The sequence below is a fragment of the Streptomyces sp. I05A-00742 genome (assembly GCF_013055795.1).
Classification (GTDB): Bacteria; Actinomycetota; Actinomycetes; order Streptomycetales; family Streptomycetaceae; genus Streptomyces.
On record NZ_JABETO010000044.1, the window covers coordinates 1 to 46,140 of the forward strand.

At 72.9% G+C, this 46,140-nt stretch carries 39 protein-coding genes and 1 tRNA gene; 28 read left to right on the forward strand and 12 right to left on the reverse strand.

All coding sequences use genetic code 11. From position 1 onward, the window contains the following. Window positions 1-329 precede the first annotated feature (329 nt). The 6 genes from HN013_RS27785 (at window position 330) to HN013_RS27810 (ending at window position 7,541) form a co-directional block, all read left to right on the forward strand. Window positions 330-1,385 (forward strand): LysR family transcriptional regulator, encoded by a 1,056-nt coding sequence (locus HN013_RS27785; RefSeq protein ID WP_249375489.1) that lies wholly within the window; start codon window positions 330-332, stop codon window positions 1,383-1,385. Window positions 1,386-1,467: 82 nt separating this feature from the next. Continuing rightward, the gene (locus tag HN013_RS27790; RefSeq protein WP_171171011.1) at window positions 1,468-1,701 is read left to right on the forward strand and encodes a hypothetical protein; all 234 of its coding nucleotides are present in this window, start codon (window positions 1,468-1,470) and stop codon (window positions 1,699-1,701) included. A 117-nt stretch (window positions 1,702-1,818) separates the two neighbouring features. Beyond that, the gene (locus HN013_RS27795; protein ID WP_171171018.1) at window positions 1,819-2,442 is read left to right on the forward strand and encodes an ABATE domain-containing protein; all 624 of its coding nucleotides are present in this window, start codon (window positions 1,819-1,821) and stop codon (window positions 2,440-2,442) included. Between the two features lie 202 nt (window positions 2,443-2,644). Next, complete coding sequence (locus HN013_RS27800) at window positions 2,645-4,981, forward strand: UvrD-helicase domain-containing protein (RefSeq protein WP_171171087.1); 2,337 nt, start codon at window positions 2,645-2,647, stop codon at window positions 4,979-4,981. Between the two features lie 540 nt (window positions 4,982-5,521). After that, the gene (locus tag HN013_RS27805; protein WP_171171020.1) at window positions 5,522-6,955 is read left to right on the forward strand and encodes an NAD-dependent malic enzyme; all 1,434 of its coding nucleotides are present in this window, start codon (window positions 5,522-5,524) and stop codon (window positions 6,953-6,955) included. Window positions 6,956-7,259: 304 nt separating this feature from the next. Then, window positions 7,260-7,541, forward strand: a complete 282-nt coding sequence (locus HN013_RS27810; RefSeq protein WP_004951951.1) for an HU family DNA-binding protein — start codon at window positions 7,260-7,262, stop codon at window positions 7,539-7,541. 192 nt (window positions 7,542-7,733) lie between these two features. Here HN013_RS27810 and murA read toward each other — a convergent pair whose 3' ends face one another. After that, window positions 7,734-9,068 (reverse strand): UDP-N-acetylglucosamine 1-carboxyvinyltransferase, encoded by a 1,335-nt coding sequence (murA, locus tag HN013_RS27815; RefSeq protein ID WP_171171021.1) that lies wholly within the window; start codon window positions 9,066-9,068, stop codon window positions 7,734-7,736. A 249-nt stretch (window positions 9,069-9,317) separates the two neighbouring features. Between murA and HN013_RS27820 the strand changes: the two genes are divergently transcribed. Beyond that, complete coding sequence (locus HN013_RS27820; RefSeq protein ID WP_171171023.1) at window positions 9,318-9,938, forward strand: YqgE/AlgH family protein; 621 nt, start codon at window positions 9,318-9,320, stop codon at window positions 9,936-9,938. Here HN013_RS27820 and HN013_RS27825 read toward each other — a convergent pair. After that, window positions 9,931-10,821, reverse strand: a complete 891-nt coding sequence (locus tag HN013_RS27825) for a LysR family transcriptional regulator (protein WP_249375491.1) — start codon at window positions 10,819-10,821, stop codon at window positions 9,931-9,933. The two genes, HN013_RS27820 and HN013_RS27825, sit on opposite strands and share 8 nt — an antisense overlap. A gap of 100 nt (window positions 10,822-10,921) precedes the next feature. On the opposite strand from HN013_RS27825, the gene HN013_RS27830 reads away from it, so the two are divergent. The 6 genes from HN013_RS27830 (at window position 10,922) to HN013_RS27855 (ending at window position 20,758) form a co-directional block, all read left to right on the forward strand. Then, a complete protein-coding gene (locus tag HN013_RS27830) occupies window positions 10,922-12,121 on the forward strand; it encodes an MFS transporter (protein WP_171171035.1) in 1,200 nt (399 codons plus the stop codon). Further along, entirely contained in the window at window positions 12,108-12,407 is a 300-nt protein-coding gene (locus HN013_RS27835; protein WP_071961972.1) for a DUF3039 domain-containing protein, read from the forward strand. The genes HN013_RS27830 and HN013_RS27835 overlap by 14 nt, the downstream gene beginning before the upstream one ends. A 196-nt stretch (window positions 12,408-12,603) precedes the next feature. After that, the gene (locus tag HN013_RS27840; protein ID WP_171171037.1) at window positions 12,604-14,265 is read left to right on the forward strand and encodes a beta-N-acetylhexosaminidase; all 1,662 of its coding nucleotides are present in this window, start codon (window positions 12,604-12,606) and stop codon (window positions 14,263-14,265) included. Window positions 14,266-15,144: 879 nt separating this feature from the next. Further along, window positions 15,145-16,074 carry a xanthine dehydrogenase family protein subunit M gene (locus HN013_RS27845; RefSeq protein ID WP_171171039.1) on the forward strand — a complete coding sequence of 310 codons (930 nt, stop codon included), beginning with the start codon at window positions 15,145-15,147 and terminating at the stop codon, window positions 16,072-16,074. After that, window positions 16,071-18,395, forward strand: coding sequence for a 2Fe-2S iron-sulfur cluster-binding protein (locus HN013_RS33350; protein WP_171171041.1), 2,325 nt, complete (start codon window positions 16,071-16,073; stop codon window positions 18,393-18,395). The genes HN013_RS27845 and HN013_RS33350 overlap by 4 nt, the downstream gene beginning before the upstream one ends. A 5-nt stretch (window positions 18,396-18,400) precedes the next feature. Then, window positions 18,401-20,758, forward strand: coding sequence for a xanthine dehydrogenase family protein molybdopterin-binding subunit (locus HN013_RS27855; RefSeq protein ID WP_212764902.1), 2,358 nt, complete (start codon window positions 18,401-18,403; stop codon window positions 20,756-20,758). Between the two features lie 33 nt (window positions 20,759-20,791). Here HN013_RS27855 and HN013_RS27860 read toward each other — a convergent pair whose 3' ends face one another. From HN013_RS27860 to HN013_RS27875, 4 genes are read right to left on the reverse strand one after another with little or no spacing between them, the layout of a single operon-like run. Next, a complete protein-coding gene (locus tag HN013_RS27860; protein ID WP_171171043.1) occupies window positions 20,792-21,193 on the reverse strand; it encodes a hypothetical protein in 402 nt (133 codons plus the stop codon). 10 nt (window positions 21,194-21,203) lie between these two features. Continuing rightward, window positions 21,204-22,313, reverse strand: coding sequence for a hypothetical protein (locus HN013_RS27865; RefSeq protein WP_171171045.1), 1,110 nt, complete (start codon window positions 22,311-22,313; stop codon window positions 21,204-21,206). 8 nt (window positions 22,314-22,321) lie between these two features. After that, complete coding sequence (locus tag HN013_RS27870; protein ID WP_171171047.1) at window positions 22,322-23,569, reverse strand: putative T7SS-secreted protein; 1,248 nt, start codon at window positions 23,567-23,569, stop codon at window positions 22,322-22,324. A 58-nt stretch (window positions 23,570-23,627) separates the two neighbouring features. Continuing rightward, window positions 23,628-23,885, reverse strand: coding sequence for a hypothetical protein (locus HN013_RS27875; protein WP_171171048.1), 258 nt, complete (start codon window positions 23,883-23,885; stop codon window positions 23,628-23,630). Between the two features lie 501 nt (window positions 23,886-24,386). Here HN013_RS27875 and HN013_RS27880 point away from each other — a divergent pair. Genes HN013_RS27880 through mycP form a run of 3 tightly spaced genes read left to right on the forward strand, consistent with a single transcriptional unit; the run spans window position 24,387 to window position 27,744 of the window. Continuing rightward, complete coding sequence (locus tag HN013_RS27880) at window positions 24,387-24,794, forward strand: hypothetical protein (protein WP_171171050.1); 408 nt, start codon at window positions 24,387-24,389, stop codon at window positions 24,792-24,794. A 1-nt stretch (window position 24,795) separates the two neighbouring features. Continuing rightward, window positions 24,796-26,460: a WXG100 family type VII secretion target gene (locus HN013_RS27885; protein WP_171171052.1), complete on the forward strand. Its 1,665-nt coding sequence runs from the start codon at window positions 24,796-24,798 to the stop codon at window positions 26,458-26,460. 30 nt (window positions 26,461-26,490) lie between these two features. Continuing rightward, entirely contained in the window at window positions 26,491-27,744 is a 1,254-nt protein-coding gene (gene mycP / locus HN013_RS27890) for a type VII secretion-associated serine protease mycosin (protein ID WP_312018732.1), read from the forward strand. A 153-nt stretch (window positions 27,745-27,897) separates the two neighbouring features. Here mycP and HN013_RS27895 read toward each other — a convergent pair whose 3' ends face one another. From HN013_RS27895 to HN013_RS27910, 4 genes are all read right to left on the reverse strand, one after another. Further along, window positions 27,898-30,045: a serine/threonine-protein kinase gene (locus tag HN013_RS27895; RefSeq protein ID WP_171171057.1), complete on the reverse strand. Its 2,148-nt coding sequence runs from the start codon at window positions 30,043-30,045 to the stop codon at window positions 27,898-27,900. A 355-nt stretch (window positions 30,046-30,400) separates the two neighbouring features. Beyond that, on the reverse strand, window positions 30,401-30,751 hold the full coding sequence (locus HN013_RS27900) for a hypothetical protein (RefSeq protein ID WP_171171058.1): 351 nt from the start codon (window positions 30,749-30,751) through the stop codon (window positions 30,401-30,403). Between the two features lie 96 nt (window positions 30,752-30,847). Further along, a tRNA-Cys gene (locus tag HN013_RS27905) sits at window positions 30,848-30,919 on the reverse strand. Window positions 30,920-31,008: 89 nt separating this feature from the next. Then, a complete protein-coding gene (locus tag HN013_RS27910; RefSeq protein ID WP_171171060.1) occupies window positions 31,009-31,926 on the reverse strand; it encodes an alpha/beta fold hydrolase in 918 nt (305 codons plus the stop codon). 143 nt (window positions 31,927-32,069) lie between these two features. On the opposite strand from HN013_RS27910, the gene HN013_RS27915 reads away from it, so the two are divergent. From HN013_RS27915 to HN013_RS27955, 9 genes are all read left to right on the forward strand, one after another. After that, complete coding sequence (locus HN013_RS27915; protein ID WP_171171062.1) at window positions 32,070-32,975, forward strand: LysR family transcriptional regulator; 906 nt, start codon at window positions 32,070-32,072, stop codon at window positions 32,973-32,975. A 130-nt stretch (window positions 32,976-33,105) separates the two neighbouring features. Then, a complete protein-coding gene (locus HN013_RS27920; protein WP_171171064.1) occupies window positions 33,106-33,660 on the forward strand; it encodes a cysteine dioxygenase family protein in 555 nt (184 codons plus the stop codon). A 139-nt stretch (window positions 33,661-33,799) separates the two neighbouring features. Continuing rightward, a complete protein-coding gene (locus HN013_RS27925) occupies window positions 33,800-34,858 on the forward strand; it encodes a YeiH family protein (protein ID WP_171171065.1) in 1,059 nt (352 codons plus the stop codon). A 309-nt stretch (window positions 34,859-35,167) separates the two neighbouring features. Then, window positions 35,168-36,700, forward strand: a complete 1,533-nt coding sequence (locus tag HN013_RS27930; protein ID WP_171171067.1) for an MFS transporter — start codon at window positions 35,168-35,170, stop codon at window positions 36,698-36,700. Window positions 36,701-36,716: 16 nt separating this feature from the next. Then, window positions 36,717-36,917, forward strand: a complete 201-nt coding sequence (locus HN013_RS27935; protein ID WP_171171069.1) for a CopG family transcriptional regulator — start codon at window positions 36,717-36,719, stop codon at window positions 36,915-36,917. 39 nt (window positions 36,918-36,956) lie between these two features. Beyond that, a complete protein-coding gene (locus HN013_RS27940) occupies window positions 36,957-37,337 on the forward strand; it encodes a type II toxin-antitoxin system death-on-curing family toxin (protein WP_171171071.1) in 381 nt (126 codons plus the stop codon). A gap of 256 nt (window positions 37,338-37,593) precedes the next feature. Next, entirely contained in the window at window positions 37,594-39,381 is a 1,788-nt protein-coding gene (locus HN013_RS27945) for a DEAD/DEAH box helicase (RefSeq protein ID WP_171171073.1), read from the forward strand. A 293-nt stretch (window positions 39,382-39,674) separates the two neighbouring features. Next, entirely contained in the window at window positions 39,675-40,316 is a 642-nt protein-coding gene (locus tag HN013_RS27950) for an IclR family transcriptional regulator (protein ID WP_171171075.1), read from the forward strand. Window positions 40,317-40,430: 114 nt separating this feature from the next. Then, entirely contained in the window at window positions 40,431-41,234 is an 804-nt protein-coding gene (locus HN013_RS27955) for a hypothetical protein (protein WP_171171077.1), read from the forward strand. A 164-nt stretch (window positions 41,235-41,398) separates the two neighbouring features. Here the strand turns inward: HN013_RS27955 and HN013_RS27960 are convergent, their stop codons facing one another. Continuing rightward, entirely contained in the window at window positions 41,399-41,866 is a 468-nt protein-coding gene (locus tag HN013_RS27960; RefSeq protein ID WP_171171079.1) for an Lrp/AsnC family transcriptional regulator, read from the reverse strand. A gap of 122 nt (window positions 41,867-41,988) precedes the next feature. Here HN013_RS27960 and hppD point away from each other — a divergent pair, with 122 nt between their 5' ends. Together hppD and HN013_RS27970 are read left to right on the forward strand one after the other, a co-directional pair. Continuing rightward, a complete protein-coding gene (gene hppD / locus HN013_RS27965; RefSeq protein WP_171171081.1) occupies window positions 41,989-43,134 on the forward strand; it encodes a 4-hydroxyphenylpyruvate dioxygenase in 1,146 nt (381 codons plus the stop codon). 96 nt (window positions 43,135-43,230) lie between these two features. Further along, a complete protein-coding gene (locus tag HN013_RS27970) occupies window positions 43,231-44,598 on the forward strand; it encodes an FAD-binding oxidoreductase (RefSeq protein ID WP_171171083.1) in 1,368 nt (455 codons plus the stop codon). Between the two features lie 73 nt (window positions 44,599-44,671). Here the strand turns inward: HN013_RS27970 and HN013_RS27975 are convergent, their stop codons facing one another. Then, complete coding sequence (locus tag HN013_RS27975) at window positions 44,672-45,088, reverse strand: SsgA family sporulation/cell division regulator (protein WP_171171085.1); 417 nt, start codon at window positions 45,086-45,088, stop codon at window positions 44,672-44,674. Window positions 45,089-45,712: 624 nt separating this feature from the next. Here HN013_RS27975 and HN013_RS33355 point away from each other — a divergent pair. Then, window positions 45,713-46,140, forward strand: a 428-nt coding sequence (locus HN013_RS33355; protein WP_312018733.1) for a DUF2510 domain-containing protein, incomplete at its 3' end; no start/stop codon positions are given.

Consider the following 46,140-nt stretch of genomic DNA (forward strand, 5'->3'; position numbering starts at 1 on the left):
GGGGACGGTGTCCCGGTGGCCGCGCTCGCCGGTGCCGGCGGGGGCGCGGCGGGCGCGGCCGTGCTGGGCGCCGTGCTCGTACGGCGGCGCCGGGCGCGGACGGCCGGGTAGCCGGCCCGGGAGCGTCACCCCCTGCCGCCCCTGTCCGGGCGGCGCACCGGCAGGAGCCGGCGGAGCAGGGAGACCCGGGGACGAGCGGGGGCGGTGTCGGACCAGCGCGGCGGGGAGGCGAGGAAAAGGACCATGCGTCCACCGTCGCTCCGGCCCCCGTCCCCGGTCCAACACCTGATCGGTGGCCATTCACGCACATGTGTTGTTGACTGCGCCGCATGCCGCACGACATCGAGCCGCGCCTGCTGCGGGCCTTCGCCGCCGTCGCCGACGAGCTCCACTTCACCCGGGCCGCCGCGCGGCTGCACCTCGCCCAGCAGGCGCTCAGCCGGGACATCCGCCGGCTCGAACAGCGGCTTGACACCCGGCTGTTCAGCCGGACCACGCGGGCCGTGACACTGACGCCCGAGGGCGCGCGCCTGCTGCCGTACGCCCGGCGCGCGCTCGCCGCGCACGACGAGCTGGCGGCGGCCTGGGCGCGCGAGGAGCGGCCCCTGCTGGTGGACGTCGTGTCCCCGGCGAGCACCGCGTACCGGGTCGTGGCCCGGGCCCGCGACGCGGCACCCCGTGTCGAGCTGGTCGCCCGCCACCACAGCGGCCTCACGGGGGCCGCGGCCGAGATCCTGGCCGGGCGGCTGGACGTCGCGTTCGGCCGGGTGGCGGGCCTCCCGGTGGAGGTCAGGGCGGCGCTGGAGCACCGGCCCGTGCGGTACGAGCGGATGGCCGTACTGCTGCCGGAGGACCACCGGCTGGCGGACCGGGCGGCCGTGCCCCTGGACGCCCTGCGCGGCGAGACCCTCTACGCCGCCGCCGGGAACCCGGCCACGGCCGAGTGGACGGACCTGGCGCGGCGGCTCTTCGAGGGGCGGGGCATCGCGATGGCCGAACCGTTCCCCGAACTGGCGGGGGACGAGGAGTTCGCCCGCGTGGTGCGCAAGCGGGGGTGGTCGGTGCTGGCAGGCACCGAGTTCCTGGCGGTGCCGGGGATGGTCCTGCGGCCGCTGGTCGACCCGGTGCCGCTGTCGCCGGTGTCGATGGTGTGGCGGAAGGGGCTCCGGCATCCCGGTCTCGACGCCCTCCTGGCCGCCGCGTCCGGGCTGCCGGAGGAGCGGTGGCTGGAACGGCCGGACGGGGCGTGGCTCCCGGCGGAGGACGCCGTGGTGATGGCCGGGAACGCGCGCCCGGAGGCGCCGTGCACGCCGCCGCCCGCGCGCCGCGCTCCGGCAGATGATCGTCGGCGGTTGCCGCCCTCCCGTGCGGCGGCCGACAATTGATCCGGTGATCCGGTCCGGGAACCAACCGTCCGGCCGGAGCCGCCAGACCGAAGAGTGCACTACTCGTGTCGCGGAGGCGGACATGGCGGGATTTCTCGACCGGGCCAAGGAACAGGCCCAGCAGGCGCTCCAACAGGGCAAGCAGAAGGTCGACGAGGTGCAGGCCCAGCGGGCCGGCGGCGACCTCCTGAAGAAGCTCGGCGCCGCGTACTACGCCGAGCAGCGCGGCAAGGGCAGCGGGCAGGCCACCCAGGACGCGCTCAACGCGCTGGAGGCCCACATCGCCGTCCACGGCGACGGGTTCCTGCGCGGCTGACGTCCCCGTCGGACGGTCGCGGGGGTTCCGGCCGGGCGCCCGGCCGGGCACCCTGGGGGTGGCGCATCTCCGCACAGGGCTTCCCCCAGGGGAAACCAGGGAAAGGGTGACACGCGCATGGCGGCGGCCTCCCACGACCTGCGGTTCGACTCCGGGCGGCTCTGCCTGGACCTGGTGGCCACCGGGGTCGGGCGGCCGGGGGAGAGTCCCGCGGAGCGGCTCGGCACGCCCGAGCGGCTGCGTGCCTGGCTGCTCGGCGCCCGCGTCGTCCCGCCCGGCACCCCGCTGGAGACGGTCGACGCCGGCTGGCTCGGCCGGTTCCACGTACTCCGCGGCCTGCTGCACCGCGTCGTCCGCGCGGAGGCCGCGGACGGGCCGGAACGGGCGGCCGACGCCGACCTCGACCGGGTCAACGCCCTCGCCGCCGCCCCGCCGCCCGCGCCGCGGGCCGTCCGGTCCGCCGACGGCGGGCTCGTCCGCGCCGTCGCCCTCCCGCCCGACTGCGCGGCCCTCATGGCCCTGGTCGCGCGCGACGCGGTCGAGCTGCTGACCGACCCGGCCGTCCGCGGCTTACTGCGCCAGTGCGAGGGCGAGAGCTGCACCCTGCTCTACCTCGACACCTCCCGGGGCCGCCGGCGCCGCTGGTGCTCCAGCGAGGTGTGCGGCAACCGCGAACGCGTGGCCCGGCACCGCCGCCGCGCCCTGAACGGGCAGGCCGCCGTCGGCGGGCAGGCGGAGTGACGCCGTCCCGCAACCGGGGCGGCGGACCCGGGCGTTCGCCCTCCGGGCACCCCCGCCGAACCCACCCACACACGGCCGACCGTGCCAAACCTCTCATGTCCTGACAGGTGCGCTAGGTACCCCTGTTCGCGTACGGTTGAAGGCTGCCCTACGCACACAGAAGGGGGCCTGGGTGGCCGCGCAGAACGCCACACGCGCGCAGGTGGCGACGGAACCGGAGAACGCCGGGAACGCTGGGGGAACCTCGCATCCGGACGGGGTCCGTGACCGTGAGATCGGTGCCGAGCAGCACCATCTGGACCGGGTGTACCGGCGCCTCGAGGAGAAGATCCACGAGGCCGAGTTCCTCATGGACGACGCCGCCAAGCGCGGCCAGGTGGGCACGCCGGGGGCGCTCGCGGAGCGGGACGCCCAGGTGTTCCGCGCCGGGGTCCATCTCAACCGGCTGAACAGCGAGTTCGAGGACTTCCTCTTCGGCCGCATCGACCTGTTGCGGGGCAAGGACGGCAAGAAGGGGCCCGACGGCGCGTACACCTCCGTCGAGCCCGCCGAGGACGCCGTCCGCGGCGACCTGGCCGAGATCGCCGAGACCCTGCACATCGGCCGGATCGGCGTCCTGGACTCCGACTACTCCCCGCTCGTCATCGACTGGCGGGCGCCCGCCGCCGCGCCCTTCTACCGGTCGACGCCGGTGGCGCCGGGCCGGGTGGTGCGCCGCCGGGTGATCCGCTCCAAGGGCCGCAGGGTCCTCGGCGTCGAGGACGACCTGCTCCGCCCGGAGCTCCGGGCCACCCTGGACGGCGACGCCCTGCCGGTGGTCGGCGACGGCGCGCTGATGGCCGCGCTCGGCCAGGCGCGCAGCCACACCATGAGGGACATCGTTTCTTCGATCCAGGCCGAGCAGGACCTGGTGATCCGGGCCCCCGCCGCCTCGGTGACCGAGGTCGAGGGCGGCCCGGGCACCGGCAAGACCGCCGTGGCCCTGCACCGCGCCGCCTACCTGCTCTACCAGGACCGCCGGCGCTACGCCGGGGGCATCCTGATCGTCTCGCCGACCCCGCTGCTCGTCGCCTACACCGAGGGCGTGCTGCCGTCGCTGGGCGAGGAGGGCCAGGTCGCGATCCGCGCGCTCGGCTCCCTGGCCGAGGACGCCGTCGGCGCGGAGGCGGACACCTACGACGAGCCGGCCGTCGCCCGGATCAAGGGCTCCTCGCGGATGCTCAAGGTGCTGCGCAAGGCGGTCCGCGGCGCCCTGGATGTCCCCCGTGACGGCGCCGTCCCCGACCGGCTGCGCGTCGTCGCCTTCGGCGCCCGCGTCGAGCTGGGCGCCGACGACCTCCAGCGCATCCGGCACGCCGTCCTCGGCGGCACCGCGCCGGTCAACCTGCTGCGCCCGCGCGCCCGGCGGCTGATCCTCGACGCCCTGTGGTCGAAGGCCGGCGGCCCCAGGCGCTACACGGACCCGGAGATCGCCGCGGAGGCGCGGGCCGCGTTCGACGAGGACATCACCACCGAGGACGACTTCCTGGCCTTCCTCGCCGCCTGGTGGCCCGAACTGACGCCGCGGCAGGTCCTGGGCATGCTGGGCGACGAGCGCCGGCTCTCCCGCTGGGCGCGCCGGGTGCTCAACCCGCGCGAGGTGCGCCGGCTGGCCCGTTCGCTGGGCCGGCTGGACGCCGCGGGCAGGGGCCCGCTGTCGGTGCACGACGTGGCGCTGCTGGACGAGCTGGAGACGCTGCTCGGCGCTCCGGCCCGGCCGCGGAAGCCGCGCGAGCTGGACCCGCTCGACCAGCTCACCGGCCTGGAGGAGCTGATGCCCGAGCGCGCGGAGACCCGCCGTGAGCGGGCCGAACGGCTGGCCCTGGAGCGCCGCGACTACGCGCACGTCATCGTCGACGAGGCACAGGACCTGACGCCCATGCAGTGGCGCATGGTGGGCCGCCGCGGCCGCCACGCCACCTGGACGGTCGTCGGCGACGCGGCGCAGTCCTCCTGGTCCGACCCCGACGAGGCGGCCGCCGCCCGCGACGAGGCGCTGGGCACCCGCCCCCGCCGCCGCTTCCGGCTCACCGTGAACTACCGCAACCCGGCCGAGATCGCCGAGCTGGCGTCGAAGGTGCTGGCCCTGGCCATGCCGGGGATGGAGTCCCCGTCCGCCGTGCGCTCGACGGGCGTCGAGCCGCGGTTCGCCGTCGCGGGCCCGGACCTCGCCGCGTCCGTCCGGGCGGAGGCGCTGCGCCTGCTGGCTGAGGTGGACGGCACGGTCGGCGTCGTCGTGCCGATGGGCCGGCGGGCCGAGGCGCGGGGCTGGCTGGCGGACCTGGGCGACCGGGTGGTCGCGCTGGGCAGCCTGGAGGCCAAGGGCCTGGAGTACGACGCGACGGTCGTGGTCACACCCGCCGAGATCGCCGACGAGTCCCCGGCCGGACTGCGCGTCCTCTACGTGGCCCTGACCCGGGCCACGCAGCGGCTGACGGTGCTGGCGGGGGAGCGCGACGAGCCGGACGCGGCCGGGGTGCCGGACCTGCTGCGGGACTGAGGCTCCACCGGGCGGGACGGAGGCCGGGACGGGGCCGGAAAGAGGAAGACCCGTACGCCGCCCGGATGTTCGTCCCGCCGGAACGCGCGGTACCGGGAATGACTTCCGGGAGGCGTTTGTTAGCCTGAGTACGGCACCGGTTCGATCCAAGCCCCCGGGCCCAACCTCAGTCGCTTCGAGCGACCACTTGCCGCGAGGCGAGCATGGCGGGCCGGTGCCGCTGAACCTTCCGACGGGCGGTCCCCTCCGGGTTTCCGGAGGGGACCGCCCGTCGGTGTTGGACGTGCTTTTGCCCGGGCTTTGCCCGGACCGGCGCATCATGGCCTGTGTCGGGACAGCCGACGGTTCCCGGTTTCCCCTGGTGGCGGGCTCTGCCCGCTCTCATATGGCGAAACCCACCTTCCGGAGAGAGGGTGCTGGTTACCGTCTACCGGCCGGTAGGTGCGACGATCGGATGTCGCCCGCGGCGGGCCCGGCCTCCGACCGGACCGACCCGGGCGCGCGGAACAACGCAATCAGGGAAAGCAGGGGAAAGCGGCCATGGCAACGGCGCCTAGCGTCTCGTACTCGATGACGGTCCGACTGGAGGTGCCCGCCGGCGGTACCGCCGTCAGCCAGCTCACCACGGCCGTGGAGTCCTCCGGCGGATCGGTGACCGGCCTCGACGTCACCGCCTCCGGTCACGAGAAGCTGCGGATCGACGTCACCGTCGCCGCGACGTCCACCGCGCACGCCGACGAGATCGTGCAGAAGCTCCGCGGCATCGAGGGTGTCAGCGTCGGCAAGGTCTCCGACCGGACCTTCCTGATGCACCTCGGCGGCAAGATCGAGATGGCGTCCAAGCACCCCATCCGCAACCGTGACGACCTCTCCATGGTCTACACGCCCGGCGTCGCCCGCGTCTGCATGGCCATCGCCGAGAACCCCGAGGACGCCCGGCGCCTGACCATCAAGCGCAACTCCGTCGCCGTCGTCACCGACGGCTCGGCGGTCCTCGGCCTCGGCAACATCGGCCCCATGGCCGCGCTGCCCGTCATGGAGGGCAAGGCCGCCCTCTTCAAACGCTTCGCCGGCATCGACGCCTGGCCGATCTGCCTGGACACCCAGGACTCCGACGCCATCGTCGAGATCGTCAAGGCCATCGCCCCCGGCTTCGCGGGCATCAACCTGGAGGACATCTCCGCGCCCCGCTGCTTCGAGATCGAGGCCCGGCTGCGCGAGGCCCTCGACATCCCCGTCTTCCACGACGACCAGCACGGCACCGCCATCGTCGTCCTCGCCGCCCTGACCAACGCGCTCCGCGTGGTCGACAAGGCCATGGGCGACGTACGGGTCGTCATGTCCGGCGCGGGCGCGGCCGGTACGGCCATCCTCAAGCTGCTGATCGCCGCCGGTGTCAAGCACGCCGTCGTCGCCGACATCCACGGCGTGGTGCACGCCGGCCGCGAGGACCTGGTCTCGGCCGACCCCGGCTCCGCGCTGCGCTGGATCGCCGACAACACCAACCCCGAGGGCATCACCGGGACGCTCAAGGAGGCCGTGCGCGGCGCCGACGTCTTCATCGGCGTCTCCGCCCCGAACGTCCTGGGCGCGGAGGACGTGGCCGCGATGGCCGAGGGCGCGATCGTCTTCGCGCTCGCCAACCCCGACCCCGAGGTCGACCCGGCGATCGCCCGCCAGACGGCCGCCGTGGTCGCCACGGGCCGCTCGGACTTCCCCAACCAGATCAACAACGTACTGGTCTTCCCGGGTGTCTTCCGCGGCCTCCTGGACGCCCAGTCGCGCACGGTGAACACCGAGATGATGCTGGCCGCCGCCGGGGCGCTCGCCGACGTGGTCGCGGAGGACGAGCTGAACGCGAACTACATCATCCCGAGCGTCTTCAACGAGAAGGTCGCCGGAGCGGTCGCCGGAGCCGTCCGCGAGGCCGCGAAGGCCGCCGGAGTCGCTGTGACGGCTGCCACGACGGTCTGAGCACGGCGCGTCGCGTGACGCGGCGCTCGTGCGACCCCCATAGGGTGTCGGGCAGTGAACGGGCCGCGGAAACGCTGCCCCGTCCGAGGCTGTGTGGCGCTTTCCGTGTGACTCTCCAGGGTGCCGGATTGGCTTTCCCGCCACTGGTGGGGGCAGGATGCTCCCCCGAGGACTCCGTCCAGGGGGCATCCCCCGGGGCGCGAGGGATCTAGTGGCGGACCCGGGTCCGGGGACTGTCCGAGGACCCTGGCAGCATCGGCTTCGATCTCACGCCTCATTGGCAAGAAGAACACGGGAGTACAACATGAACCGCAGTGAGCTGGTGGCCGCTCTGGCCGATCGCGCCGAGGTGACCCGCAAGGACGCCGACGCCGTTCTGGCCGCCCTCGCCGAGACCGTCGGAGAGGTCGTCGCCAAGGGTGACGAGAAGGTGACCATCCCCGGCTTCCTGACCTTCGAGCGCACCCACCGTGCCGCTCGCACCGCCCGTAACCCGCAGACGGGCGAGCCGATCCAGATCGCTGCCGGTTACAGCGTGAAGGTCTCCGCGGGCTCCAAGCTCAAGGAAGCCGCCAAGGGCAAGTAAGCCCTGGCAGACGCCGGAGGGCGGCCGTCCCGGGAGGGAGGGCCGCCCTTTTGCGTGCGCGAGGATTAGCCCGTCCGGCGATTGAGGACGCGCGCCGCAGGCGCGCTCAGGGGGTGCGGGGGCTTTCCCCCGCAGAAACGGCGAAAGGGCGGGACAGGGGCCTCCAAGCCCCCGCCCCGCCCCAACGGCGTGTCACGCGCCCTGCGGCAGCTCCACGTTCGCGCCGAGCTCGCGCAGCTTCTGCATGAAGTTCTCGTACCCGCGGTTGATCAGATCGATCCCGTGCACCCGCGACGTCCCGTCAGCGGCAAGCGCCGCGATCAGGTAGGAGAAGCCACCCCGGAGGTCGGGGATGACCAGATCCGCGCCCTGGAGCTTCGTCGGCCCGGAGACCACCGCCGAGTGGAGGAAGTTCCGCTGGCCGAAGCGGCACGCGGAGCCGCCCAGGCACTCGCGGTAGAGCTGGATGTGCGCACCCATCTGGTTGAGCGCCGAGGTGAAGCCCAGCCGGGACTCGTACACCGTCTCGTGGACGATCGACAGGCCGGACGCCTGGGTCAGGGCGACGACCAGCGGCTGCTGCCAGTCGGTCTGGAAGCCGGGGTGGACGTCCGTCTCCAGCGCTATGGCGTTGAGCTCGCCACCGGGGTGCCAGAAGCGGATGCCCTCGTCGTCGATCTCGAAGGCGCCGCCGACCTTGCGGTAGGTGTTGAGGAAGGTCATCATCTCGCGCTGGCTGGCGCCGCGGACGTAGATGTTGCCCTTGGTCGCGAGCGCCGCGCTCGCCCAGGAGGCGGACTCCAGGCGGTCCGGCAGCGCGCGGTGGTTGTAGCCGCCGAGCGAGTCCACACCGGTGATGCGGATCGTCCGGTCGGTGTCCATGGAGATGATGGCGCCCATCTTCTGCAGCACGCAGATGAGGTCCTCGATCTCCGGCTCCACGGCCGCGTTGGACAGGACGGTGACGCCCTCCGCCAGCACGGCGGTCAGCAGCACCTGCTCGGTCGCGCCGACCGACGGGTACGGCAGCTGGATCTTGGTGCCGCGCAGCCGCTGCGGGGCCTCCAGGTACTGGCCGCCCTCCCGCTTCTCGATGGTCGCGCCGAACTGGCGCAGCACCTCGAAGTGGAAGTCGATGGGCCGGCCGCCGATGTCGCAGCCGCCCAGGCCGGGTATGAAGGCGTGGCCGAGGCGGTGCAGCAGGGGGCCGCAGAAGAGGATCGGGATGCGCGAGGAGCCGGCGTGCGCGTCGATGTCGGCGACGTTCGCGCTCTCCACGTGCGAGGGGTCGAGAACCAGCTCACCGGGCTCGTCGCCGGGGCGGACGGTCACACCGTGCAGCTGGAGCAGCCCGCGGACGACCCGCACGTCACGGATGTCGGGGACGTTGCGCAGGCGGCTGGGACCGCTGCCGAGCAGGGCGGCGACCATGGCCTTCGGCACAAGGTTCTTCGCGCCGCGGACACGGATCTCGCCCTCGAGCGGGGTACCGCCGTGGACAAGCAGGACATCGTCAGGGCCGGTCATGGATCTCGCGTTCCTGGAGTTGGGCAGGGGGCAAGAAGAAAGGGTAATGCGACCGGAGGGGCCCGATGCCGCCCCGAGGGGCCTCTTCGTACGTCATGGGTTTGTCACAACACGCTGCGTTAATGGAGTGGTCGCTACCGGTTATCTGCGCCGCGCCCCCTCGGGCGTGCTCCGGAACGCCTCCTACCGGGCTTCTTTTCCCCCTTCCCCGGGGGCCCGCCCGGGCGGGAAATGCGGGATCATGTCGCCATGACGGAGGTGTCCTCGCTCACAGGACGGCTGCTGGTCGCGACTCCGGCGCTGGCCGACCCGAACTTCGACCGTGCGGTGGTGCTGCTGCTCGACCACGACGAGGAGGGCTCCCTGGGCGTGGTCCTCAACCGGCCCACCCCGGTCGGTGTCGGGGACATCCTCGCCTCCTGGGCCGCGCTGGCCGGCGAACCGGGCGTGGTCTTCCAGGGCGGTCCCGTCTCGCTGGACTCCGCGCTGGGCGTGGCCGTCGTCCCCGGGGACGCCCCCGACCAGGACGTCCCGCCCGCCGACGACCCGGCCACCGGCTCCCGGTCCCGCCCGGGGGACCCCATCGGCTGGCGCCGGGTGCACGGCGCCATCGGCCTCGTCGATCTGGAGGCCCCGCCCGAGCTGCTGGGCCCGGCCGTCGGCTCGCTGCGGATCTTCGCCGGGTACTCGGGCTGGGGGCCGGGCCAGCTGGAGGACGAGCTGGTGGAGGGCGCCTGGTACGTGGTGGAGTCCGAGCCCGGTGACGTCTCCTCCCCCGACCCGTCCCGGCTCTGGCGCGCGGTGCTCCGGCGGCAGCGCAACGAACTGGCCATGGTCGCCACCTATCCGGACGACCCGAGTCTCAACTGAGGGGTCTTCCGCTCCCTCCGCGTTCCGTCCGGTCCGCGCCGCCGCGTTCCGCGAGGGCGAGGAAGCGGTCCGCCAGGGGGTGGGCCCGGCGGGCCGGGACGACCAGGCGTACCGTCACGGCCGGCGCGTTCCGCAGCCGCACGAACCGTACGCCGGGGTGCGGCCGCCGCTCGGCGGCCGGGCGCGGGGCGACCCCGACGCCGTGCCCCGCCGCCACGGACTCGATCCACTCGTCCAGGTTCCCCGCCGTGCAGCTCACCCGCGGCCGGGCGCCCTCCGGCCACAGGTCCACCGCGGTCGTCCCGCCGACGGTGTCGACGACCAGCGGCAGGGTGGCCAGTTCGGCCCAGTCCAGGACCCGCCGACGGGCCAGCGCGGACGACCGGGGCACGGCCGCCACCCGCTCCTCGTGGCACAGGACCGGCCCGCGCGTGCCCTCCGGGGCCGCCCCGCGCACCACGGCGACGTCCGCCTCCCCGGTGTCGAGCCCCGCCGCGGCGCCATCCCGCCGGACGAGCCGGACGCCCGCGCCCGTGTCCTTCCTGAACGCCTCGACCAGCGCGGCCGCCCGCTCCGGCAGCAGCCCGGTGAAACCGAGCCGCAGCACGGAACCCCGGCAGGGCGCGCGCAGCGCGTCGTCCAGCCGGGCGACGAGCCCCACCGTCTCGTCGTACAGCCGCTGCCCGGCCGGGGTCGGCTCCACCCGGCGCGTGGTGCGCTCCAGCAGCCGGGCGCCGACGGCCGCCTCCAGGGCCTGGACCGCGCGGGTCAGGGCGGGCTGGCCGACGCCGAGCCGGGCCGCGGCGTAGGTGAAGCTGCGCTCCTCGACCGCGGCCAGGAAACAGCGCAGCTGACGGAGCTCGACATCGCTCGGACCACTCATGCGTCCCCAGCATAAATAGGGGCTCCGGCGCATTTCCGCGGCCCCGCGCCTCCTGCCTACCGTCCGGGCGACCGGTCCGCGCGACGACGGGAGACGTACTGTGCGCAAGGTCCTGCTGCCGGCCCTGGGGTCCTTCACCCTGGGGCTGGACGCCTATGTGATGGCCGGGCTGCTGCCCGCCATCGCCGACGACACGGGGACGACGGTGGCCCTCGCCGGGCAGCTCGTCACCGTCTTCACCCTCGCCTACGCCCTCTCGGCGCCGCTGTTCGCCAGCCTGCTCGCCGGACGGCCGCCGCGCGCCGTCCTGATCACCGCCCTGGCCGTCTTCACCGTCGCGAACGGGCTGACCGCCCTCGCCCCGGCCTTCGCGCTGCTGCTCGCGGCCCGCGTCGTGGCAGGGGCGGGGGCCGGGCTGTACTCGGCCCTGTCCACGGCCGCTGCGTCCGCGATGGTCCCGCCCGAGCGGCGCGGCCGGGCGCTCGCCCTGGTCATGGGCGGGATGAGCACGGGGACGGTGCTGGGTGTACCGCTCGGCGTGCTGCTCGCCGAGCACACCGGCTGGCGGGCGACGCTGTGGCTGGTCACCGCCCTCGGCGCGGTCGCCCTGGCCGGGCTGGTCCTGCTGCTGCCCCCGCTGCCGCCGAGCCCGCAGGTGCCGGTGCGGGAACGGCTGGCCGCCATGGCCGACCGCTCGGTCGCCGCCGTCACCGGCGTCTCCTTCCTCGCGGCCGTGGCCAGCCTCGGCCTGTACACCTACCTCGCCCCCGTGCTGGAGTCCGCGGGCGGGATCCACGGCGTCACGCCCTACCTGTGGGCCTGGGGGCTCGGCGGAGTGCTGGGCAGCCTCGCCGCGGGCCCGTTCGTGGACCGTACGGGCCGGGCGGCCGCGCTGGTCACGGCCGTGCTCGCGCTCGTCGTGGGAGCGCAGGCCCTGCTGCCCCTCGTCGCCCCCGCGCCCCTGGCGGCCGGCCTCGCCCTGGTCGTCTGGGGCGCGGGCGGCTGGGCCCTCCAGGTGCCGCAGCAGCACCGGCTGCTGGAAGCCCGCCCGGACCGCGGCCCGGTGGTGCTCGCCCTGAACAACTCCGCCCTCTACCTCGGCAGCGCCGTCGGCTCCGCCCTCGGCGGGCTCGCCCTCTCCGCCGGACTGGACCCGGGCGCGCTGCCCTGGGCAGCGGCGGCGGTGGCGGCGCTCGGGCTCGCCGCGCACGCCGGGGCGGCCGGCCGGGGCGCGACCGTCACCGAGCCTCGGCCGACCGCGCCGCTCCCCAGTACCCTTGGGGACCATGAGCACTCTTGAGCCCGAGCGCGGGGCAGGTACAGGCACCCTCGTAGAGCCGACGCCGCAGGTGTCGCACGGCGACGGCGACCACGAGCGCTACGCCCATTACGTCCAGAAGGACAAGATCATGGAGAGCGCGCTCTCCGGCTCCCCGGTCGTCGCCCTGTGCGGCAAGGTCTGGGTGCCCGGGCGCGACCCCAAGAAGTACCCGGTCTGTCCGATGTGCAAGGAGATCTTCGACGGCATGGGGGCCGGCGGGGACGACAAGGGTGGCAAGGGCGGCAAGGGCGGCGACAAGAAGTAGCCCCCTCCGCCGCGGGCCCGCCTCGGCTCCCTCCGGGCTTCCGGCCCGGCTCGTAACGGCTCCCCGGCTCCCCGGACGCGTTCCCGCGGCCGGGGAGCCGTCGTGTGTCCGCTGTCTCCGGGGGCTGGTCCCGCGGGGCCGCCCGGGGGAGGATCCGTTCCGGAACCGGACCAGGATCCCCGCCGGAAGGGCTGTCATGAGCGACATCGAGACCGGACTCGTCCCCGCACCGCGCCGCTTCTGCTGGATCCCGCCGGGCAAGGGCCTCGACGTGCTGGACGAGGAGACGGCGATCAACGCCGGGCCGGGCACCGAGGACACCGCCCGCTGGCTGCGCGCCACGGTCGGGGCCGCCACCGGGCTGCCGCTGCCCGACGGCGACGGTCACGCCAACCACCTCGTCCTGCGCGTCGATCCCCGGCTGGCCGGCGAACTGGGCCCGGAGGGCTACCGCGTCGTCGTCGACGGGCACGGCATGTTCCTCGACGGGGCGGACGCGGCCGGGCTGTTCTGGGCCGCCCAGACGTTCCGTCAGCTGCTCGGCCCCGCAGCCTTCCGGCGGGCGCCCGTCGCGGCGCGGGACGAGTGGCACGTCCCCTGCGTCACCATCGAGGACGCCCCGCGCTTCGGCTGGCGCGGTGTGCTCCTCGACGTGGCACGCCACTTCCTGCCCAAGGACGGGGTCCTGCGCTACCTCGACCTGCTCGCCGCGCACAAACTCAACGTCCTCCACCTCCATCTGACCGATGACCAGGGATGGCGCGTCGAGATCGAGCGGTACCCGCGGCTGACCGAGGCCGGCGCCTGGCGGGCGCGGACGAAGGCCGGGCACCGGGCGTCGCCGCTCTGGGACGAGCGCCCGCACGGCGGTTACTACACGAAGGACGATCTGCGCGAGATCGTCGCGTACGCCGCCGAGCGGCATATCACCGTCGTGCCCGAGATCGACCTGCCGGGCCACTCGCAGGCCGCCATCGCCGCGTACCCCGAACTGGGCAACACCGACGTCATCGACACCGCCTCCCTCACGGTCTGGGACACCTGGGGCATCAACCCGAACGTACTCGCCCCCACTGACAACACCCTCGCCTTCTACGAGAACGTGCTGACGGAGGTCCTCGACGTCTTCCCCTCGCCCTTCGTCCACATCGGCGGCGACGAGTGCCCCAAGGACCAGTGGAAGGCGTCCCCGACGGCGCGGGCCCGGATGGCGGCCGAGGGCCTGGCCGACGAGGACGAGCTCCAGAGCTGGTTCATCCGGCACTTCGACCGCTGGCTGGCCGCGCGCGGACGGCGGCTGATCGGGTGGGACGAGATCCTGGAGGGCTCCCGGCCGGGGCGGGGCCTGACCCCGGGGGCCGCCGTGTCGTCCTGGCGCGGCTACGCGGGCGGCATCGCCGCCGCCCGCGCCGGGCACGACGTCGTCATGTGCCCCCAACAGCACGTCTACCTCGACCACCGGCAGGCCCCGGGCGAGGACGAACCCGTGCCCATCGGCTACGTCCGCACCCTGGAGGACGTCTACCGCTTCGAGCCCGTGCCCGCGGAGCTCACCGCGGCCGAGGCCGCGCACGTCCTCGGCGCCCAGGCCAACCTCTGGACCGAGGTGATGGAGGACCAGCAGCGCCTCGACTACCAGGCGTTCCCCCGGCTGGCCGCCTTCGCCGAAGCCGTGTGGTCACCCCTCCCGGCGTCCGCCGAACGGGACTTCGCACACTTCGAACAGCGCATGACCCGCCATTACGCCCGGCTCGACGCGCTCGGCGTGGGCTACCGCCCGCCCAGCGGGCCGCGGCCCTGGCAACGCCGCCCCGGTCTGCTCGGACGCCCGATCGAGGGTCCGCCCCCGATCGTGTGAGGCACGGCGGAAGGTGGCGGTCCGCGCGGCGCGCCCCTGGCACGGTGGACCTCCACACACCGCCGTAAGTCGTACAAGGGTCCCCCAAAGATGGCCATACGTCGCATGGAGGAGAGGGCGCCGGAGGCTGGGCGAGGGTCGGAGTGAGGACCGGAGTGAGGACCGAAACGCGGCGCGGGACGAGGAGCGGGACGAGGAGCGGAGCGACGGTCGAGGCGATGACGAGACGATGACCGGGTCGACCGGAAGCCCCGGGATCAGCGGGGTTGCTGTGATCACTGGGGTCGCTGGGGTCGCCCGCATGGTCGGAACCGGGACCGCCGGAACCGCGGCCGCCGGGGACGGAGCCGTAGGGGCCGGAGTCAACGGGAGCGACGGAGCTGCCGGAAGCGGTGGAGCGAGCGGCATTACCGGAATTACGGGAACTGTGTCGATTGTCGAGTTTGGCGAGACTGCCGGATTGTTCCGGCATGCGCCAACTGCCGGATCTGCTCGGCCGGTCCAGCCGGTCCAGCCGGTTGAGCTGCTCGGGGGCGTCGGGCGGACCTTCCTTGCCGCATCCTCCGTACCGTCGGCACCACCCGCATCGCGGCATTCCGGACGCTCCGCTTCCGTCGCCGCGCCGCGCGCAACGGCGCCCCCGCGCCCCCGAACCGGCGGACTTCGGTGCGCGGAAGGCCGCCGCCCGGCGGCCCGCGCCCCGGCCGGCGCGTGGCGTGCGGGACGGCAGGGAAAGGACGGTGGTTCGCGGACCCTCGCGACGGCGGACTCGGAAGATGTGCCAGAGTTGCCACGTCCGGACCGTGAGCACGTACCGTACGGCGGAATGCCGGCGCGACGGCCGGAACAGCCGGGACCACCGGGGAAGGGGCAGCTGGGTTGACCACGCACGCACCGCAGGCGGCGCACACGGTGACGTTGCCGGGCTCGCTCGACGAGGCCGTGGCGGCGCTGGCCGCCATGCCCGCCGCCGTGCCCGTCGCGGGCGGCACCGATCTGATGGCAGCGGTCAACTCGGGACTGCTGCGGCCCGCCGCGCTCGTCGGACTCGGCCGCATCAGCGAGATCCGCGGCTGGCAGTACCAGGACGGCCACGCCCTGCTCGGCGCCGGACTCACCCACGCCCGCATGGGACGGCCGGACTTCGCCGCCCTCATCCCGGCGCTCGCGGCCGCCGCACGCGCCGCCGGGCCGCCGCAGATCCGCAACGCGGGCACCCTCGGCGGCAACATCGCCTCCGCCGCGCCGACCGGTGACGCGCTGCCCGTCCTCGCGGCCCTCGAAGCGTCCCTCGTCATCGCCGGGCCCGGCGGCGGCCGGCGCGAGATCCCCGTCGGCAGGCTGCTCGCCGGGATCGAACTGCTGCACCCGGGCGAACTCATCGGCTATGTGCGCGTCCCCCTGCTGCACGCGCCCCAGACCTTCCTCAAGGCCACCGGCCGCACCGGCCCCGGCCGGGCCACCGCCTCCGTCGCCGTCGTCCTGGACCCGGCCCGGCGCATGGTCCGGTGCGCGGTCGGCGCGGTCGCGCCGATGCCGCTGCGCCCGTACGACGCCGAACACTGGGTCGCGTCGCTCATCGACTGGGACGGCGAACGCACCCTGGCCCCCGAGGCGCTGACCGCCTTCGGCGACTACGTCGCGGCCGCCTGCATCCCCGACCCGGTACCCGCCCCGGAGGGCCTCGACGGGGGCGCCGCCCTCACCGGCCAGGCGCCGGGGGACGGTACCCTGCCGCCGGCCGTGCTGCATCTGCGGCGTACCGTGGCGACTCTGGCCCGCCGAGCACTGGGGAGGGCACTCGCGTGAGTGACGATCAGCAGCGACACGCCCGGACGCCCGCCGAGGGCGGCTGGCAGCCCATGCCGCGCGGCGTGGACATCGACGCCGAAGGCACGGCATTCGTCCAGCTTCCGCCCGAATTGCTGGCGCACCCCGGCAACGGCGCGTCCACCGGCTGGGCGCCGCTGGCCGCGCCCGGGACCGGCTACACCCCGCCCGTGGCGGGGTCGTCGTCGTGGGACGCGGTGCCGCAGTATCCGACGGCCGGTCATGAGCCCCAGGGCGGCACCGGAGGCGGCCCGCAGCACCAGCCCGGCGCCCACCAGTCGGTGCCGCACCAGTCCGTGGCGCCCCATCAGTCGGCACCCCATCAGCAGGGGGCCCAGCAGCACCAGGGCGTCCCGCAGCACCCGGCCGCGTCCGTCCCGCAGGCGTCCGTCCCGCAGCAGGCCGGCGCCCGCTCGGCGGACGGTGCCGCGACCCCGCCCGACCACGACGACTGGCCCTCCGGGCCGTACGTCACCGGCATGGTCGACGGGCCGGGGGAGTGGGACACACCGGCCGACACATACGGCTCCGGGGCCTACGGATCGGACACGTACGGCTCCGGCGTCGGCGCGCAGGCGGTGCCCGGCCACTCCGCCGCGACGCCCGGGAGCCCCGGCACCCCCGGCACGCCCGGGGCCGCAGGTTCCGCCGGGTCCGGTGAGTCCGGGGACACTGCCCAGTGGCCGCTGCCCTTCCCGCCCGGCCTGGACGGGGACGGCGCGGTGCAGAGCGGCTCCACCGGGCAGTGGTCCGTTCCCGTGGCCGGGGACGACCCGGTCGACGAGTCCGGCGAGTACGCGTTGCGTGCCGCCCCGCGGGGGACGGGTGCCGTCCCCGGCGCGGAGTGGCCCGCCCCCGCGGCGGGCGACACCGGCGCCGGAGCCTGGCACCAGCCCGCCGGTGACACCCCGTCCGGACAGTGGTCGGTGCCGGCCGCCCCCGCCGCGGCCGGCGACACGCCCGACGCGTCGGGGGAGTACGCCCTGAACGCGTACGCGGGTGAGGGGCTGACGCCGCGGGCCGCCACGGACGTCACCGGTACGGGCGATCACTCGGCCAGTGGCGCGTGGGAGGTGGTGACCGACGCTCCGGGCGCCCCTGCCTCCGTTCCGCACGCGGGTGCCGCCCCGCACGGGCAATCCGCCCCGGGCACGGCGGGCTTCGGGTACGACGGGCCGCTTCCGGACGGTGCTTCCGTTCCCCACGGCGATTCCGTTCCCGCCGACGGCTCCCCGCCGCACGGGGGCTTCGCCGCGCAGGCTGTCCCCGGTCCCGAGCACGACGGGTACCACCGGCCCGCTCCCGGGGCGCCGGAGACCGCAGAAGCTCACGGGCACGACGCTTCCGGCGCGCACGCCGTCCAGGCCCCGCACCCCGACCAGGCTCAGCACGCCGACCAGACCCCGCACGCCGAACCGCCCGCGCACCACGAGTCCGTACAGCAGGGGTCCGTACAGCACCACCCCGGCGACGGCTCCGCCCTGCCCGGACAGCCGGCTCCGGCGGGTCTCGAACCCGGGGCCCCCGAGGATCCCGCGCCGGAAGCGGGCCGCGAACCGTCCATGGACCAGGAGCCGTCGGCCGCCCCCGAGCCCGCTCCCGAGGCATCCGCCGCCGAGGAACACCTCCCCGAGGAGGACCCCCTCACCGGCCCGGACCCCCTCGCCGGACCCACCGGCCCGGAGGAGCCGCACGCCCCCGCCACCGAGCACCCCTGCGCCTCGTACGTCCTGCGCGTCAACGGCACCGACCGGCCCGTCACCGACGCGTGGATCGGCGAGTCCCTCCTCTACGTGCTGCGCGAACGCCTCGGCCTCGCGGGCGCCAAGGACGGCTGCTCGCAGGGCGAGTGCGGCGCCTGCTCCGTCCAGGTGGACGGGCGGCTCGTCGCCTCCTGCCTCGTGCCCGCCGCGCTGACGGCCGGCTCGGAGGTCCGTACGGTCGAGGGGCTGGCTCTCGGCGGGCAGCCGTCCGACGTGCAGCGCGCGCTCGCCGACTGCGGCGCCGTGCAGTGTGGCTTCTGCGTCCCCGGCCTCGCGATGACGGTTCACGACCTCCTGGAGGGCAACCACGCCCCCACCGAGCTGGAGACCCGCCAGGCCATCTGCGGCAACCTGTGCCGCTGCTCCGGCTACCGGGGCGTCCTCGAAGCCGTCCGCCAGGTCACCGAGGAACGCGCCGAGGCCGCGGCGGCCGTGGAGGACGCCCAGCAGGCGGGCGGGGAACCGGACACAGCGACAGGACGCATCCCGCACCAGGCGGGGCCGCAGCACGGCGGCAGTGGAAAGGCGACGGCATGACGGGCATGGGCGGCAGCGCCGGAACGGGCGGGTCGGGCGGTCCGGACGACGTGACCGGCGTGCTGGGCGCCCTGGTCACGTCCTCCGTCACCGCGCCCGCCCCGGCCGCCGACGAACCCCCGCGGGGCCTCGGCGTCTCCCTCCCGGCCACCGACGCCGCCGCCAAGGCGCAGGGCACCTTCCCGTACGCCGCCGACCTGTGGGCCGAGGGCCTGCTGTGGGCGGCCGTACTGCGTTCCCCGCACCCGCACGCCCGGATCGTCTCCATCGACACCGGCACGGCCGCCGCCATGCCGGGCGTGCACGCCGTCGTCACCCACGCCGATGTGCCGGGCGACGCCGCCCACGGACGCGTCGTCGCCGACCGGCCGGTCTTCGCCTCCGACCTCGTCCGCCACCACGGCGAGCCCATCGCCGCGGTCGCCGCCGACCACCCCGACACCGCCCGGCTCGCGGCCGCCGCCATCGCCGTCGAGTACGAGGTGCTGGAACCCGTCACCGACCCCGAACAGGCCTTCGCGGCCGAGCCGCTGCACCCCGACGGCAACCTCATCCGCCACATCCCGTTGCGCTTCGGCGACCCCGAGGTCACCGGCGAGGTCGTGGTCGAGGGCCTGTACCGCATCGGCCGCCAGGACCCCGCGCCCATCGGCGCCGAGGCCGGTCTCGCCGTGCCCCGCCCCGACGGCGGCGTCGAGATCTACACCGCCTCCACCGACCCGCACGCCGACCGCGACCTGGCCGCCGCCTGCTTCGCCCTCGAACCGGAGCGCGTCAAGATCGTCGTCACCGGTGTGCCCGGCGCCATGGGCGACCGCGAGGACTCCGGCGTCCAGCTGCCGCTGGGCCTGCTCGCGCTCCGCACCGGCCACCCGGTCAAGCTCGCGGCCACCCGCGAGGAGTCCTTCCTCAGCCACGCCCACCGCCACCCGACGCTGCTCCGCTACCGCCACCACGCCGACGCCGAGGGCAAGCTGGTCAAGGTCGAGGCGCAGATCCTGATGGACGCCGGCGCCTACGCCGACTCCTCGTCGGACGCGCTCGCCGCCGCCGTCGCCTTCGCCTGCGGTCCGTACGTCGTCCCGCACGCCTTCGTCGAGGGCTGGGCCGTCCGCACCAACAACCCGCCCTCCGGCCATGTCCGCGGCGAGGGCGCCCTGCAGGTCTGCGCCGCCTACGAGGGCCAGATGGACAAGCTGGCCGCCCGGCTCGGCATCGACCCCGCCGAACTGCGCATGCGCAACATCATGGCGACGGGGGACATCCTCCCCACCGGCCAGACGGTGACCTGCCCGGCCCCCGTCGCCGAACTCCTCGCCGCCGTCCGCGACTTCCCGCTCCCCGCCCTCCCCAAGGACGACCCCGAGGAGGACTGGCTGCTCCCCGGCGGCCCGGAGGGCGCCGGCGAACCGGGCGCCGTCCGGCGCGGCGTCGGCTACGGCGTGGGCATGGTCCACATGCTCGGCGCCGAGGGCGCGGACGAGGTGTCCACGGCCACCGTCAAGGTCAGCGGCTCCATCGCCACCGTCATCTGCGCCGCCGTCGAGACCGGCCAGGGCTTCTCCACCCTCGCCCGCCAGATCGTCCAGGACGTCCTGGGCATCACCGACGTCTACGTGGCCCCCGTCGACACCGACCAGCCCCCCTGCGGCCCGGCCGCCCACAGCCGGCACACCTGGGTCTCGGGCGGCGCGGTCGAACGGGCCGCCCGCATGGTCCGCACCCAGCTCCTCCAGCCGCTCGCCGCCCAGTTCGGCATGTCCACCGAGCTGCTGACGATCGCCGACGGCAAGATCACCTCGTACGACGGCGTGCTCAGCACCACCGTCGCCGAGGCCCTGGACGGCAAGGAACTCTGGGCCACCGCCCAGTGCCGCCCCCACCCCACCGAGCCGCTGGACGAGACCGGCCAGGGCGACGCCTTCGTCGGCATCGCCTTCTGCGCGGTGCGGGCCGTGGTGGACGTCGACGTCGAGCTCGGCTCCGTCCGCGTGGTCGAGATGGCCGTCGCCCAGGACGTCGGCCGCGTCCTCAACCCCGCCCAGGCGCACGCCCGCATCGAGGCCGGCATCACCCAGGGCGTCGGCGCGGCCCTCACCGAGAACCTCCGCACCTCCTCCGGCCAGGTCCGCCGCCCCGACCTCAGCGGCTACACCCTGCCCACCTCGCTCGACGCCCCCGACATCCGCATCGTCAAACTCGTCGAGGAACGCGACGTCGTCGCCCCCTTCGGCGCCAAGGCCATCAGCGCCGTCCCCGTCGTCACCTCCCCCGCCGCCGTCGCCTCCGCCGTCCGCGCCGCCACCGGCCGCCCCGTCAACCGCCTCCCGATCCGGCCGCAGGCGGCGGTGGTGACCGTGTGATCGAGGAGCGACCGCCGGGGGCACAGGGCACGGTCACCGCCTCTTCCGGGCCGCTTTGCGCGCCAGATGCCGACGGCTGCTTTTCTCCGTTTCGTACATGGATTTGAGCGGCGGCGAGAGCTCCGGAATGACCGCGCCCTGCTCCTCGGCATCGGTGAGCAGCCGCACATAGTCGCGTGCTTGATTCAGCAGCGGCAGCATGCGTCGCCACCGCCGTATGGCAAGGCCCCACAGCCAGAGGGCTGGAGGCGCGAGCGCCAGGCCCGCATAGCCGATGGGGTAGTCGCCCTGGGACGCAGCCAGGACTCCCAGCGCGGGGACAATGGCGAGCGTGCAGCCTCCCTCGTCGTACCACGCACCCTTGTCCGCGACCCGCTCGTACTCAGTGACGGCTTCCGGTTTCGGCGGTATCGAGCCGTCTGACTGCTCCGACATCGCATGCCTCTCAGTTGTCCGGACGGTACGTGTGACGTATGGGGCCTGGCACCTCACCTTCCGTTCTCCAGCATGGGGTGAGGACCTTGACGAGAAGGCGTCGCCCGCTCGGGGAGGAGGCTATGTCAAGGCGATAGCCCGTGGTGTGGACGGCGGTGAAGGAAGGCCCCCACACCGTTCCGCCATCCGTCTCGAGCCAACCGCGGTCCCGTAAGGTGCTCCCGCACAGGCTTATGGCTGTGGCGGATTTCTCGGCGTTCGCCGTGTTGATCAGCCACTCGTGAACAAGTGCGCACGGTGAATGATGGCCTGTGGCGGAGCAGTTGGGGCAAACGATGTTGGAAAGTCGGTTGTCAGGATCCACCTGGCTGTGCAGACCGAGGGCATCCAGCACATCGCTGGAACAGCTGTGCAGCTCTTGGGTGATCGTGGCGGTATTGTCATCGGCGGATGAAGCCGCGTCGGACGGTTGGGTGAGGAAGAGAAGTTCTTCCTCCACTGTCCAGTTGAGTGTCTGTACGATCTCGGCGAAGAGTTCGGAGTAGAAATCCCAGTCTTCCATGGCTGGGGTGCCGAGTTCGAGGACAACGACCTCCGTACCGCCCGGCGAAGGGACGAAGACCTGGATCAGGCCGCGCAGCCCCTCGATTGATGTTCCGTTCGGGGACAGATGGGGAGGGATCGGCAGAGGTTCGTCACCGATGCGCACCACGGCCTTCCCGCATGGCAGGTCACGGATGCGTATGTCGTCTTCCGGATAGGCCTCCCGGAGGACTGTACGTGTTTCCGCGCAGACGTCAGTGGCCGTACAGCCCTCCAGCGGCATTCGGTACATTGGGAGGGAAGCGGTGCTGGGTCTGCCCTCCATATCCAGGATGCAGAAGCCCGCGTATTCGGCTCCAGCCGCTCGCAGATCATCGAGAAGGCCGCCATAGGCCAGGCACATCCGGAGCCGCTCCTCTTGGGTGGCGGCCGGGAGAACCTCTTCTGCCAGTGCGTGCAGTCGGTCTGCCGCCTCTTCGGCGTCGGCCGCAGCCAGTGGCAATGTATGAAAGAAAGGAGGGGGAAGCCAGACGATGTATTGATCACGGTTCGCGGTGAATGCGGTTGATGTCACCATGGGCTTGTTCAGGCGGCCAGGGCTTCGTGGAACCTGCGCCCGTCAGCCCGCCTGCCGGTATAGGGAACGGGCGCGGGGGCGGGGGCGACGTCCCTGTCGGCGTGCCTGTTCGAGCTCTCTCCGTGCGTCAGGAGTTTCTCGAAACCGTGCACCGTGGAGAGTGCCTTGACCGTACCGGTGATCACTTCGGGGCTGACGGCCCGGCCGTAGCGCTTCGCCAGTCGGTTCACGGGTGGGCCGAAAACCCATCTTGTGCTCATGGGGTTGACGATCTGGTTCAGCATGGTCCTTCCGGATGCTCTGCTGCCTACCGCCCACTTCACGCCCCGGGCGCCTTTCCAGAGCCCAGTGGCCAGGCCCTTGCCGGCCCCGATTCCTGGAATCATTCCCAGACCGTCCACAGTCATTTTGGCCAGCATGGTCTTTTGGTCGATCAGGCCGCGCCTCGCCGCCATGTAGTGCCCCGCCGCAGCAGCGCTCGCGCAGGCGACCGACATTCCGCCCAGAACAGCGCCTGCCGGCGGGAACACGCTGGCGACGATGGCCGCCAGGGCCAGTGCGCTCGACAGCGTGGAGAACAGATCCGCGTGCTTGACGAGGAAGTCCTTGAAGCCCTTCCAAGCTTTCTTGAGACCGCCCGAGATCCTCTCCCACACACTGATGTCCGGCGGGTGGTTCTTGGCGGCCTCGCGTATCGCCTTGGCGGCTGCTTCCGAGTGCCGCTCCCACTCCTTTTGAAGACGTTCCGCCCGAGCGATGATGAGATCGAGATCATGCACGGCCTTGACGGCCTCGGAGGCCGCGGTGCTGCTCTCGTTGGTGAGCTTGTCCGCCTCTGCCTGGGGCAGTTGGACGTGGTTACGGTTGATGCCGTCGATCTTCTCGTTGATGCGGGTGGACGCGTCGGTCGTTTCCTTGACCCTTGACCGCGCGGTGATCGCGTCGCTCTCCAGCCTCTTCGCCAGCTCCTGGTGGCCATGGAGTCGGTCCCGCCACTGCTTGAGCGCACGCGAACAGTCGTGCATCGACTTGCTGCCCTGATGCAGATATGTGGGCAGCTTTCCCAGCTGGCTTCTGAAAGCGGTGGCGGCCTCGCCCTTCCAGACCTTGTCCGAATTGCCGATCTTCTGGATCAGCCCGTGAAGTTCTTCGAGTTCGTCGGCGACTTTCCCGACGTCGTGCGACAGCCACTCGACCGTTGTCACACTTCCCTCGGCGGGGTTGAACCCCAGGCCGGGCCATGCTGAGTCGGTCATGTTCCTCCCTGGATCACGCGGTCTCTTGCCGGAAACGTGTCCTGCCGGTGCGTCAGCGCTATCGAGCGGTGAACCCCTGGCGGAGGCCGTGCTCGTACGTCACGAACTCCTTCGATGTTTCCTGCAGCGCGCCGTGGATCTGCTTGGAGCCCTTGGCTATGCGCTTGATGCCGTCGTGCCAGTTGTCCTGGAAGTGGTGACAAGCCGCATCCAGACCTTTTGTGCCGAGCCCTTTGGGGCCGACCTTCTTCAGCGCGGCGCAGGCGTCGTGCATCCGCCCCGCGGCTTCCTCCAGCCTGCGTAACAGGCCTTCCATGCCGTCATCTGCGTGGCCGAAATCTGACATCGCTTCCCTCGGTCGGTGGTGTTCCGGATCGCGACGACCGGCAGTCGTGATGCCTGCAGGTCATCGCCCGCCCAGGTGACTGTAGGGTGCTTGACCGTACGCGTATAGTTTTATGGCAGAGGCTGTCACGGACGTCACAGACACCTGGGCTGTCCGGGCTTCTCGATGCGGCGGCGGAGCCCTCGAGGCCTGAGTCGTGCGTAGACCGAGAGCCTCCGTGCCTTCGTCGGCGCCCCGGCAACCGCCTCCCGACCCCGCGGGAAGCGGCTGTGGTGAGGGCGGCGCGGGGCTGAGGTTCGTTCGCTCGATCATCTGTCATCTTCCCGTCGATGAGGGGAAGTTGTTCCGGATGTGAATGGCGCCTGAGTGGGTGGCTGTCGGTAGTCTTGGGCGGCTTGATGTAGGACTCACGGGGTTGAACGAGGGGCGGGGACGGACGTGGTGGGGTTACCTACGGCTGCTGAGCTGAAGGTGGAGCTGGACACGCTCAAGACCTTCAAAGGCCGTGTCGACGAAGCACTGATCAAGCTGGGCGATTCGGAGGCCGCTCCGACGCGCATGGCCTCAACGAAACTGGACCGGACCCACCTGGGGCGCGACTTCGAGGCGGTCGACGCGCTGTACGGCGCCTATTACGACGTGCACGAGGACCTGACCACGCTGTCGAAGCTGCTGGCCGACCAGATCGAGGCGCTGAGCGTGGCGGTGGGGGGAATGCACAACGCTTACCTGGAGACGGACGAACACCACCGTGCCCGCATGTGGGCCATCCAGCAGGAAATCATGAAGCATTACGACCCCGAGCGGGATCCGCACGCACCGGGGACCGGCCGGAACGCGCCGGCCGGCGGCGGGGCCGATGGCGAAGGCGGTATGTGACATGACCGGTCAGGGCCGGGGCAAGGACCCCCGCAGGCCGTTCGAGCGTGCACCGGTGCCGGACTTCATCCACGTCTCCCACGAACAGTTATGGGCGATGATCGAGCACGCCGACGCCGGCAAGATCGATCAGGTCGCCAAAAAACTGCACGAGGCCGCCAACACGATCAGAGAGATCGGCACGGACCTCAAGGAGCACGCGGGCAAGGTCGACATACGGAGCGAGGGCGGCACCGCTTTCCACACCTGGGGCGCCGACATGGGCAACGCGACGGTCCGGCTGGCCGACTACAGCGAGAAGGCGGGCGACTGGCTGGCGCACGCCGCCAACACACTCAGGGCTGTGAAGACCGAGATGCCGCCGGTGCCGACGGCGGCGAAGGCGACCCTGGAGCAGTTCGACAAGCTGTACCCGGGATTTCGCGACAACCCTCTGCTGTTCAACAACGAAGCCGTCTCGAAGCTCAACCGTGGTGGCCCGAGCACGTTCCAGGTGGCTGCCGCGGCGAAGGAGATCGCCGAGGGGCACAAGGAAGCGGCCGGCGCGATGCGGAAGCTGGCCAATCAGTACAACGACTCGGGGGAGGAGATTTCGGGGGCCACGCGGCCGAACTTCCCGCCGATGCCGGGGGTGATGATGCCGGAGGCGCCGGAGATCTCGCCCGAGCACATCACTCTTGACAGGGCGGGTGGGGGCGTCGGCGGTGGCTCCTCGGCCGCCTTCGGAGCAGTGTCTCCGGGAGCGGACGCAGGCGGTTCGTCCTCCGTTCCGAGTCCGTCCGCTGCCGGAGGCGGAGGAGCGAGCAGTGGCTCGCCCGGTGGTGCTGCCTCTGTGCCGCACGTCGACAGGCCCGACTCCTCGACGAGAGTGGACGGCGGAGTGACCTACCCGCAGCCGCCGTCGGCCCCTACGGTCCCTGACGGAGGGCCCACTCCGACTTCGCCGGGTGGTGGTCCATCAGTGCCGCCTACCGGGCCCCTGGCTCCGCCGCACCTCCCATCGGGGCCCGTGCCCGGCCGCCCGCCGGCCTTTCCGTCTCGGCCGGGCCGAGTGCCGCCGTCACCGGAGCAGGGGGGCGGCCCGGCGACCAGAGGCTCTCGCCAGGGGCCGGTACTGCCGTCACCCGGTGGCGGCCCGGGCACCGGACGCATAGGTGCGCCTGCCCCTGGAACGCCCGGAGTGCCGCGCTCTCCTGGGACCGCCGACATGCCACCCGTGGCCATGGGAGGTCCCGCCGACGGGGTGGTGGGGGGTCGGCCGACGCCCAGGGCTCCGGGGCAGACGCTGCCCGGGATGCCTCGGGGCACCGTCATCGGAGCCGAGCCCGGAGCCACCGGAGCGGCCGGACAAGGGCACCCCGGCATGGGGTACGGTCCCGGCTTCGGCGGTATGCCGGGCGGCCCGATGGGCGGTGGAGGTACCGGGCGAGCAGGCGGCCGTCGTCTGGTGTCCGAAGCCGGTGGGGTGGTGGGCAGCCGTGCGTCGCAGGGTGCCGTTGCCGACGGCAGCCCCTTCACGCAAGGAGGCACAGGGCTGTTGCGCAACTCCGGGGAGCAGGAACGTGGTCGTGGAACCGCCGAGGGCCGTCGCCCCGATCACCTGGTCGAGGAAAGGGAGTCATGGACGCAAGGGGAACAGGGAACCGTACCGCCCTTGGTCGAGTGAGTGCCTGACGGCATGAGGGCACGTACGGGAGTGGGTGAAGGCGGGCGCCGAAGCCGTTGGGCCGGTGCTCTGAGTGGCGTTGCGCTGCCCTGCCTCCTGATGATCGGCGCAGCACCGGCGCACGCGGACACCATCCGTGATCGGCAGTGGTACCTGGACGGCATGCATGCCGAGGAGATGTGGAAGGCCAGTACGGGGACCGGTGTGACGGTGGCCGTCGTCGACACCGGTGTCGACGACGGGCTGCCGGACCTTCGCGGACAGGTCCTTCCGGGCAAGGACTTCCTCGGCTCGAAGAGGGACGGCCGGACGGATACCCAGGGGCACGGCACTCTCATTTCGGTACTCATCGCCGGAACCGGTAAGGGTTTCGGCGGCACCGGGGCCATGGGCCTCGCCCCCGGCACCAAGATCCTGCCCCTGCGTGTCATGAGCAATGAGGGCGAGTGGGCGGCTGAGAAGCCGGCCATGGTGGAGGCCATCCGTTATGCGGCGAACTCTGAAGCAAAGATCATTAATATCTCGATCGGAGCCTTGGGAACAAGCCCGGAACTGGACAGGGCGGTCCAGTACGCGGTGTCCAAGGGCAAGTTGATTTTTGCTTCGTCCGGCAACGAGGGCCAGAAAGGCAATCCGACCCTCTATCCGGCTGCCATTCCCGGTGTGGTGGCAGTGAGTGCCATCGACAAGGAAGCCAGAGTGACGGCCGAATCTTCGCGCGGCAGGCATGTGTCCTTGGCTGCCCCCGGTGACGACCTGGTCACCAGTTGCCTGGGGGGAACGGGAATCTGTCGGAGCCATGGCACCAGCGGTGCCAGCGCCCTCGCCTCCGCCTCCGCCGCCCTCCTCTGGTCCGCCCACCCCGGCTGGACGGCCAACCAGGTCCTTCGCGTCCTCATCAACACGGCGGGCGGCCCGAAGAGCGGCGCCAAGCGCACCGATCTCATCGGGTACGGCGTGGTCCGGCCGCGGATCGCTCTCAAGGACCCGGGCGACCCCGGGCCCGCCGACACCAACCCGTTGACCGGGGCGCCGAGTTCCGGGTCAGCCGCCAGACCGGTACCGCGACGACCGGACACCAAGCCCGGCAGCGGTTCCTCGGCGGAGCCCGCTGGGGAGCGGGCCGCCCAGCGGGATGACGGCGGCGGAACCGACACCGCGGCCTGGGTCCTGCTGGGAGCGGGCGGCGTGCTGGTCGCCGGAGGAGCGGTGGCCGTTCCGGTGGCGATGGCCCGTCGGCGGCGGAAAACTGCGGCGGGAGCCACACCCCCGGGATTTGGATGAGGGCATTCGACGACACGGTCTGCGTTCCGGCGTTGCTCTCGTCAGGCGCCGGGACGGCCTGACCCCGATGTCGATCTGACTCCCCGGTATGAATCCGAATTCTGGTCGTCGAGCGCTCCGTTGAGTTAAGAGGCAAGGTGCGCCCGGCCGCACTCACACCACCGGCATGGCTCTCAGGGTTCCGCTGCCCGAGAGGAACATCCGGTTGCCCGAGCCCACGAGCCAGGGGGTGACGGGGTTGCGCCAGGCGTAGGGCCAGAGGGGCTTCTTGGTTTCCTTGTCGAGGGTGAGGACGCCGGGGGTGGAGCCGCCGGTGAGGATCCAGAGGGTTCGGCCCTGGAGGGCGGGTGGGGAGAGCGGGGGGTGGGACCTGTCGTCGAGGGTGTAGGTCCAGTCGACGGTTCCCTTACGGCGGCTGACGCGGACGAGGCGGGAGCCGTCCGTGGCGTAGAGGTAGGGGCCGTCGACGGCGGGGGCGGACCAGCCGCCGAAGGCGGCTTGGCTGGTGATGGTGGGGCTGACGCGGAAGGAGTCCGAGGGGAGGGACCAGAGCTTCTTGCCGTCGCTCAGGCGGTGGGCGGCCAGGGTCTTGCCTCCGGCGTAGACCGTGTCGTCGCGGACGGCGGGGAGGAGGGCGTCCAAGCCTTGCGGCCGCTGGGCCACCTTCCAGGCCTCGTGGCCCGTGCGGGTGTCCAGGGCGAGAAGGGTGCCGTTCTTGGCGTAGACGACGAGGCGGTCCTTGGCCGCGACGGCCAGGGCGCCCTCGGAGCCGGACGGTCCCTTGTCGGGGTGCGGGTGGGTCCAACGGACCTTGCGGGTGCGGAGGTCGAAGGCGCAGACGCTGGTCACGTGGAGGTCCGAGGCGCCGTTCGCGTAGTACACCGCGTCGTTGTCCATCGCGAGGACGTACTTCGCGTCCGCGGGTTCGGACCACTGTGCGATGCCTGTGGCGGGGTCCAGGCCGACGAGCCGGCCGTCCTTGTCGGCGGTCACCACGAGGCCGGGGCGGCCCGCGAAGCGGCCCATGGGGTCGGCCTTGAACTGCCACTCCTGGCTCCCGTCCTGCACCTTGTAGGCGGCGATGCCGTCCATGGTCATGGCGACGAGGAGGTCGCGCTGGGGGAGGGGGGCGGGAGCGAAGGAGATCGTGTTGACGGGGCCCCAGAGTTCCGCCGGGGCGCGGCCCTCCTCGTACTGGCCGGGGGCGAGCGGCTTCGCGTCCCAGGGCTGCGGCGGGGGAGCGGGGTCGCCCTTCGCGTCCGCCTTCGCCGCCGCCTTCGCCGAGCCGCCCCCGTCGCGGAGGTACCACCACGCCCCCGCACTGCCCGCGGCGGCCACGGTGACGCCGCCGGCCGCGAGGGCGGTGACGAAGCGGCGGCGGGAGGGGCCGGGGGAGTCCTGAACGGCCGTCGTGGTGAGGGTGGCGAGCTTCTTGGCGTCGGATTCGCGTCGGGTGACGTCGGCGGCGAGGGGGCCGCGGCGCCAGACGCGGTCGGCGCCCCTGGGGGGTGCCATCGCGGTGGTGATCAGGGCGGGCTGCGGGCGGTGCTCGGGCTCCCGGGCCAGGCAGGGCGCGATCAGGGCGTGCAGCGGCTCGGACAGCCCTCGGAGGTCGGGCTCGCCGTGGACGACCTGGTACTGCACCGCCGCCACGTCCGTGCCGTCGTAGGCCCGGCGGCCGGTGGCCGCGAAGGCGAGGACGGCGCCGAGCGAGAACACGTCGCCGGGCGGGCCGACGCGCCGGCCGAGCACCTGCTCGGGAGCGCCGTAACCGGGGGTGACGGGGTTGGTGCCGGTCGTGGTGAGGGTGAGGCCGTGTTCGGGGCGGGCGATGCCGAAGTCGATGACGCGGGGGCCCGCGGAGGTCAGGACGATGTTGGACGGCTTGATGTCGCGGTGGACCAGGCCGGCGGCGTGGATGTCCTGGAGCGTGCGGGCCAGCGCGGCACCGAGGGCCCGTACGCCCGACTCGTCGAACGGCCCGTGCAGCTCGACGGCTTCGGTCAGCGTGGGCCCGGCCAGGAACTCGGTCGCGATCCACGGCCGCCCGCCCTCCGTCAGGGCCCCGAGCACCCGCGCGACGCCGGGGCTCGTCACCGCCTGGGCCGCCTGCGCCTCGCGGACGAAGCGCTGCGCCAGGTGCGGGTCGTGCGCCATCTCCGGGTGCAGGACCTTGACGGCGGCCGTGCTCCCGTCGGCGTCCCGGCCGAGGTAGACCTTGCCCATGCCGCCCGCGCCGAGCACGCCGACGAGACGGTAGGGACCGAGGCGGAGGGGGTCACCGGTGGTGAGGGGATCCATGGAGTGCCGGGCCTGTTCGAGCGGGGAGGCGCCCGGGGAGGCGCCACTTGACCGGCTGATTCTCCCGTTGCCCTGCCGGGCGGTGACAGGCGGGGCCCTTTTCGGCCACACGGGCGGGAGTTGAAGATCATCTTCCGGTGGGCGTGCCGGGTGTTCTGCGCCTGTCGGCCTCGTTTCTCATTCCTCGGAATGCGATCTGCCTCCCGCTCGCCCGCGATGCGTCCATTGCCGCCCAAGTGCCCTGCCGGAACGAGCAGTCGGCGTCCAGCTCGCGTACAGCACCGGAATTCGCGAACGCGTTCGCCGAGTTGACGCGCCGAGCGCCTGCTCGGCAGGCCGGACGAGGCGGGGCCGCTCAGCCCGCGATCGACAGGACGACCATCCACGTCGCCATCAGCATCATGATCGCGAGCATCCAGGCGGCCGGGGCCAGTTCGCGCCGGGAGGCCAGGCCCCAGGTGCCGAGGGCGCCGGCCGTCGGGGCGGCGATGATCGGGGTCCACGCCACGGCGTTCTGGCCCGCGACGGTGCAGATCATCCTCGTGTCGCCGGTGTCGCAGCCGTCGCTCGCCATCACGCCGAGGGGCAGGAATATGAAGGTGGCCCCGGCGAAGATCCACAGGGCCGCGCCGCCGAGGACCTTCAGGAAGACCGTGCCGGCGGAGGACGCCCTGGTCGGCTGCTGCTGGAGGTTGGCTGGTGTCATGGCCGTCACGCTATGACCGGGGGTCGCGCACGGACATCCGTACGACCGCTCGATGGCGGGAGCGGGTGTCTGAGTACGGGTACTCAGGCGGAGAAGAGGCCGTGGCGGGAATCGAACCCGCGTAACTCGCTTTGCAGGCGAGTCCCTGAACCACTCGGGCACACGGCCGTGTCGTGCTGTCCCTCACGACCGTAGAAGGCCAAGGGGTGTTGGATCAACGGTTGGCGCGGTGGTGCCACAGGACGGACATACGCCGTTCACGAGGGGGCGTCACGCCGGCCGGTGGCGAGGAAGTCCTCGACGAGGGGGCGGAACATCTCCGGTTCGTCGACCCAGGGGTAGTGCCCGACCCCGTAGAGCGTCCGCACCTGGGGGTGGGAGGCGGCGGGGAAGGAGGCGGCGACCACTTCGCCGGCGCGGACGCCGGTGACGGCGTCGCGGTCGCCGGTGATGACGAGGAGCGGGAAGGTGGCGGCGCGGAGGTGCTCAAGGAGGGCGCGGCGGGCGGGTTCGTCCACGCCCTGCCAGAAGGCGATGCGGGGGACGGGGTGGAGCTGGCCGTCCTCGGTGGCGGCGTGCTCCTGCTGGGGGGCGTCCCAGCGGCCGTACGCCATGGGGGCGGCGCGCCGGAGGAGGGAGCGGGCCTCGGTGAAGTCGTGGGTGTCCGCGAGGGAGTGGACGGCGACGTAGGCGTCCACCCACCAGTCCTCCGTGGCGCGCGACTCGAAGATCTCCTCGGCGTCGGTGGGCAGTTTGCCCTGGAGGCGGGAGCCCGGGGCGACGAGGACGAGGTGGCTGACGCGGTGCGGGTAGAGGGCGGCGTAGGCCTGGGCGGTGGCACAGCCCGCGTCGTGGGCCAGGAGGGCGAAGCGGTCGAGCCCGAGGTGGCCGCGGAGGGCCTCGACGTCCTCGGCGAGGGCCGGGAAGGCGTAGCCGCGGGGGTCGTCCGCGGCGGGGGAGTCGCCGGTGCCGCGGCTGTCGGGGACGACGAGGGTGTGCCGCGCGTCCAGGCCGCCGAGGTCGCCGAGGTAGGCCGCGTCGCGTCCGGGCCCGCCGGCGAGGCAGACGACCGGTGGGCCCGGGGCGTCGGTCTCGCGCGCCTCCAGCACCCGGTAGGTCAGTTCCGCCGCGTCGTACGAGACGTAGCGCGATGTGCGTGCTGCGTGAGGCGCCATATGTCCACCATGCCCTAAATATTCGTTGATCCAGAGCTGATCCAGAACCGATCCGGAACCGATCCGGAACGGATCCGGACCTGATCCAGAAGCCGTCTGCGCCGGATATGCCTGCTGCCCCAAATTCCGCTTATGATTCCGGCGTGTTCGACTCGCGGCACATCAAGACGTTCCACGCGGTGGTCAAGGCCGGTTCGTACTCGGCGGCCGCGCGGGCGCTCGGCTACACCCAGCCCGCGATCACCCAGCAGATGAAGGCCCTGGAGCGGTCGGTCGGCACCCCGCTGTTCACCCGGATCGGGCGCGGAATGCGGCTGACCGAGGCGGGCGAGGCGCTGGCGCGGCACGCCGAGAGCATCCTGGACACGCTCACCGTGGCCCAGCAGCAGATGAGTTCGCTGACCCGGCTGCGGGCCGGACGGGTACGGGTCTGCGCCTTCCCCAGCGCGGGCGCCACCCTCGTCCCCGAGGCGCTGGCCCGGCTCGCGGCCGACCACCCCGGGGTACGGGTCGAGCTGCTGGAGGGCGAGCCGCCGGACTCGCTGCGGCGGCTGGTCCGCGGGGAGTGCGACATCACCCTCGCCTTCACCTACCCCGGCCTGCACGACGAGGTGCCGGACGAGCTGGCGGAGATCCCGCTGCTGGAGGACCAGCTGACCGTGCTGCTGCCCGCCGGGCACCCGCTGGCCCGCCGCCGGGCCGTGGGTCTCGCGGACCTCGCCGACGAGCGGTGGATCGCCGGCTGCCTGCGCTGCCGCACCAACTTCCTGCACGAGTGCGCCGAGGTCGGCTTCGCGCCCGACATCGCCTTCACCACCGACGACAACCTGGTCGTGCAGTCGCTCGTCGCCGAGGGGCTGGGGGTGGCGATGATGCCGGGGCTCGTGCTGTCGTTCCTGCGTCACGACCGGATCACCGGGCGGGCGCTCGACCCCGCGTCGCGCCGCCGCGTCTCGGCGTACGTCCTCCGCGACCACCTCCGCGTCCCGGCCACGGCACTGGTCGTCGACGAGCTGAAGGCGGCGGCCGCGCGGCGCGTGGGGTGCTGAGGGCGGCCATCGCCCTGTCCCTCCTCCCGGTGTCCCGCGCGGCGCGTGGGAGCGATCCATAAGCGCAGCTTGGGACCCGGTCAACAAACTGTCGTTGGACGTGATGGATCACGGCCCCGACGCTGCCCGTATGACCACTCCTACCGCGCTTCCGACGACCGCCCGGCTCGGCCGGCTCATCGACGACGTCCGGGAGGCAGTGGGCCGCGGCCTGCCGCCCGACACGACGGCCTATCTCGTCGGCGAACGGCTCGCCGGCCACCTCGGCGCCGCCGACCTGCTCACCCCCGAGCAGTGCGAGGGCGACCCCGAGCGCTACCGCCAGCACGTCCTGCACGCCGAGCCGGACGGCAGTTTCTCCCTCGTGGCCCTGGTCTGGCTGCCGGGCCAGCAGACCTCCATCCACGACCACGTCTCCTGGTGCGTGACCGGGGTCCACCGGGGCACCGAGAGCGAACGCCGGTACCGGCTCGTCCCCGACGGCACGAGCTGCCGGCTGGTCGCCACCGAGGACGTGGTCAACGCGCAGGGCGACGTCTGCGGGTTCGCGCCCCCCGGGGACATTCACCGGGTGCGGAACGCCTGTTCGTCCACCGCGATCTCGATTCACGTCTACGGCGCGGACATCGCGCGGCTGGGCTCCAGCGTGCGGCGCGTCTACCACCTGCCGGCCGACGAGCTGTGACCGCCCGAGCGGGAGCGGGAGCAGGGGCGGGGGCGGGATCCGGAGCGGGAGCGGGACAGCAGGGCGACTGGGGCAACCAGGGCAACCAGGGCGACCAGGGCGACCAGGGCGACCAGAGGTACGAGGGAGAGCAGCCGTCATGGCGGTGATCAGCGCACGGGCGGCCGGTTCGGCCACGTCGGCCGGGGCGGCCGCCGCGCCCCCCGGCAAACTGCCCGGGCTCGTCATGGCGGCCGGCGGAGTGGCCCTGGCCTGGGCGGTGCACCGGCTCGTCCCCGCCGTGCCCATGCTCACCGCGGCCGTGGTGCTGGGCATCGCCGCCGCCCACCTGCCGGGCGTCAAGGCCCGGGTGCGGGGCGTCGGACGGCCGGGGCTGACGCTCGCCGGGAAGCGGCTGATGCGGATCGGCGTGGTGCTCCTGGGGCTGAAGCTGAGCCTGGGCGACGTGCTGGGGATCGGCTGGGCCACGGTGGCGATGGTGCTCGTGGTCGTCGTGGCCACCTTCTTCGGGACGCTCTGGCTCGGCCGCCGGCTCGGGCTGCGCGGCGACCAGCCCCTGCTGATCGCGACCGGCTACTCGATCTGCGGGGCCTCCGCGATCGGCGCGGTCAGCGAGGTCTCCGGCAGCGACGAGGAGGACGTCGCCACGTCCGTCGCCCTGGTCACGCTGTGCGGCACGCTCGCCATAGCCGTCCTGCCGCTGCTGCACCACCCGCTGGGGCTCGACGACGCGCAGTTCGGCCGCTGGGTGGGGGCGGGCGTGCACGACGTCGGGCAGGTCGTGGCGACCGCGCAGACGGCCGGGCCGTCGGCGCTCGGCGAGGCGGTCCTGGTGAAGCTGATGCGCGTGGCGCTGCTGGCGCCGCTGGTGGCGGCCGTCGCCGTCTCCGCGCGCCGCCGGCGTGCCCATGCCCATGGCCGGGCACCCTCCGGGAAGCGGCCCCCGCTCGTCCCGCTCTTCGTCGTCGGCTTCCTCGCCATGGTGGCCGTGCGCAGCACGGGCGCCGTCCCCGGCGCCGTGCTCGACGGCGCGCAGCACGCCCAGGAACTGCTCCTCGCCGCCGCCCTGTTCGGGCTGGGCAGCGCGGTCCACCTGCCCTCGCTGGTACGGACCGGGGGGCGGGTCGCGGCGCTGGGGCTGTGCTCGTGGGTGGTGATCGCGGGGGTGTCGTACGCGGGTGTCATGCTGACGGCGTGACGGCGTGACGGCGTGACGGCGTGACGGCGTGACGGCATGACGGCATGACGGCGGTGGTGCGACGGTGTGTGGCGTGACGGTGTGTGGCGCGATGACGGTGGCGTGACCACCTGACCGCGTCCGCCGCCGCACCCGCCGCACCCGCGACACCCGCCGCGCCCGCGAGCAGCCGGGCGGCCCGGGCGGCCCGGTCGGGGCGTCCGGCGGCGAGGGCGCGGCCGTGTGACTCCCGGGGTAGGGCGAAGGGATGAGGACCATCAGTTCCCAGGCCAGAGGCGTTCGGACCCTCGCGTCCCTAGGCTGCGTCGCATGAGCACAGCCGACTCCATACCCCCGTCGCCCACCGCCCCACCGGAACCCTCTCTCCCCGCGCCCCCGCCGGCCGACGGGGGTGGCGTGCTCGGCCGCCGGTTCCGGGGGCTCACCTTCGGCATCATCTCCGTCGTGTCACTGATCGCCTTCGAGGCGAGCGCGGTCAGCACGGCCATGCCCATCGCCGCCCGCGCGCTCGACGGCATCGGCCTGTACGCGTTCGCGTTCTCCGCCTACTTCACGGCGAGCCTGTTCTCCATGGCGCTCTCGGGGGAGTGGAGCGACCGGTCCGGCCCGCTCGGGCCCCTGTTCACCGGTATCGCCACCTTCGGCGCCGGCCTGGTCCTCGCGGGCTGCTCGCAGGACATGTGGATGTTCGTGGGCTCCCGCTTCGTGCAGGGGCTGGGCGGCGGCCTGGTGCTCGTCTCGCTGTACGTGGTCGTGGGCCGGGCCTACCCCGAGCGGCTGCGGGCGAAGATCCTCGCCGCGTTCTCGGCGGCCTGGGTGGTCCCGGTGCTGGTCGGCCCGGTGGTCGCGGGGTCGGTCGCCGAGCAGCTGAGCTGGCGCTGGGTCTTCCTGGCGATCCCGGTGCTGATACTCCTGCCGCTGATGATCATGCTGCCGGCCCTGCGGAAGCTGCCGCGGACCGACCGGGGCGGTTCCGTGGACCGGCGGCGGATCCTGCTCGCGCTGGCCGTCGCCGGCGGCGCCGGGCTGCTCCAGTACGCCGGACAGGACCGCAGCTGGCTCGCCCTCGTCCCCGCCGTCGCCGGGCTCGCGCTGCTCGCGCCGTCGATCGTCCGGCTGGTGCCCAGGGGCACGTTCCGGGCGGCCCGCGGGCTGCCCTCCGTGGTGCTGCTGCGCGGCGTCGCGGCCGGCGCGTTCCTCGGCGCGGAGAGCTTCATCCCGCTGATGCTGGTGAGCGAGCGCGGTCTGTCCGCCACGGCCGCCGGGCTCTCCCTGACCGGCGGCGGACTCGCCTGGGCCCTCGGCTCGTTCACCCAGAGCCGCTCCGGTCTGGAGCGGCACCGGCAGCGGCTGATGTGCCTGGGCATGGTGCTCGTCGCGGCGGCCGTGGCCGTGGTGCCGCTGGTGCTGGCCGACGGCGTTCCCGTCTGGCTGGTGGCCGTCGCGTGGATCGTCGGCGGTTACGGCATGGGGCTGACGATCTCCAGCAGCGGCATCCTCGTGCTGTCCCTGTCCCGGCCGGGCGAGGAGGGCGTCAACTCGGCGGCCCTCCAGCTCTCCGACGCCCTCGGCAACATCGTCCTCGTCGGGGCGGGCGGCGTCCTCTTCGGCGCCTTCGGCGGCGGGAACGTGGCCGGTGAGGGTCACACGGCCGACGCGGCGGCCCCGTCGGGCGCCTTCGTCTCCGTCTACGTGGCGCTGGCGGCGGCGGCCCTCGTCGGCGCCTGGATCGCCACCCGTGTGCGCCCGCCCGCGGACGCGGGGGACCCCGCGGGACGGGACGCCGCCACCGCCCGCGAGGGCGCCGGCGGCCGGAAAACCAGTACCGCCCAGGCCGGCTGATCCCTACGGTCCGGTCATGTCCATGCACCTTCGCCTCGACGACGACCGGACCGCGGCGCTGCGCGAGCGCGCACGCCAGGAGGGCATCAGCCTGCAGGCGGCCGCCCTCCGGGCCGTGGACGAGTACCTGGCCGCGACCGACCGCCGGGCGCGCGTCCGCCGGACCGCCCGGGAACAGGCGGACATCTGGCGCGACCTCATGGACCGGCTCAAGTAAGGGATGGAGTTTCAAGTGAGGGGTGGAGTGAGGGACGGAATGACCGACTACCTGACCTCCGAGGAGGCCCTGATCGTCGCCGGCTGCGCCTGCGCCGACGACACCCCCGTCGTCCTCCGCGACGCCGGACAGCTGGAGTCGGCCCTCCACCGGCCGGCGGCCGAGATGTTCGGGGAGCCGGCGCACCCGGAGCTGATGGACAAGGCCGCGTCACTGCTTCAGGGGCTGGCGATCAACCACCCGCTGTTCGACGGCAACAAGCGGACGGCGTGGCTGGCGTGCGTCACGTTCCTTGCGCTGCACGGGGTGGAGCTGCGGCCGGACATCGACGCCGCCGAGCGGCTCGTCCTCGACGTCACGACCGGCCGGGAGCGGGAAGTGGCGGAGATCTCACGACGGCTGCGGCTGCTGGCCGCCTGAGCCAGGGCCCGCAGGAGCCCCCGCCCCCGCCGTCCCCCGCCCCCGCCGTCCCCTGCCCTCGCTGTCCCCTGCCCCCGCCGTCCCCCGCACCGCCCCGGACACCCCCCGGGGCGGTGCGGGGGACCGGGGCGTCCCGNCCGCACCGCCCCGGACACCCCCCGGGGCGGTGCGGGGGACCGGGGCGTCCCGTCCCGCACCCCCGGTAGGCTGACGCGGTTGTCGTTTTCTCAAGGCCCCGATCCAGCCGACGGAGACCGTGACTACCACCACAGCCAATCACCACCTTTCGCCCGCCTTCCCCGGCCGGGCCCCCTGGGGTACCGCGAACAAGCTGCGCGCCTGGCAGGAGGGCGCGATGGGGAAGTACATCCAGGAGCAGCCGCGCGACTTCCTCGCCGTCGCCACCCCCGGCGCCGGCAAGACCACCTTCGCGCTCACCCTCGCGTCCTGGCTGCTGCACCACCACGTCGTCCAGCAGGTGACGGTCGTCGCGCCGACCGAGCACCTGAAGAAGCAGTGGGCGGAGGCCGCCGCCCGCATAGGCATCAAGCTCGACCCGGAGTACAGCGCGGGCCCGCTGGGCCGCGAGTACCACGGGGTCGCCGTCACCTACGCCGGTGTCGGCGTACGCCCGATGCTGCACCGCAACCGCTGCGAACAGCGCAAGACGCTCGTCATCCTCGACGAGATCCACCACGCCGGTGACTCCAAGTCCTGGGGCGAGGCGTGCCTGGAGGCGTTCGAGCCGGCCACCCGGCGGCTCGCCCTCACCGGTACGCCGTTCCGCTCCGACACCAACCCGATCCCGTTCGTCACCTACGAGGAGGGCAACGACGGAATCCGGCGGTCCGCCGCCGACTACACCTACGGCTACGGCAACGCCCTCGGCGACGGTGTCGTCCGCCCGGTCATCTTCCTCTCCTACAGCGGCAATATGCGCTGGCGCACCAAGGCCGGCGACGAGCTGGAGGCCCGGCTCGGCGAGCCGATGACCAAGGACGCCATCAGCCAGGCGTGGCGCACCGCGCTCGACCCGCGCGGCGACTGGATGCCCAATGTGCTGCGCGCGGCCGACCAGCGGCTGAGCGAGGTGCGCAAGAGCATCCCGGACGCCGGCGCCCTGGTCATCGCCTCCGACCAGGACTCCGCCCGCGCCTACGCCAAGCTGCTCCGCGAGATCACTGGCGAGGGCCCGACGGTCGTCCTCTCCGACGACTCCGGCGCCTCGCAGCGCATCGACGACTTCTCGGCGGGCGACGCCCGCTGGATGGTCGCCGTCCGCATGGTGTCCGAGGGCGTGGACGTCCCCCGGCTCGCGGTCGGCGTCTACGCGACGACGATCTCGACGCCGCTGTTCTTCGCGCAGGCGGTCGGCCGCTTCGTGCGGTCGCGGCGGCGCGGCGAGACGGCGTCGGTGTTCGTGCCGACCATCCCGACGCTGCTGACCTTCGCCAACGAGATGGAGGTGGAGCGGGACCACGTCCTCGACAAGCCCAAGAAGGAGGGCGAGGAGGACCCGTACGCCGAGTCCGAGAAGGAACTCGCCGAAGCGGAGAAGCAGCAGGACGAGAACACCGGCGAGCAGGACATGCTGCCGTTCGAGGCCCTGGAGTCCGACGCGGTCTTCGACCGGGTGCTGTACGACGGTGCCGAGTTCGGTATGCAGGCGCACCCGGGCAGCGAGGAGGAGCAGGACTACCTCGGCATCCCCGGGCTGCTGGAGCCCGAGCAGGTGCAGATGCTGCTCCAGAAGCGGCAGGCCCGGCAGATCGCCCACAGCCGGCGGAAGCCGGACGACCAGGCCGACCTGCTGGAGATCCCGGCGGAACGGCGTCCCGTGGTCACCCACAAGGAACTGCTGGAGCTCCGCAAGCAGCTGAACTCCCTGGTCGGGGCCTACGCGCACCAGAGCGGCAAGCCCCACGGCGTGATCCACACCGAGCTGCGCCGCACCTGCGGCGGGCCGCCGAGCGCGGAGGCCACGGCCGGTCAGCTGAGCGAGCGCATCAAGAAGGTGCGGGAGTGGGCGACCCGCATGAAGTGACGTCCGGGGTCACGGGCCGCGCGAGGACGGGCGGAGGGCTGATCGTCACTTGCTCAAATACCCTGCGCGGTGCCCGGATTGTGGGCAGACTCTTCCGGTGAGCGGACCGGCTCGCTACCGTGCCGGTCACGCACACGCCCCGTGGCAGCGCCGCCGCGGAGCGCGGCCGGTGGTATGCGTCAAGGAACGTATGCGTCAAGCGACCCGGCGGCCTCTCCTCGCGCGCTGCCGGACGGGACCGGTGGCGCACCCCACCGCGACGGGAGCCCGCCTTTCATCGGAGAGGGGGCGTCGTGACCGCGGAGACTTCGCAGACGCTCGACAGAGGACTGCGTGTCCTGAAACTGCTCGCCGAGACCGACCACGGGCTGACCGTCACCGAGCTGGCCGCCCGGCTCGGCGTCAACCGCACGGTCGTCTACCGGCTGCTCGCCACGCTGGAGCAGCACGAACTCGTCCGACGGGACATCGGCGGCCGGGCCCGGGTGGGCCTCGGCGTCCTACGGCTCGGACGACAGGTGCACCCGCTCGTCCGGGAGGCCGCGCTGCCCGCCCTGCGGGCGCTCGCCGAGGACCTGGGGGCCACCGCCCACCTCACGCTCGTCGACGGGGCGGAGGCGCTCGCCGTCGCCGTCGTCGAGCCGACCTGGACCGACTACCACGTCGCCTACCGCGCCGGGTTCCGGCACCCCTTGGACCGCGGCGCGGCCGGCCGGGCGATACTCGCCGCCCGCGCGGGCGAGGTCGACAACCCCGGGTACGCCCTCACCCACGGGGAACTGGAGGCGGGGGCCAGCGGCGCGGCCGCCCCGCTGCTCGGCGTGAGCGGGATCGAGGGCAGCGTCGGGGTGGTCATGCTCACCGACGCCGTCCCGCACCGGGTCGGGCCCCGGGTGATGGAGGCCGCGAAGGAGGTGGCCGACGCGCTGCGGTGACCGCCGCGCTCCTGTGACCGCGGTGCTCGGGTGAGCGCCGCCGGGCAGGGGACGTGGGCCCCGTGGGCGGGGCGCGCCGTCATGGCTGCGGCGGCCGTGAACTAGATTCGCAGCATGCCCGTTGCGTCTCCGTCCACGTGGTCCCGCCGTGCCCGGACCCTCGCCGTCTGCGCCGTGCCCGTCCTGGCGCTGCTCGCGACCGCCGTGTTCGCGCCCCTGCCGTTCACCGTCGCCAGGCCCGGGTGGACGGTGAACGTGCTGGGCGACCACCAGGGCAAGCCGGTGATCACGGTCTCCGGCGCCGAGGCCCGCCCGACCAGCGGGCAGCTCCGCATGGTCTCCATCATCGCCACCGGTCCCGAGGCCGACGTCACCCTCGCCGACGTGGCCTCCGACTGGTTCCGCACCGACCGCGTCGTCATGCCCCACGACTCCGTCTTCCCGCCCGGGAAGACCGACCGGGAGACCGAGGAGCACAACGTCGAGGAGATGAAGAAGTCCCAGGACTCCGCCGTCCGCGCCGCCCTGCGTTATCTGCACCGCTCGCCCTCCGATGTGAAGGTCTCCCTCAGCCTCGGGGACATCGGTGGGCCCAGTGCGGGGCTGATGTTCACGCTCGGCATCGTCGACAAGCTCGATGGGGACGGGCGTGGGGGGGACCTGACCGGGGGGCGGAAGATTGCCGGGACCGGGACGATCGATCCTGATGGGGCGGTGGGGGCTGTGGGTGGGGTCGGTCTCAAGGTGCAGGCTGCGGGGCGGGATGGGGCGGGGGTTTTCCTTGTGCCGAAGGGGCAGTGTTCTGAGGCGTCTGCGGGGGCGCCTTCTGGCTTGCGCCTGGTGCCGGTGACTGACTTGAAGGGTGCGGTGGAGGCTCTGCGGGCGTTGGCGTCCGGGGGGCGGGTGCCGAGTTGCTGACGCGGTGGGGGTGCCCCGGCCCCGCCCTTTCACCGTTTCCCGGGGCTCTGCCCCGAACCCCCTGAAAGCGGCTTCGCCGCTTGTCCTCAAACGCCGGACGGGCCGAAGTGCGCGCCCGGGCGCGAGATCCAGCCCGTCCGGCGTTTGGGGGCCGGCCTCAACCCTCACCCCCCAGCAGCCTGCTGCACCAGCGGAATGATCCGCAACGGCACCGCATTCTCCATCACGATCGCCGTCGAGGCCCGCACGATCCCCTCGATCCCCACCACCTTGTCGATCACCCGCTGCAAATCCGCGTTCGACCGCGCGACGAGCCGGCACAGCATGTCCCCGTGCCCGGTGATCGTGTGCAGCTCCAGCACCTCGGGCACGGACGCGAGATGCGTCCGCACATCGGCGCCCTCGCCCTGCTTGATCTCCAGGGTGGCGAAGGCGGTGACGGGATAGCCGAGGGCGGCGGGGTCGACGTCGGGGCCGAAGCCGCGGATGACGCCGTGGGAGAGGAGGCGATCGAGGCGGGCCTGGGCGGTGCCGCGGGCGACGCCGAGGCGGCGGGAGGCCTCCAGGACGCCGATGCGGGGCTCGCGTGCGAGCAGTTCGATCAGCCTGCCGTCCAAACGATCGATCGCCATGACCGGCTCCTTGGTGGTCAGCATGTACAGAACGTCCGGCCCACCCGGACTCTCACTGGGCAGGTTGCCCAGTGGAAGCACAAACTATTGCGCACCTTGTGGATCGGCGAGACGCTGCGCGCATGACGCAGACCACAGATCACACCTTTGACACCGCTCGGCAGGCCGACCCCTTCCCGGTCAAGGGGATGGACGCGGTGGTCTTCGCCGTCGGCAATGCCAAGCAGGCAGCGCACTACTACTCGTCCGCCTTCGGCATGCAACTGGTGGCCTACTCCGGACCGGAGAACGGCAGCCGGGAGACGGCGAGTTACGTCCTGGAGTCGGGCGGCGCCCGGTTCGTGTTCACCACCGTCATCAAGGCCACCACCGACCGCGGCCGCTTCCTCGCGGAGCATGTGGCCGAGCACGGCGACGGCGCCGTGGACCTGGCGATCGAGGTGCCGGACGCGCGGGCCGCGTACGCCTACGCCCTGGAGCACGGCGCGCAGGGCCTGGAGGAGCCGTACGAGCTGAAGGACGAGCACGGGACCGTGGTCCTGGCCGCCATCGCCACATACGGGAAGACCCGCCACACCCTGGTGGAACGTTCCGGCTACAGCGGCCCGTACCTGCCGGGCTTCGTCGCGGCCGAGCCGGTCGTGGCGCCGCCCGCCAAGCGCAACTTCCAGGCCATCGACCACTGCGTCGGCAACGTCGAACTGGGCCGGATGGACGAGTGGGTGGAGTTCTACCACCGGGTCATGGGCTTCACGAACATGAAGGAGTTCGTCGGCGACGACATCGCCACCGAGTACTCCGCGCTGATGTCCAAGGTGGTCGCGGACGGCACCCGCAAGGTGAAGTTCCCCCTCAACGAGCCCGCGATCGCCAAGAAGAAGTCGCAGATCGACGAGTACCTGGAGTTCTACGGCGGCCCGGGCCTCCAGCACATCGCCCTCGCCACCAACGACATCGTCACCACCGTGCGGCAGATGAAGGCGGCCGGCGTCCAGTTCCTGGACACCCCGGACAGCTACTACGACACCCTCGGCGAGTGGGCCGGCGAGACCCGGGTGCCCGTGGAGACGCTGCGCGAGCTGAAGATCCTGGTGGACCGGGACGAGGACGGCTACCTGCTGCAGATCTTCACCAAGCCGGTCCAGGACCGGCCGACCGTCTTCTTCGAGATGATCGAGCGCCATGGCTCCATGGGCTTCGGCAAGGGCAACTTCAAGGCCCTGTTCGAGGCCATCGAGCGCGAGCAGGAGAAGCGCGGCAACCTCTGAGCCCACCCCCCACCCGGCGCGGTCCCGCCTTCCCGGCGGGGCCGCGCCGTGCACGGCGATCTACCCCGGCCCGCCCGCGGGTGGGAAGGTGAACGCATGGGCGATCTGATCAGTCTCCTGAGCGAAGGACTCCCCGAGGGCGCGGTCCTCACCGACCCCGACGTCACCGCCTCCTACGCCAACGACATGGCGAGCTTCTGCCCGGCCGGCGCCCCCGCCGTCGTCGTCCTGCCCCGCACGGCGGAGCAGGTCCAGCACGTCATGCGGACCGCGACCGCGCTCCGCGTCCCCGTGGTGCCGCAGGGCGCCCGCACCGGTCTGTCGGGCGCGGCGAACGCCACCGACGGCTGCATCGTGCTCTCCCTCGTCAAGATGGACCGGATCCTGGAGATCGACCCGGTCGAGCGCATCGCGGTCGTCGAACCGGGCGTCGTCAACGCCGTGCTCTCCCGCGCCGTCGCCGAGCAGGGGCTGTACTACCCGCCGGACCCGTCCAGCTGGGAACAGTGCACGATCGGCGGCAACATCGGCACCGCGTCCGGCGGCCTGTGCTGCGTCAAGTACGGCGTCACCGCGGAGTACGTGCTCGGCCTGGACGTCGTCCTCGCCGACGGGCGGCTGCTGACCACCGGGCGGCGCACCGCCAAGGGCGTCGCCGGCTACGACCTGACCCGGCTGTTCGTCGGCTCCGAGGGCAGCCTCGGCGTGGTCGTCCGCGCCGTCCTCGCCCTCCGGCCCGCGCCGCCCCGGCAGCTCGCGCTGGCCGCCGAGTTCCCGTCCACCGCCGCGGCCTGCGAGGCCGTCCGCCGGATCATGGCGCGCGGGCACGCGCCGTCCCTGCTGGAGCTGATGGACCGCACCACGGTCCACGCGGTCAACGCCCTGGCCGGCATGGGCCTCCCGGAGTCCACCGAGGCGCTGCTCCTCGCCGCCTTCGACACCCCCGACCCCGGCCCCGACCTCGCGGCCGTCGCCGAGCTGTGCACCGAAGCGGGCGCCACCGAGGTCGTCCCCGCCGACGACCCCGCCGAGTCCGAACTCCTGCTGCACGCCCGGCGCATCGCGCTGCCCGCCCTGGAGACGCTGCGTCCCGCCACGATGGTCGACGACGTGTGCGTGCCGCGCGGCCGCCTCGCCGTGTTCCTCGACGGCACCGCCGCCATCGCCGGGCGCCACGGCCTCACCATCGGCGTCTGCGCCCACGCGGGCGACGGCAACACCCACCCCGTCGTCTGCTTCGACCCCGCCGACGAGGACGAGACGCGCCGCGCCCGGGAGTCGTTCGACGAGATCATGGCGCTGGGCCTGGAACTGGGCGGCACGATCACGGGGGAGCACGGCGTGGGACTGCTGAAGAAGGAGTGGCTGGCGCGGGAGGCCGGGCCGGTGGCGATGGAGATGCAGCGGGGGATCAAGGCGGTGTTCGACCCGCTGGGGCTGCTCAATCCGGGCAAGGTCCTCTGAGCCGTCTTTCCTGCGCCCGGGCCGCCGCCGCCCCGAGGGGGCGTACCGGCGGCCCGTCCGGCGGGCCCGCCCGTTACGCGCCGTGCGTCAGCAGGTAGCGCAACCCCTCGTCCAGCCGTAGGCGTTCCCCCTCCGTCCCCAGCGGCACCAGTCGCATCGTGCTCCTCAGCCATGCCGTCACCACCCGCACCGGCGCCTGGAGCAGCGCCTCCCCGTCCGGGGACGTCAGCGCCACGCACACCACCGCCCGCCCCCCGGACCACGCGGGCCACACGCGTACATCGCCCGTCCCGCACGCCCGGCGCAGCCCCTCCGTCAACAGCTCGCGCCCGAACGTCCAGTTGACCGGTTCCTCCGACGTCACATGGAAGGAGATCCGCACCGCGTACGGATCCTCCGCCCGGTAGTGCAGCCGGGCCGGCACCGGAACGCTGTGCCCCGGCGACAGCACCAGATCGATCTCCAGGTCTCGCTCCACCACGGAATACATGAAGTGCGCCCTCTCGCTCCGTTCCACTGCCCGGTGCGCGGCCTCTCGCGAACCGGGTCCGCACAGGACAGAGCAGACCGGCCCCGGGTCATGACGCGACTTCGCACCGCCTCCTCGCCTGCTCCCGCGTCCCGCCCTCCACACCACCGTCGTGCGGCACCGTGCGACCCTCCCGGTCGCACGTGTGAGTGGTTCCGTCGGCATCGCATTCCGTCCACGGACGTATGCCGTCTGGTAGACCGGCCGGCCGCGCCCCGGGTTGTCTTTTGCTCATAGATGTCACATGAAACGGTGGCCGCCGCCGATGCTCGTACGGTTTTGCGAATTTCCCCGGCCGGTCGCCTTCCTTCCGGTTCCGAGTTCCTCGCGCTGACGCTCGAATGGCGCTCTTCCGGTTGGTCTCCTTCTTCCTCGCCCTCCGCTCTTCGCTAATGTCGCTCAAGGGCAAGCGCGGGTGGCCTCCCGGTCGTTGTGGTACGCAGGACGACGCAGGGCGCGTACCCGGTGCTCAGGCCGGGGACCGTGGTCCGTCCCAGCCTGCGCGGCCTCGCGGTCAGGGGTTGTCGATGCCGGACACGGCGGACAGGTCAAGTGTGTTGGTCATGATCGGAGTTGGGGTCATCAGTGAGCACTCCTAGCGACCGCAACGGGGATGTGCCCGGGCACGGGTACTACCCCGACCCGTCCATCCCCGGGTACATCCGCTACTGGAGCGGCACCGCCTGGGTCCCCGGGACGAGCCGGCCCGCCCCCGCCGAGGGGGAGCCCCTGCCGGCGCCGCCGCCCGGTCCGGCCGTCGCGCCGCCGCCCGCCGTCGTCCCGCCCGTCGCGCCGACCCCGCGTCCGGCCGGGCCCCGCCGGGCGACCGGTCCGTCGGCGGAGGAGACGGGGCCGGTGTTCCTGGACGAGGAGCCGCCCGCGCGCGACACCTGGGCCCCGGGGAACGGCCGCGCGGACGTCTACGGCGGCGACCGCGCCGTCCCGCACGCCCGCGACCCGCGGCTGCCCGACCCCGCCGTCCAGGGCGGCGGCCGCGAGGGCACCATGGACCT

Coding starts and splice junctions, on each gene's coding strand:
- HN013_RS27785 (WP_249375489.1), top strand. CDS start 330: ATGCCGCACGACATCGAGCCGCGCCTGCTGCGGGCCTTCGCCGCCGTC.
- HN013_RS27790 (WP_171171011.1), top strand. CDS start 1,468: ATGGCGGGATTTCTCGACCGGGCCAAGGAACAGGCCCAGCAGGCGCTC.
- HN013_RS27795 (WP_171171018.1), top strand. CDS start 1,819: ATGGCGGCGGCCTCCCACGACCTGCGGTTCGACTCCGGGCGGCTCTGC.
- HN013_RS27805 (WP_171171020.1), top strand. CDS start 5,522: ATGGCAACGGCGCCTAGCGTCTCGTACTCGATGACGGTCCGACTGGAG.
- HN013_RS27810 (WP_004951951.1), top strand. CDS start 7,260: ATGAACCGCAGTGAGCTGGTGGCCGCTCTGGCCGATCGCGCCGAGGTG.
- murA (WP_171171021.1), bottom strand. CDS start 9,068: ATGACCGGCCCTGACGATGTCCTGCTTGTCCACGGCGGTACCCCGCTC.
- HN013_RS27820 (WP_171171023.1), top strand. CDS start 9,318: ATGACGGAGGTGTCCTCGCTCACAGGACGGCTGCTGGTCGCGACTCCG.
- HN013_RS27825 (WP_249375491.1), bottom strand. CDS start 10,821: ATGAGTGGTCCGAGCGATGTCGAGCTCCGTCAGCTGCGCTGTTTCCTG.
- HN013_RS27835 (WP_071961972.1), top strand. CDS start 12,108: ATGAGCACTCTTGAGCCCGAGCGCGGGGCAGGTACAGGCACCCTCGTA.
- HN013_RS27840 (WP_171171037.1), top strand. CDS start 12,604: ATGAGCGACATCGAGACCGGACTCGTCCCCGCACCGCGCCGCTTCTGC.
- HN013_RS27855 (WP_212764902.1), top strand. CDS start 18,401: ATGGGCGGCAGCGCCGGAACGGGCGGGTCGGGCGGTCCGGACGACGTG.
- HN013_RS27860 (WP_171171043.1), bottom strand. CDS start 21,193: ATGTCGGAGCAGTCAGACGGCTCGATACCGCCGAAACCGGAAGCCGTC.
- HN013_RS27865 (WP_171171045.1), bottom strand. CDS start 22,313: ATGGTGACATCAACCGCATTCACCGCGAACCGTGATCAATACATCGTC.
- HN013_RS27870 (WP_171171047.1), bottom strand. CDS start 23,569: ATGACCGACTCAGCATGGCCCGGCCTGGGGTTCAACCCCGCCGAGGGA.
- HN013_RS27875 (WP_171171048.1), bottom strand. CDS start 23,885: ATGGAAGGCCTGTTACGCAGGCTGGAGGAAGCCGCGGGGCGGATGCAC.
- HN013_RS27885 (WP_171171052.1), top strand. CDS start 24,796: ATGACCGGTCAGGGCCGGGGCAAGGACCCCCGCAGGCCGTTCGAGCGT.
- HN013_RS27895 (WP_171171057.1), bottom strand. CDS start 30,045: ATGGATCCCCTCACCACCGGTGACCCCCTCCGCCTCGGTCCCTACCGT.
- HN013_RS27900 (WP_171171058.1), bottom strand. CDS start 30,751: ATGACACCAGCCAACCTCCAGCAGCAGCCGACCAGGGCGTCCTCCGCC.
- HN013_RS27910 (WP_171171060.1), bottom strand. CDS start 31,926: ATGGCGCCTCACGCAGCACGCACATCGCGCTACGTCTCGTACGACGCG.
- HN013_RS27920 (WP_171171064.1), top strand. CDS start 33,106: ATGACCACTCCTACCGCGCTTCCGACGACCGCCCGGCTCGGCCGGCTC.
- HN013_RS27925 (WP_171171065.1), top strand. CDS start 33,800: ATGGCGGTGATCAGCGCACGGGCGGCCGGTTCGGCCACGTCGGCCGGG.
- HN013_RS27930 (WP_171171067.1), top strand. CDS start 35,168: ATGAGCACAGCCGACTCCATACCCCCGTCGCCCACCGCCCCACCGGAA.
- HN013_RS27935 (WP_171171069.1), top strand. CDS start 36,717: ATGTCCATGCACCTTCGCCTCGACGACGACCGGACCGCGGCGCTGCGC.
- HN013_RS27940 (WP_171171071.1), top strand. CDS start 36,957: ATGACCGACTACCTGACCTCCGAGGAGGCCCTGATCGTCGCCGGCTGC.
- HN013_RS27955 (WP_171171077.1), top strand. CDS start 40,431: ATGCCCGTTGCGTCTCCGTCCACGTGGTCCCGCCGTGCCCGGACCCTC.
- HN013_RS27960 (WP_171171079.1), bottom strand. CDS start 41,866: ATGGCGATCGATCGTTTGGACGGCAGGCTGATCGAACTGCTCGCACGC.
- hppD (WP_171171081.1), top strand. CDS start 41,989: ATGACGCAGACCACAGATCACACCTTTGACACCGCTCGGCAGGCCGAC.
- HN013_RS27970 (WP_171171083.1), top strand. CDS start 43,231: ATGGGCGATCTGATCAGTCTCCTGAGCGAAGGACTCCCCGAGGGCGCG.
- HN013_RS27975 (WP_171171085.1), bottom strand. CDS start 45,088: ATGTATTCCGTGGTGGAGCGAGACCTGGAGATCGATCTGGTGCTGTCG.